This is a genomic window from Candidatus Merdisoma sp. JLR.KK006, assembly GCF_036941035.1.
Lineage (GTDB): Bacteria > Bacillota > Clostridia > Lachnospirales > Lachnospiraceae > Laedolimicola.
Genome location: NZ_JAYMNS010000033.1, coordinates 1 through 49,639, shown reverse-complemented (window position 1 = coordinate 49,639; position 49,639 = coordinate 1). Strand labels below are relative to the sequence as shown.

48 protein-coding genes, 1 other RNA gene, 1 pseudogene and 1 other annotated feature are annotated in these 49,639 nt (G+C 44.4%); of the genes and pseudogenes, 7 read left to right on the top strand and 43 right to left on the bottom strand.

All coding sequences use genetic code 11. The features are described from left to right. Positions 1-170: 170 nt before the first annotated feature. Positions 171-1,391, bottom strand: coding sequence for a PoNe immunity protein domain-containing protein (locus VSQ61_RS19215; RefSeq protein ID WP_334346006.1), 1,221 nt, complete (start codon positions 1,389-1,391; stop codon positions 171-173). A gap of 56 nt (positions 1,392-1,447) precedes the next feature. Further along, positions 1,448-1,990 carry a T6SS immunity protein Tdi1 domain-containing protein gene (locus VSQ61_RS19210; protein WP_334346005.1) on the bottom strand — a complete coding sequence of 181 codons (543 nt, stop codon included), beginning with the start codon at positions 1,988-1,990 and terminating at the stop codon, positions 1,448-1,450. A gap of 373 nt (positions 1,991-2,363) precedes the next feature. Here VSQ61_RS19210 and VSQ61_RS19205 point away from each other — a divergent pair, with 373 nt between their 5' ends. Further along, positions 2,364-3,575, top strand: coding sequence for a YwqG family protein (locus VSQ61_RS19205; RefSeq protein WP_334346004.1), 1,212 nt, complete (start codon positions 2,364-2,366; stop codon positions 3,573-3,575). Positions 3,576-3,628: 53 nt separating this feature from the next. On the opposite strand, the gene VSQ61_RS19200 is transcribed toward VSQ61_RS19205, so the two are convergent. The 18 genes and pseudogenes from VSQ61_RS19200 to VSQ61_RS19110 all read right to left on the bottom strand — a co-directional run bounded on the left by VSQ61_RS19200 (position 3,629) and on the right by VSQ61_RS19110 (position 18,414). Beyond that, positions 3,629-4,720: an immunity protein Imm33 domain-containing protein gene (locus VSQ61_RS19200; RefSeq protein WP_334346003.1), complete on the bottom strand. Its 1,092-nt coding sequence runs from the start codon at positions 4,718-4,720 to the stop codon at positions 3,629-3,631. 110 nt (positions 4,721-4,830) lie between these two features. Further along, the gene (locus tag VSQ61_RS19195) at positions 4,831-5,175 is read right to left on the bottom strand and encodes a DUF2116 family Zn-ribbon domain-containing protein (RefSeq protein ID WP_334346002.1); all 345 of its coding nucleotides are present in this window, start codon (positions 5,173-5,175) and stop codon (positions 4,831-4,833) included. Beyond that, a complete protein-coding gene (locus VSQ61_RS19190) occupies positions 5,172-6,485 on the bottom strand; it encodes an ATP-binding protein (RefSeq protein ID WP_334346001.1) in 1,314 nt (437 codons plus the stop codon). Before VSQ61_RS19190 ends, VSQ61_RS19195 begins: the two co-directional genes overlap by 4 nt. Continuing rightward, positions 6,482-7,201 (bottom strand): LytR/AlgR family response regulator transcription factor, encoded by a 720-nt coding sequence (locus tag VSQ61_RS19185; protein ID WP_334346000.1) that lies wholly within the window; start codon positions 7,199-7,201, stop codon positions 6,482-6,484. Before VSQ61_RS19185 ends, VSQ61_RS19190 begins: the two co-directional genes overlap by 4 nt. 163 nt (positions 7,202-7,364) lie before the next feature. Beyond that, positions 7,365-8,000, bottom strand: coding sequence for an ABC transporter ATP-binding protein (locus VSQ61_RS19180; protein ID WP_334345999.1), 636 nt, complete (start codon positions 7,998-8,000; stop codon positions 7,365-7,367). A gap of 20 nt (positions 8,001-8,020) precedes the next feature. Continuing rightward, the gene (locus tag VSQ61_RS19175; protein ID WP_334345998.1) at positions 8,021-8,650 is read right to left on the bottom strand and encodes a hypothetical protein; all 630 of its coding nucleotides are present in this window, start codon (positions 8,648-8,650) and stop codon (positions 8,021-8,023) included. Between the two features lie 12 nt (positions 8,651-8,662). Then, the gene (locus VSQ61_RS19170; RefSeq protein ID WP_334345997.1) at positions 8,663-9,490 is read right to left on the bottom strand and encodes a hypothetical protein; all 828 of its coding nucleotides are present in this window, start codon (positions 9,488-9,490) and stop codon (positions 8,663-8,665) included. Next, complete coding sequence (locus VSQ61_RS19165; protein ID WP_334345996.1) at positions 9,483-10,241, bottom strand: hypothetical protein; 759 nt, start codon at positions 10,239-10,241, stop codon at positions 9,483-9,485. The genes VSQ61_RS19170 and VSQ61_RS19165 overlap by 8 nt, the downstream gene beginning before the upstream one ends. 4 nt (positions 10,242-10,245) lie before the next feature. After that, on the bottom strand, positions 10,246-11,421 hold the full coding sequence (locus VSQ61_RS19160; RefSeq protein WP_334345995.1) for a hypothetical protein: 1,176 nt from the start codon (positions 11,419-11,421) through the stop codon (positions 10,246-10,248). A 300-nt stretch (positions 11,422-11,721) separates the two neighbouring features. Beyond that, positions 11,722-12,003: pseudogene (locus tag VSQ61_RS19155) on the bottom strand (nuclease); the annotation flags it as partial. A gap of 35 nt (positions 12,004-12,038) precedes the next feature. After that, positions 12,039-13,010, bottom strand: coding sequence for a serine hydrolase domain-containing protein (locus VSQ61_RS19150; RefSeq protein ID WP_334345994.1), 972 nt, complete (start codon positions 13,008-13,010; stop codon positions 12,039-12,041). Between the two features lie 469 nt (positions 13,011-13,479). Beyond that, entirely contained in the window at positions 13,480-14,016 is a 537-nt protein-coding gene (locus VSQ61_RS19140) for a type III toxin-antitoxin system ToxN/AbiQ family toxin (RefSeq protein ID WP_334345993.1), read from the bottom strand. 189 nt (positions 14,017-14,205) lie between these two features. After that, a complete protein-coding gene (locus VSQ61_RS19135) occupies positions 14,206-14,367 on the bottom strand; it encodes a PDDEXK nuclease domain-containing protein (protein ID WP_334346007.1) in 162 nt (53 codons plus the stop codon). 51 nt (positions 14,368-14,418) lie between these two features. Continuing rightward, on the bottom strand, positions 14,419-14,757 hold the full coding sequence (locus VSQ61_RS19130; protein ID WP_334345992.1) for a DUF1016 N-terminal domain-containing protein: 339 nt from the start codon (positions 14,755-14,757) through the stop codon (positions 14,419-14,421). Positions 14,758-15,030: 273 nt separating this feature from the next. Next, positions 15,031-15,150 carry a helix-turn-helix domain-containing protein gene (locus VSQ61_RS19125; RefSeq protein ID WP_334345991.1) on the bottom strand — a complete coding sequence of 40 codons (120 nt, stop codon included), beginning with the start codon at positions 15,148-15,150 and terminating at the stop codon, positions 15,031-15,033. Between the two features lie 44 nt (positions 15,151-15,194). Further along, a complete protein-coding gene (locus tag VSQ61_RS19120) occupies positions 15,195-15,959 on the bottom strand; it encodes a CPBP family intramembrane glutamic endopeptidase (RefSeq protein WP_334345990.1) in 765 nt (254 codons plus the stop codon). A gap of 477 nt (positions 15,960-16,436) precedes the next feature. Beyond that, complete coding sequence (locus tag VSQ61_RS19115) at positions 16,437-17,696, bottom strand: sensor histidine kinase (RefSeq protein ID WP_334345989.1); 1,260 nt, start codon at positions 17,694-17,696, stop codon at positions 16,437-16,439. Beyond that, complete coding sequence (locus VSQ61_RS19110; protein WP_334345988.1) at positions 17,686-18,414, bottom strand: LytR/AlgR family response regulator transcription factor; 729 nt, start codon at positions 18,412-18,414, stop codon at positions 17,686-17,688. The genes VSQ61_RS19115 and VSQ61_RS19110 overlap by 11 nt, the downstream gene beginning before the upstream one ends. A gap of 217 nt (positions 18,415-18,631) precedes the next feature. Between VSQ61_RS19110 and VSQ61_RS19105 the strand changes: the two genes are divergently transcribed. Continuing rightward, entirely contained in the window at positions 18,632-19,546 is a 915-nt protein-coding gene (locus VSQ61_RS19105; RefSeq protein WP_334345987.1) for an Abi family protein, read from the top strand. Between the two features lie 168 nt (positions 19,547-19,714). Here VSQ61_RS19105 and VSQ61_RS19100 read toward each other — a convergent pair whose 3' ends face one another. Next, entirely contained in the window at positions 19,715-20,416 is a 702-nt protein-coding gene (locus tag VSQ61_RS19100) for a flavodoxin (protein ID WP_334345986.1), read from the bottom strand. Positions 20,417-20,442: 26 nt separating this feature from the next. Beyond that, complete coding sequence (locus tag VSQ61_RS19095) at positions 20,443-21,042, bottom strand: flavodoxin family protein (protein ID WP_334345985.1); 600 nt, start codon at positions 21,040-21,042, stop codon at positions 20,443-20,445. 440 nt (positions 21,043-21,482) lie between these two features. Between VSQ61_RS19095 and VSQ61_RS19090 the strand changes: the two genes are divergently transcribed. Then, a complete protein-coding gene (locus VSQ61_RS19090; protein ID WP_334345984.1) occupies positions 21,483-21,809 on the top strand; it encodes an SdpI family protein in 327 nt (108 codons plus the stop codon). A gap of 24 nt (positions 21,810-21,833) precedes the next feature. On the opposite strand, the gene VSQ61_RS19085 is transcribed toward VSQ61_RS19090, so the two are convergent. The 6 genes from VSQ61_RS19085 to VSQ61_RS19060 all read right to left on the bottom strand — a co-directional run bounded on the left by VSQ61_RS19085 (position 21,834) and on the right by VSQ61_RS19060 (position 26,513). Beyond that, on the bottom strand, positions 21,834-22,823 hold the full coding sequence (locus tag VSQ61_RS19085) for a PTS sugar transporter subunit IIA (RefSeq protein WP_334345983.1): 990 nt from the start codon (positions 22,821-22,823) through the stop codon (positions 21,834-21,836). A gap of 17 nt (positions 22,824-22,840) precedes the next feature. Further along, complete coding sequence (locus tag VSQ61_RS19080) at positions 22,841-23,740, bottom strand: alpha/beta hydrolase (protein WP_334345982.1); 900 nt, start codon at positions 23,738-23,740, stop codon at positions 22,841-22,843. Positions 23,741-24,056: 316 nt separating this feature from the next. After that, a complete protein-coding gene (locus VSQ61_RS19075) occupies positions 24,057-25,082 on the bottom strand; it encodes an aldo/keto reductase (RefSeq protein WP_334345981.1) in 1,026 nt (341 codons plus the stop codon). A gap of 67 nt (positions 25,083-25,149) precedes the next feature. Further along, the gene (locus VSQ61_RS19070; protein ID WP_334345980.1) at positions 25,150-25,374 is read right to left on the bottom strand and encodes an acyltransferase; all 225 of its coding nucleotides are present in this window, start codon (positions 25,372-25,374) and stop codon (positions 25,150-25,152) included. After that, positions 25,365-25,760 carry an LbetaH domain-containing protein gene (locus tag VSQ61_RS19065; protein ID WP_334345979.1) on the bottom strand — a complete coding sequence of 132 codons (396 nt, stop codon included), beginning with the start codon at positions 25,758-25,760 and terminating at the stop codon, positions 25,365-25,367. Before VSQ61_RS19065 ends, VSQ61_RS19070 begins: the two co-directional genes overlap by 10 nt. Positions 25,761-25,763: 3 nt before the next feature. Further along, complete coding sequence (locus VSQ61_RS19060) at positions 25,764-26,513, bottom strand: aldo/keto reductase (RefSeq protein WP_334345978.1); 750 nt, start codon at positions 26,511-26,513, stop codon at positions 25,764-25,766. Between the two features lie 522 nt (positions 26,514-27,035). Here VSQ61_RS19060 and VSQ61_RS19055 point away from each other — a divergent pair. After that, complete coding sequence (locus tag VSQ61_RS19055; protein WP_334345977.1) at positions 27,036-27,926, top strand: LysR family transcriptional regulator; 891 nt, start codon at positions 27,036-27,038, stop codon at positions 27,924-27,926. A 90-nt stretch (positions 27,927-28,016) separates the two neighbouring features. On the opposite strand, the gene pheT is transcribed toward VSQ61_RS19055, so the two are convergent. The 6 genes from pheT to VSQ61_RS19025 form a co-directional block, all read right to left on the bottom strand. Continuing rightward, positions 28,017-30,437 carry a phenylalanine--tRNA ligase subunit beta gene (gene pheT, locus VSQ61_RS19050; protein ID WP_334345976.1) on the bottom strand — a complete coding sequence of 807 codons (2,421 nt, stop codon included), beginning with the start codon at positions 30,435-30,437 and terminating at the stop codon, positions 28,017-28,019. 13 nt (positions 30,438-30,450) lie between these two features. After that, on the bottom strand, positions 30,451-31,470 hold the full coding sequence (pheS, locus tag VSQ61_RS19045; RefSeq protein WP_334345975.1) for a phenylalanine--tRNA ligase subunit alpha: 1,020 nt from the start codon (positions 31,468-31,470) through the stop codon (positions 30,451-30,453). Positions 31,471-31,576: 106 nt separating this feature from the next. Next, positions 31,577-31,802: a binding site (T-box leader), on the bottom strand. Between the two features lie 56 nt (positions 31,803-31,858). Next, complete coding sequence (locus tag VSQ61_RS19040) at positions 31,859-32,752, bottom strand: YihY/virulence factor BrkB family protein (protein WP_334345974.1); 894 nt, start codon at positions 32,750-32,752, stop codon at positions 31,859-31,861. Positions 32,753-32,863: 111 nt separating this feature from the next. Then, on the bottom strand, positions 32,864-34,423 hold the full coding sequence (locus tag VSQ61_RS19035) for a SpoIID/LytB domain-containing protein (RefSeq protein WP_334345973.1): 1,560 nt from the start codon (positions 34,421-34,423) through the stop codon (positions 32,864-32,866). Between the two features lie 170 nt (positions 34,424-34,593). Continuing rightward, positions 34,594-34,771: non-coding RNA, 6S RNA (gene ssrS / locus VSQ61_RS19030), on the bottom strand. 100 nt (positions 34,772-34,871) lie between these two features. Then, positions 34,872-35,678: a cell wall hydrolase gene (locus VSQ61_RS19025; RefSeq protein ID WP_334345972.1), complete on the bottom strand. Its 807-nt coding sequence runs from the start codon at positions 35,676-35,678 to the stop codon at positions 34,872-34,874. A gap of 522 nt (positions 35,679-36,200) precedes the next feature. Between VSQ61_RS19025 and VSQ61_RS19020 the strand changes: the two genes are divergently transcribed. Beyond that, positions 36,201-36,707: a DUF6512 family protein gene (locus tag VSQ61_RS19020; RefSeq protein WP_334345971.1), complete on the top strand. Its 507-nt coding sequence runs from the start codon at positions 36,201-36,203 to the stop codon at positions 36,705-36,707. Positions 36,708-36,898: 191 nt separating this feature from the next. On the opposite strand, the gene xrtK is transcribed toward VSQ61_RS19020, so the two are convergent. From xrtK to VSQ61_RS19000, 4 genes are all read right to left on the bottom strand, one after another. Then, positions 36,899-37,657, bottom strand: a complete 759-nt coding sequence (gene xrtK / locus VSQ61_RS19015) for an exosortase K (RefSeq protein WP_334345970.1) — start codon at positions 37,655-37,657, stop codon at positions 36,899-36,901. 9 nt (positions 37,658-37,666) lie between these two features. Further along, positions 37,667-39,706, bottom strand: a complete 2,040-nt coding sequence (locus VSQ61_RS19010) for a VIT and vWA domain-containing protein (protein ID WP_334345969.1) — start codon at positions 39,704-39,706, stop codon at positions 37,667-37,669. 258 nt (positions 39,707-39,964) lie between these two features. Next, on the bottom strand, positions 39,965-40,918 hold the full coding sequence (locus VSQ61_RS19005; protein ID WP_334345968.1) for an alpha/beta hydrolase: 954 nt from the start codon (positions 40,916-40,918) through the stop codon (positions 39,965-39,967). Positions 40,919-41,233: 315 nt separating this feature from the next. Continuing rightward, entirely contained in the window at positions 41,234-41,452 is a 219-nt protein-coding gene (locus tag VSQ61_RS19000; RefSeq protein ID WP_334345967.1) for a hypothetical protein, read from the bottom strand. A gap of 484 nt (positions 41,453-41,936) precedes the next feature. On the opposite strand from VSQ61_RS19000, the gene VSQ61_RS18995 reads away from it, so the two are divergent. Both VSQ61_RS18995 and VSQ61_RS18990 read left to right on the top strand, forming a co-directional pair. Beyond that, positions 41,937-43,178, top strand: a complete 1,242-nt coding sequence (locus VSQ61_RS18995; RefSeq protein ID WP_334345966.1) for an extracellular solute-binding protein — start codon at positions 41,937-41,939, stop codon at positions 43,176-43,178. A gap of 99 nt (positions 43,179-43,277) precedes the next feature. Then, positions 43,278-44,864, top strand: coding sequence for a methyl-accepting chemotaxis protein (locus VSQ61_RS18990; protein ID WP_334345965.1), 1,587 nt, complete (start codon positions 43,278-43,280; stop codon positions 44,862-44,864). 156 nt (positions 44,865-45,020) lie between these two features. On the opposite strand, the gene leuD is transcribed toward VSQ61_RS18990, so the two are convergent. The 5 genes from leuD to VSQ61_RS18965 all read right to left on the bottom strand — a co-directional run. Further along, on the bottom strand, positions 45,021-45,506 hold the full coding sequence (gene leuD / locus VSQ61_RS18985; protein ID WP_334345964.1) for a 3-isopropylmalate dehydratase small subunit: 486 nt from the start codon (positions 45,504-45,506) through the stop codon (positions 45,021-45,023). Positions 45,507-45,533: 27 nt separating this feature from the next. Next, complete coding sequence (gene leuC / locus VSQ61_RS18980; protein WP_334345963.1) at positions 45,534-46,802, bottom strand: 3-isopropylmalate dehydratase large subunit; 1,269 nt, start codon at positions 46,800-46,802, stop codon at positions 45,534-45,536. A 119-nt stretch (positions 46,803-46,921) separates the two neighbouring features. Next, complete coding sequence (locus tag VSQ61_RS18975; RefSeq protein ID WP_334345962.1) at positions 46,922-47,632, bottom strand: ABC transporter ATP-binding protein; 711 nt, start codon at positions 47,630-47,632, stop codon at positions 46,922-46,924. Then, a complete protein-coding gene (locus VSQ61_RS18970; protein WP_334345961.1) occupies positions 47,616-48,965 on the bottom strand; it encodes a hypothetical protein in 1,350 nt (449 codons plus the stop codon). The genes VSQ61_RS18975 and VSQ61_RS18970 overlap by 17 nt, the downstream gene beginning before the upstream one ends. Before the next feature lie 5 nt (positions 48,966-48,970). After that, positions 48,971-49,639 (bottom strand): lipase family alpha/beta hydrolase (locus tag VSQ61_RS18965; RefSeq protein ID WP_502877059.1); only part of this gene is annotated, 669 nt, incomplete at its 5' end.

Below are 49,639 nucleotides of genomic sequence, written 5' to 3'. Positions count from 1 at the left end.
ATAGTAAGTCATTATCTGCACAATATTTACATGATTTACTACAATATTTCTTGCGTAATTTATTAATTCTACTGAATCAGTATTTTAAATTGACAATATACGATTGTTATATCTTAAAAAGCCAAACCAGGACAAGCTTTGTGAGTATGTAATTTTATGCTGCCTGATTTTTATACTTCTTTATTTGTATCAATTAATTCTACCTCATAAAGCCTTTTTAAATGAGAATCTTGAGGAATTTTTGCATAATAATATTGATCATTCGTCAAGTCAAATGTGACTATTTTCACTTCCTTTGTTTTCCAGAAGTCAATAATATCATCCATAAAGTCTTCTACGTTTTCTTTATAGTCCAATTGTAAAATGTACCCGGAGTTAACCAGTACATTAACAATTATCTGTCCCAAAAGCTCCTCATTCCTCTTATCCTGCCTGTATTCATCGATCGTAAACCATATATCATCCAGATTATATTTCTTCCAAAATCTCTGTTCTTCCAGCTCCCTATAGTCCAAAAGAAGCTGATTTATTAATTTGTGAAATTGAACCGGGATTATTTGCTCTAATTCTTTGCTTTCTGCAATACCAAATTCATACATGTCCGGTTCAGATGTCTCTTTGGGTTCTTTTATGGGGCTTATCACAAATTCCTTATTGTTCTTATAATGTGCCAAATCATAGGGATAGTGGTTATCATTCTCCAATTTGCAATCATCCAGGCAAAGTATCTTTGCAGCTGCTGCCCCTTCAAAGCCCCATAGCCCAACATATCCCACCTCCTTGTGTGCGTTCACCCAGCCATAATCAGCGTGACCCCGAAGCCATTTAACTTGCATATACTCTTTCAGTTTTTCTGCTGAAGCATCTTTGTCATGGAAAGAGAGCTCAATAATCTCAGTCAACAATTTGTACGGCTTTTCTTTCTGATATTTCGAAGATGCCATGCTGCGTTTTAAGCCGTAAGAAAAAACTAAGAAGTCAAATATCAAATCATCCAGTTTCTCTTCATCCGCCTTTTTTACTAACCTTTTCATTTCGTCTTTATCTGTCTCCAGCAAAATTCCAAGGGCAAAGTATTGAAGATAATTAACATATCCTATTGTAGTAAAACCTAAGTCATAAACAACTCCCAATCCCTCTAAATATATATCTTCCAGTTCTTTGCATGGCAGCCCCAATGAGTATTTTGCCCGTATTACTTTATCAATCAATCTAAATAGACTTTTCTTCACACTAAAAAGAATATCTTCATTTTTTTTGGGTTTCCTTTGAATTCCATCTTGGATATCTTTTAATAACCTATTGATTTTATCCCACTTTTCAGCAATCTCGTTTTCGTCGAATTCTATTGATTTTTTTAGTTCCTCTTTATTACATAAAAAATCTCTCATTGTTAAATCCGTCCTTTCGTTTCGTTCAGGAATAAAATTTCCATAAAGAATCTTAATTACATACCAATTCTCCCTACCAATTGCGATATCAATTCAATATGTTCCCTAATCTTTACCTTGCTCAAATTTTCAACTTTTTCACTGCCGCCTAATCCCAATAACGGTACATACCCAAAGCATTCATCATGTTTTAACTTTCCAATTCTTTTTACGGCTTCTTCATATTGAGGAATCTGTAAATACTTTCCCACATAATAATCATCTGTGAGATTCTGAAAAAAGAGGGCGAAATCGGCTCCCGCTAAAATAAAATTTCCGTCTTTATACTTAACGATCCCTATATATTCACCTTTTTCCAGTGTAATAATATCTCCAAAAGCTGTCGTCATTATTGGAACAGAAACCTTGCCTCGAAAATAGGTTTCTTCAAGTAGTTCTTGATATTCTTCTGGATTGATTATTCTTAGATAACCATCAAGCAGTTCGGCCTGTCCGTAATTTTCCCAAATATCCAACAGTTCTTCGGGTAATACGCTTTCATATTTTTTAATCAAATCTTGTTCCATTTTAATTCCTTTTTCGATTTCAATCTGCAGCATTTTATTCCTCCTAAATACATTTTATTTATAGCCATAAACATCTCTTTCAATTATTTTCCCATCATTACTGTTTATATAATATCTTCTCCCATAAAAATCTGAAACAATAATTATGTTATCTGCCATCACTTAAAAGCTCTGTTTCCCCCTGGATTCAAGTTCATTATACTATACCCATTATTATTTGAGAATAACTAAGTCAAACACCTTTCCTGTTAAGCTTCTCCCAGCGGCAAACCAGCCTGATGCATATACCAAACAAGAACAGAAATTGACAAGTACAAATTTACCCCTTTCTGTAATTGCACTTCTTACAAAAACAGACTATAATTACAAGAAAAGCTACAAATTCTATGTAGATGAAAATTACAACATGAAAGAAACTATTTCCTACAGAAAGGTGCTGATTATTATGGCAGCTATTCCAAGTATGGACAGCCGTCTCTATTATGCAATCCGAGATTCTCTGGGACGTTGGCCTGTGAATCTCTATGATTTGAAAAAGGTAAAAACGTTGGAGGACTTCTCCTGTCCTGTTCACCTTTCCATGGAACGCTCCTGCAAAGATGAAACGCCCGGTGACTTCTCCGCCATAGGAGAAATGGCCAATCTCCACACGCTGATTTTTGACAATCCCCATTCCCGGAGTTTTCCATCTGTGACCGTTCATGATTTTTCATTCCTGTGCCGGTGCAAAAAACTGAAAAAACTGGATATGCGTCAGACAAACTTTACGGATTGTTCCCTTCTGCTCCAATTGCCCTCCTTAAAGCAGGTTTTTCTGCCCTTGAAAAATCAACTGATCAACACAGAACAATTGGACGAACTGGCAAGCCGGTCTGTCAAGATCGAATTCCTGTCTCCGAATGTGGCTCTGATGGCTCGCATGCGGGTGCAGGGCCATGATGTGTTAAAGTCTGTTGTTGAGGAAATCAAGCGGCTTAGTGCCGCTGACTGTTACATTCTAAAAATCCGGCAGGACCTTAAGCCCGGACTATTTGACAGCAAATTCGGCGGTCTTCCTTATTGGGATCTGTCCATGTCCTATCCCACAGACCAGATGGGAAATAAGTTGATTTTGCTGGCACAAATTAATTTTGACCAATATCCTGTTGAGGAACCATTGCCCCAGGGCGGAATGCTTCAATTCTTTGCCGGACAGGACTACTTCCCGGTTTTTCAGTCTGTGGCAGTAACACTTGAGAAAGGGATTTCCTATATTGGCCCGGAGCATTGCCTGTTTGACGATATTTTTACTCAGGCATGGAAAAATGTTACGGGGGAAGCTCTAAAAAGAGGGGAGGATTTCAGGGATATCCTGGAAGAAGAGGCACAAAGCGATTTATATGAGCAGCTAAGCCCTGTGGGACACCATCTGCTGGGCTGGCCTTATTTTACCCAGTATGATCCACGCCCCCAGAACAATTTCTATGATACTCTGCTGTTTCAGATGGATTCTGATTCTACAGAGGATCAAGAATATGTTATGTGGGGCGATAATGGCGTAGGGAACTTTTTTATCAATGGGGAGGATTTGAAAAAACGGGACTTTTCCAATGTTTTCTACACCTGGGACTGCTTTTAGGTTATGCATCCTCCGAAATACAAAATGTCTGAGGGGCTGCCTGCAGCAGCCTGTTAAAAATATTCCGGATTCATAAAGGGAGCTATGAGAGAAACAACCTCCCCCTGTGCATCCAGGGCCCAGTATCCGCTGTACATGCCGTCTCCCATGCCGCTTGAAAAAAGAACTGTCCTGTGATCCGTCTTTGGCACCTGCCACTCCAGAAAGCTTACGCCCCGATTTTGATACTTTGGCTGATTCTCGTAGCTTTTCTGAAAAAGGGCTGCAAAATAATCCACATATTTATTCTTTCCCGGATTTTCTCTCTGCCAGTTTTCAAAAAACAGGCGGTTTGCCTCTGCGGCCCTGCTGTCCGCAAAGCAGGCAAGCCCGGTATCCACGCCGAAAAAGGTCCAAACCCCCGGTTTGCCCAGATCTTCTATCTTCTTTCCTTTCGGCATGGCTATCTCATACCGGACAGCCGCCTTGTCGCTGACCCGAAGCCTTGCCGCCACAATCCTTAAACCTGCCACCGTAGAGGGGCAGACAGCAAGCTCTACGGGATAGCTGCCTGCCGGAATTCTCTTATCCAGAACCGTTTCATATTTAGTTCCCAGATATGCAAGGGGGTCCGCAATCACCACCTCCCCTGTGGGAAAATCGGCTTCCCCTGCCATAAGAACCTCTATCTGGCTGCTTTTCGTAAATAAGCCCTCAAAAAACTCTGACGGATAGGTCTCCTGATTTAAAAATTTGAGATTTTTTTCAAAAGCAATCTGTGCCGGATGCTTCACAGGCTCCCGAATCTCTTTTCCCGTTCTTGTATCAACAAAATATTTTCCTGTATTGTCCGAGCGAAACTCCAGATCCGTTCCTATGGGCATATAAAATACATTTACAACCGTAGGCTCAATATTGGCAAGGGTATTAAAATCCACAATTGTCATATTTTTAACATCATTTACATATTCCTGGGTATCCCTGTCCCCAAAGGCAATCCAGCCATTTCCATGCTCGCTTTCCTCACGGAAGAGCCATTTCAGCTTAGAAGTGCCCTCCAATATGGATTTGCTCACAATGGTCCCGCCGGCTCCTTTTATATATTCTTTCATCTCCCTTTGTGCTTCCTCCGGTTTTTCCTGCTTCTTTTTTCCAAACAATGCCATAAAATCACCCATTCCTTTCGTTTTTATCTGACACAATTAGTTAAATCAGCATGCACATCATTGTTGTATCACCAAAAATGAAAATCGTCAGGGGTGCATGGAGCATCATTCTAAGGAATGCTTGTCCATATTCCAACGATGATAAGCAAAATGCCTAAAAATCTTCCCATTAATTTTGATCTTTGATATCCCAAGACAGCTATAGTTTCCGGTGTTGTAAATGGCAGTAAAACAACCGTTATCCCCATCAATACAATTCCAAATCCCGTCTTTAAGCTGCTGCCTGAAAAAACGCCCCAGAACATCATCAAGCTTCCAAGAATGATTCCGAATGTGAAATACTTTATTTTAGGACTGTCCTTTTCAAGCATCTTCACATACTTATTTTTACATTCATCCTGGCAGAATTCCAGATTATCATTTATCCCTTTGCCGCAATATTTACATTTTTTCATTGCCTATTTTCCTTAACGAAATCCCCCTGATAAAACAGCGTCACCACCGCCCGGAACCTGTTTCCCTCACAGGCCGTTTGAAGCGTCCCCTCATACTTCTCGGCCGCAACCCGGACACTTTTTAATCCCCAGCCATGGAGACCCCCATCCGTCTTTGTGGTTTTCAGTTCCCCGTCATCCCCTTTTCGCACCTCTGTGAAAGTATTTTCCACCTTAATCACAAGCATCCTGTGAATCCGCCGGATAACGAGCGTCACCTTTCGCTCCTTAGGGTCCGCCACCTTTCCCGCCGCCTCCAGTGCATTGTCCAGAAGATTACCCAGAATCGCACACAGATCCCCGCTGCGAAGATTGGTCCGGCGGGGAAATTCCACCTGTAAATCCAAAGAAATCTCCTCTCCTGCCGCCATGGAAACCCGGCTGTTCAAAAGATAATCCACCGCCTCGTCTCCCGTATAAACCGTCTCTGCCAATTCCCGGACAGGCCCCTGCAGATCATCCAGATATTCCACTGCCTTGCCATATTTTTTCTGAATCAGCAGCCTGTGAAGGGTCTCCAAATGGCGGTGAACATCATGAAATAATCGGGCATTTGCCCCATAGGACTGATTCAGGGCCTGATAATCCCTTTCAAGAAGCTCCGCCTGCTCTGCCTTAAGCCTTGCCAACTCCTGCTCCATCCGATACTGCCGGTTCATATGAAATACCAGAAGCCCTATAAGCAGAATCAAAGAAAGCATTACCCATACGTCAATCACATCCTCCGAAAGAAAGGCCGGCTTCTCCTGGGAAAGGGTAATGATTCCCAAAAATCCGCCCAAAACCGGAAGCGAAACGAGACGAAAATTTTCCTGCTCTGTCATATCCGAATGCTTTGCCCCATAGACGGCCAAAAAGCCGAAAAGCACCAGGGGCAGCCATGCTCCCGCCTGTGCATTCAACTCCAAAGGATTCACAAAGGAATCGGTGGAAAGCAAAAAACCAAGCCCTGCCCCAAAAAGAAATTGCCAGAGTGCATAAGCCAATTCATAAAAGGCTGCCAGAAAAAGGTTCATCCGCCGATCCGTCCGCAAGCCATATGCCCCATAGCCCCCAAGCCATAAGGCTTCCAAAAGCATCCGGCCATATTCCGAAACAGGCAGCAGGCACAGCACCGCAGCGATTCCCCCTGTGGCTGCCGCCCCTGATAGAAACACAGGTTTTTCCAAAAGACCCTTTTTCTCCAAAATCCGCCCTGCCAAAAGCAGATACAGGCAGCATCGGAAACCTCCGGTCAAAAATACGGATGCCAGAATCAACCCCGGTCTCATATGTGCATCCCCCAATATGTATTGATTTGCTCCTTAACCCCCTGCAAATGGGAACGGCTGATGGGAAGTGAAGCTCCATTTTCCAAAAGAACCATGCTGTTTTTCACCTGCATTACATGGATAAGGTTGACAATGCACCCACGGTCAATAAAAATAAATTCCTCCGATGCCAGCTCCTCATAGATCTGCTGCAGACTGCCCCGCACCTTGGATACGCCCTTTTCCCAGGTGATACTGGCATTTTTCCCATCCCTCTCTATAAAATAAATCTCCCTGTATGGGATTTTCTCAAGACGGCTGCTGGTTTGGATGGTATAGACCTTGCCGTCCTCCAGCATGAGAAGCCCAATGGCATCCGTAAGGGCATTAAAAAGCTTCTTCCCCTCATCATTTTTCGGCACATAGCGGAAAATGGACAGCTCATAGGCATCAATGGCATATTCCACATGGGAGGTGATAAATATGATCTTCACATGGGGAAGCACAGGCCGAAGCTGCTCTGCCAGCTCCATGCCCGTTCTCCCCGGCATCTCAATATCCAAAAGAATGAGATCAAAATGAAACCCATCCTCCACAATATCACAGAACAGGTTATCACTGCTGGTATAAGTAATCATTTCCCCCACAGCCCTTAAAAGCCCCAAAGCGGCTTCCACTGCTTTTTTATGAGATTCCACAGCCTCCTGTTCGTCATCGCAGATTGCTATCCTTAACATTTTGCATCTCTCCTAAAGCTTCTGTTCTGCCTCAATGTAAGTCTCCTAAGCTTAACTTCCTCTAATAAAGTAACTATACTACATTTCTCATCACTTGAAAAGAAGCAACTATTCCACACAGCAAAGCCATACCTCCCTGCTGCCGCAAAGACCATAAGCCCCCTCAGGAGCACAGTCTCCCATGCTCCATCTCATACACCCTATCACACAAAACCTCAATATCCTCTTTATTATGGCTGGCAAGTATAACCGTCTTCCCCTGGCCCTTAAGCCCCAGAAGAATGCTCCGCACCTCCTCAACTCCCTGATTATCCAGCCCGTTCATCGGCTCATCCAAAATGAGAATATCGGGATTCTCCATAATTGCTTGTGCTATTCCAAGACGCTGCCGCATGCCGAGAGAATATTTCCCCACCCGTTTGCGGCTGTCGGGATCAAGGCCTACCCGTTCCATGCTCTCCCGAATCTGCTCCCTGCCTATCAATTTCCGGATAGATGCCAGATATTCCAGATTTTTGTACCCTGTATATCTGCTTAAAAACCCCGGATTTTCAATAATAATTCCCATATTGTCCGCAAAGTCAATCTCTTTTCCAATCTCCTTATCCCCCACAACAACCCTGCCGCTTGTGGGCTTTAAATAGCCAATCATAGTTTTGAACAAAACCGTCTTTCCGGAACCGTTTCTGCCGATGATTCCATAGATTTTTCCATTTTCAAAGGTCATATTAATACGGTCAAGGGCAACCACCTCCCCGAACCTTTTCGTCACATTCTCTACACGGATTACTTCCGCCATATTGAAAGCCCTTTCCTTTCTCAGATAATATTTGTTTCTCTTTTCAGATATTCCCGTCCCCCAAAAAAGCTGGCCGCCAGCAGAATCGCTTCCGCCCCAATCACTGCCTCTGCCTGAAATCCGCCTGCTTCGCAAAGGCTGCTTTGCAGATACATTCCCCACATTCCATACATCAAATGGGAGCCCTTTGGAATCCCATAACCGATGATACATGTAAGGCCGTCAAGCAAAAGCAATCCCCCCAGGGCGAAACGCCTGATGCAAAACAAATCCAGCAGGGTAAACAGTGCCGCCACACTGAGCATATGAGCCAGCCACAAAACACTGATTTTTAAAGTCAGCTCTACGGAAAGCACAGCCGCATTTTCCAAAGCAATATCACAGCTCAGAGCAGCCAATAAAAGCCATATCCCCGTCCACAGACCACGGGCCACCCCTTTTCCAAAATGCCATTTCCACCAATGAAGAACCCTTCCATAACGATACAGAGAAAGCACCCCTGCCTTTCGGCTCCTTTTTGCATGAAATCCCGTCAAAAGCAGAAAAATGCCCACCGGCAGAAGCCATTGTCCCAGTAAAATCATCGGAATGCCGTCAAAATAATCCGGGGACAGTCCTGCAAACAATCTGATAAACACACTTTTCGACATTATACGTCTCCCTTACGTTCCCCAATGAAACTCCACTCTCTTTACAAAAACAGCGGATAAGAGCATGATGCCCCCAATCAAAACTAAAAACAAAAGCACAGACAGCCAGTATCCGGGCGTTCCGTCTATAAAATTCCCCGGAATCGCCCTTGCCAATAAGGAAGATTCCGTATATCCGTCCATCATCCGCAGGTATCCCATCAGATGTGCTCCCATGGCAATGACAATTCCCCCGGTGCCGGAAAGCAAGAGTGCCCCGGTATAAAAAAGCACTCCTAAAAACACAAGATACAGATAGAGAAATAAAAAAGTCACTGCAAATGCCTGGGGAACGGTCATAGTCCGCATCATCATAAGCCACGGAAATGTAATATTATATTTAACGCCGATATGATTCCCGGTATCCCGGGCCAGGGAATAAACGGGACTGCTCCACATGTTTCCCGCATACCCGAAAAAGCTGCTGACGATTACGGTAAATGCCGCCATAGCCCCGGCATAGAGAAACGCATGCATCAATATATAGAAAAGCATTCCCATATTCCACCGCTTTCTGCCGCACCGGTACAGAAGCAGACAGAGATTTCCCTTAATAAACGGCACATCCCCAAGCACCAGAAGCCATCCCAGTACCAGAAACAGCAGATTTACATAATGCTGCTCCACAACGCAAAAAGGCTCCAGTATATTGACCGGATCTCCGATATCCGCCGCATACAAAAAAAGCCCTCTCATCCAATAGCCCATAATTGCGAACCCCAGAAGATATCCCATAAGAACCCGTCCGCTTCGCCGTTCCTGTTCAAGCATCCCCTTTGCGATCACAATACAGTTACCCATTCCGATACCTCCTTAAAAGTCCAGCCATAATGACCGCTGACACTGCAATCAGATAGACGCACTCCATACCGGCAGCCAGAGGATAGCTGCCCACATCATCCCCCCGCAGCAGCCGGATTGGGTTCAGCCACGGCAATTTATTAAGCCCAATCCACATAGATTCATACAGTACAAAGGGTGCAATCAACGCAACATAGCGGTTCCCGATCCACACGGCAAAGGCAAGCCCCACAAGGGCCCACACGCATCCGAACAAAAAGCTAAGAACAATTTTCCCAAAAGCAATATACCAGTCTCCATACTTCATTACATAAGAAAGCATAACCGTCCCGTTAAGCAGCCCCTTATCCGATCCCTGGGGCACGCCCGGAACACCGAACGTATATGCCCCAAGACAGGCAAGGGCAACGGGAACTGCCAGCATCACGCCTCCTGATAAGGCCACGGTCAGTATCCTGGTTCTTCCAAACCTCATCGGGCTCATCCGTGCAAAAATCATCCGGTAATAGCCGCTTTCATATTCCTCACAGAAGTCCGCCCCATAAGCCAGCACCGGAAAGACCGCCGCAAAAGGCCCGAAGCCAGATGCCGCAAAGGCATTTACCAGAATATAATAGCTGCTTCTGGTCCGGTTCAAAGGTGCCCCCGCTGCTTCCGCAGTCAGCAAAAGCACCGTTACCGCAGCCATCCCAATAAAAAATCCAATATTCAAAAAGCTCCTTTTCAAGTCCTCTCGAAAAAATCCGGTCATTCGTTTACTCCGCCTTTATCAGTTCTCCCGTTACGGCGTCCAGATAAATATTGGTTGCCGCACCACGCTCAAATACCCTGTTCCATACTTCATCATCGGAATCTATTTTCTGTTCCAGGGGCGTATAGATATGCCATGCCGGTGTTAAGATAAGCTCTGGCTTCTGAAAATCAGGGTAATATACCAGTTCAACCTGTGTAAGCTCTGCATCTGAAAGGCCCAAAAGGGTATTATTTTCCAGATACTTTTCCAGAATGCCTGTCACCTGTGAAAATGTGAGAATTTTCCCGTTCCCGGATTGGTCCGTGATTTTGCCGCAGCAATCCTCCAGGCTCAGCATGGCTATGCCGTCCTCCGTGATCCATGCCGTCCCCTGGGGGTGAATCTCCCCTTTCGTGAGCTGGCCGAACTCTGCCGCTATCCCGGTTTTTTCATAGGAGGGCGTAAAGTGCAGCTCATAAAAGGCCGTTTCCTCAAGCTCATAGTACAGAGCTTTTGTAAGGTGTATTTCCGTAATATCCAGGACCGCCAGCTTATTAAGAAGAATCTCCTCTGCACGGGCAGCAGAAAATTTTGCAGAAGCAGCCTCGCCGTCCTGTGTCACATTTATTTCCGGGGCTTTTTTGTAAATGGCATCGCAGCTCTTCTTTAATCTTTCATCCTCATAGCTCGCACTTGTATTTCTCGCAAAGGATGCCTCCTTTTGCCCATCGGAAAAAATCAGGTTCGAATCATCACCGAAATACACCCATTCGGACGGAATATCATCTTCACTCATTTCGCTTAACTCTTTTTCCCTTTGAGCAAGATATGCTGCGGTAATGTCCTTAACATCCTTGCTTTCACTGTCCAGCAGGGCTTTCAGCTTATCCCCGTCCAGGTCATCACGCTTGCCTATGGTCAGCGTTGGAATTGTGTCGGGCACTGTCGGGAGCTTTGCACAAATCCGGATGCCATTTTCCTCTGTTCCTATCAAAGCGTCATAAATGCCGCCCGGATCGGTCCCGCTTTCTTCCTCTGCCGTGTCCTCTGCCGTTATATTCTCCACATCCCTTTCTGCAGAGCCCTTTGCATGTAAAATATCACTGTCCGAAGATGCCTCCGGAGCTTTCCGGCACCCGGTCAAGGCACATATTCCCAGTATGCCTGCCATCAGTACAATGAAACATTCTTTTTTCATTCCATACATACCTCTCTTTCCTGTTTCCCACATGGGTTATGCTATGGATTATACACTTCTATTTGGATTTTTTCTGAATTTGGCGAAATTTTACCATATTTTTTCCGAAAGTGGGCGAAAAGAGCGAAAACCAATGAGGAATTGGCTGGAGAAAATACCAGTGACATTTTGTAAAGGACTTTTTAATTATGTTCACAGAAAATTTATATTTCAGGGTAAAAAATAGACCGGGAACCTGTTTTTTAGATTCCCGACCTAAATTTTTATTTATGCTCTTATTTTCACCTCAATCTACATTACTTATCCGAAAGGAATATTCTGATCTGTTTTTATTTTTTTGACCTCCTCAACAGAAAGACCAACAAATTCTGCAATCTTTTCAAGCGTTATTGTTCCATCTTCCAGCATTTTCTTTGCAACATTTATCATTCCTTCTTTTAATGTCTGATTCCTCATATCTTCCATAGCCCGGCACATAATCTCGATCCCCTCCTTGCTCTCTTTGAAAAATCTCATCCTATCTGCCAGTGTCCCATAGTACATATCCGCTGCGTCTGTGCAGGAGAAGTCATGCATTAACTTCATCAAGAACCGCCTGCAGCTGTTCATACTTGAACTCAATTATCAAATATCGGTTCAATATACTTTGCGATAAGTTCCATTCGGTCCCTGACTTTTGGCACAAATAGAGAAGCAATTGAAATCACCATGTTTTTTTTCGTGTTCACATAAATGGTATTTCCTCCATCCCCCATGGCTGCAAAGCCATCTTTATAAATCCACCATAAATATCCGTAGGACAGATTTTGAGCTTTCCATCGGCTGTGCTCCTTTGTGCTTTCGTTTATCCACTCTGCCGATACGATTTGTTTATGGTTCCATATTCCATGATTTAAATATAGCTGGCCTATTTTTGCCATATCTACGGGAGAGAGTGTAAGTCCCCAGCCTGCCGCATTTACCCCCATAGGGTCGGCTGCCCAGCCGCTGATATCCGTAGACTGATTAAAAGCAAGCTGCTCCTCTTTACTGTGAAATATAATATTCTTTTCAACAACAATTCCCAATGGAGCAAACAAATTTTCCCAAGCAAAATTTATTACTGCTTGTCCCGTTGCCTTACCAAGAATACCGGACAGAATATCCGGGCCAATCAGGGGCGTATATCTGAATTTGCCGGCCTGTCCCTTGCCGCCAAGTAAATCAAGTGAGAATTTTACCCAGTTATCGCTTGTAAAATACTTTATATAGGGGTTAAATTTGTATTTATATGGTGCAGTCATTGTTAATAAGTTCTTTAGTGTAATCGTTTGTATTGTTGTCTCTCTTTTTTTGACTTCATATTCGGGAAAAAAATCCAATACTTTTTGGTCGGGACTTTTGATGCAGCCTTTGTCCATGGCAATTCCTATCAGTATGGAAATGATACTTTTTGTTACGGAATATATATGAATTCGACTGTTGGCAGTACATTCATGAAAGTAATTTTCGTATAATGTTTCGCCGTCTTTTAATACAACGATACCTGCGATGTTTCCATAATCACGCATTACCGCCTTTTCAAACGTTTCTATCTTTCCTTGATTCATGTAATTTTTTTCTCCTTTAAGTATTCTAAGGATATCCTTAGATAAAGGATAAATCCATTAAAAATCATTATCAAGACATATTTTAAAAAATTGTTTCATGCTTATGATTATAAAATAAGGCGGCAAACCTCTTTTTGATTTTTACAGATTCTTCATGTAAAGCATAATATCGGTTTCCATGTGATTATTCTCACAACGCATTTCCATATCGCCATGATACTTCTCTGCCACCCGTTTCACATTTGCAAGTCCGTCTTCTTAGGTTTCCTCTTCTTCCTCTCACCACATTTTCACTATCTCTTTTCTATTAAAAGTGTCGCTAAATGCAGTGTTTATAAGGGTTTGGGAGAAAAAAGAAGAGAAGAGGAAGAACTGATTGATATGTTCGCCTCTACCTTGAGGGAAATATGCAGATGTGGGTGGATGCGGAAGATTCTTTGGAATTGTGGTAGTTCCTATAAAGAGAGGTTCAGTCTGTGCCTCTCTTTATTTTTGAATTATATTTCTCACATTCTAATTCTAATTTAGGAAAATTTAGACAGCGGTTTCTGCCTGAAAATGGCTCATTTGAAATGTACCTTTTATACAAGACGTTTGCTTTATTACAAATTACTTCACTATTGATACGACACCATCCTAATTCTTGAACACACAATCGCTTATAATATTTGATGTTTTCCCTATCTCTCTTAAAAACGGATGTATCAACAAGCTGTAATTGCTCTTCTTCAATAGGTATCATTAGATTGAAATTTAGAACACCTAAAAGCTTCCCGTTTATTTCAATCTTTGAAAAATCCATAGAGTTCTTCATTTTTTTATGCTTTTCTTTTGGTGATGAAAGTGGTATACAATATTTATGAATACCACAAATAATAACAATTCCAACAAAAACCCTGTTATCTTTTCCCGCCTGCGGTGAAACGGAAAGTACTTTATCATCTATATTATGTAAATTACGGATATATTTCATATCCACCTTGTATAAGTTAAAATCTGTCTGCATATTTCTCCTCATAAAAAATGGCTATGCGTTTCCACATAGCCATTTGTGTAGTAACTCCATTAGAGTTGCTAACGCTTTTAGCAGTCCACTTTACGGTAGGACTCACCACTAATAGTATAATACCATATTTCTGAAAATAGTCAATCTTTTTTGCATAAATACATAAAATCAAAACATTTCAGGATATAATTATAAAAAACAAGGTCTATAGTAATCCTCTTTTTCTGTGCGAATGTGTTGCTGTCTTGCAACAAAAGCATATCCTTTTCCCATTTCCATAAGAAATTTCTGAATATGTGTAATAATTCGCTGTTCTAACTCACTCTCCGTAAAGTCCGCATTAGAAGCCAGACCCAGAAATTCCGCTATGACCGGATTCTTGATGAACTCTAACTTATCTGCCTAATAAGAAGCAGTCAGTTCCTTCATTTCTTTTTCAACAGGTTTTGTGTTTTGAGACATCGACATCCGATAGTAGTATTGAGAAGAAACATTCCACTGCAATGTACGAACAGACCATGCCTGTTCCTGAGCTTCCTTCGCATACCATGCTCTTGCTTCTGGTGATGTTTCCTGAAGCAAAATTCTATAATGCGTCCATGACAGCGGACGACCAGACTTTGGACTCAGTGAATCCAAAATTTGAGGGAACTCCTGATGGAACTTCACATACTTGTATAAGCTGCTAAAGTCAAAGCCTTTTCCATATTTTTCTTTCAATTCGGCAGACAACTTCTTCATTGTCTTTTTACCATAGTCTGCTTTTCCGTTTTCGTCCAGACACTTATCTGTTGTTTTTTGAAAAACTTTGGCTTTAAGATGATATTTCCAGCAGTAACCGGTCTACATCCTAACTTCCTAAGCATTTTTCTCATTAGCAACAGCTGAACATTTCGTATGCTCAATGTTGCTAAATCCTTCCATAAAAAAATTCACTAATAATACTGATACACAATATCCATAAGCACCGTTTCTTCCGCCACAGTCTTTGCCCGCTCCCTTAACCTCCACATCTCAATCCCCACTTTCCCATTTTGAAACAGCTTGCCTTGAAATATTAAGTATTTCGGCCAATTTTTCTTGTGAAAGATTTTCTCGCTTTCGGAGTTCTACGAAGCGTTCATATAACTCCATAAATGTCCCCCATATCTACTTTATTTCAACTATGCAGCGGTATTTTACAATATATCTTGTTTTTTCTTAAACATACAAATGAGAATAGATACTACACCCAAAAGTATGAACGAAACTGCAAACCATATATTCAACATATCAGCCTGTACAGTCATCACAATGGTGTTTTGCCAACTGTGAAAAAGCATACAGAGCAAAACGCTTTTTGTCAATACATATATCACAGTAAGGATAAAGCCAGTAATTATACCAATCAAAGCGTAAGAGAGAAAACTTTCCCCTGCCTGCATACTGCCAGAAATAAAGAAATATGGAAGATGCCAAAAAAACCAAACAATGCTGACCAAAACGGAAGAAAATAGGATATTGTACTTTTTATATAGGCAAGGGAGCAAATAGCCACGCCACCCGCCTTCTTCAAGTCCACCACCTAACATAAATTGCCCTGCAAAAGTAATCATAAATGCTTGTACGGAAAGTTCAGCACCTTCAATTTTGAACAAATAAAAATTGAAAAACTGTGCCACAAACAAAGCAAAAACTATTGCATAGTGGGAGACTTTATTGGGCGTCCCTAAAAAGAAATTAAATAGCAATTTTCCTCTAACAAAATATTCTCTAAAAAGAACAAGTGCACAGAAAAGCGGCGAAGCGTTTTCCATAAAGTCCAGGAATGTAAAGAGGGCGGCATGAGAGTTATAATTTATTTTCACCATTAACCCAGCACAGATCCAAGAAATAATAAAAGTACCAATTATAAAAAGGACTGGTCTATAAACGATCTGGCAGTTTTCTTGATTGTTTTTCATTTGGGAATTCTCCTTTTCTAAAAGCTTGATTTTAGAAGTATTTTACAAGAAGCAGTGGTTGCCTGCTACCAGCTATTCTTTGAATTTTGTCAACCGCTAGTTACTATTGAAATCTTCATTTCCTGCCTCTTGCCTGTCTATGCCGAATTATAATGTAACAGCCAAGGGTGCAACAAAAACACCGCTCCGATTTTTACCGGAAGCGGCGTTTTGCGAAAGGTTGACAGTCCATTTTGTTGTTGTGTTTTTGTATGCTCTTGTTAAGGGAAGATATCAAAACATATTTTAAAAAATTGTTTCATGCTTATGATTATAAAATAAGGCGGCAAACCTCCAATGTCATTTAGTTAAGCCCCAAAAAGCTTATGAAGGCTCCAGGCAAGAACCGCCACCCCTCACCGGGGCGGCCCTCCTCCCTTACGCCGGTAATTTTACAAGGCTTAACTAAATGACATTGGGCAAACCTCTTTTTGATTTTTAGAGATTCTTCATATAAAGCATAATATCGGTTACCATGTGATTATTCTCACAACGCATTTCCATATCGCCATGATACTTCTCTACCACCCGTTTCACATTTGCAAGTCCGATTCCATGGCCTGCCAAGGATTTTTCCGACAGCCTTCGTATCTCACAGGCTCCGTCAGGAATGTCCCGGCAGCTATTAACCATATACAGGAATAGAACGCCGTTCTCCATCCTTATACTGAGCCTTAAAAGCCGTTCCTCCGTCTTCATGGCTGCGGCTATGGCATTGTCCAGAAGATTGCCCACGATCACATTGAAATCAAAGGATTGCAGCTTCATTTTCTCGGGAAGCACAATGTTTGTCTCCACCTGCTTTAATTCTTCCTTGGCCCTCCCAAGCTTAAAGTTAAGCAGACTGTCCAGAGCCTCATTTCCCGTATAAACGTGCTCTGACGGGTTCTGCATAAATTCCTGCATGGATGCAAGGTACTCGGTCATTTCCGGCTTTGAGCCCTTGGCCAGTCCCTGAAGCGTCAGCACATGATTTTTCATATCATGCCTTAACGCCCGGATGCGGCTCTGGGATTCCATAATAACCTCCAGCTGGTTTTGGTAAGCAATTGTCTGCTGCTTATAAATATCCTGCTCCCTAAGCTGTACGTAATTTTTAAGGAGAATGTGATACAGGTAAAACACGCACAGGTTCAGAGCAATTATGACAGCGCACAAAAATGCCGCCATACCTCTGTCAGCGCTTCCATACAACAGCCGAAAAAATGCCGCCCCGCTTAACAGGGGAATCACGATCAGCAAAAGCATTTGTTTTTTATCAAGTGCTATCTCCCTGCCCTCCTTTGGATCGGGAATATGGCAGATAATCAGCACACAGGCTAACAGAAACAGGGTCCAAACCGCACTTTGCTGCATTTCCGCCTCCGCAGGGACTATGCGTGCTGCCGCCGCCCCGCAGCCTGTATCCATGCAGACATAAACCAGAGAAATCCACAATTTTTTCTCCCATGCCCCACGGTAAAAGCAGGCTACGCCCAGGATACCTGCCAGACTGCACAGCTCGTAAGGAAGCGATATGGAAAACGCACCGTATGCGGCTGCTGACAGCAGATAGTATCCTGCAAAAACAGGCTTCCACAGGAAAGGGTTCTTATCCCCCGGGTACAGAAAGGCATCCAACACTTTTTTTAACAAAGCCGTGTGCAAAATATGAACGATTAATATTACGGCCAGCCCGTATGCTGTCTTACCATACATGGCACATTTTCTCTTTTAAATATTGTTTGATTTTTGCCCTTACCTCTTTCCGGTATGGTTTGCTGACGCTTAGGACGTCGCCGTTCATCATTTTTATGCTTTCGTAAGAATACTCCATCACAAAGGGCTGGTGGATCACATAGGACTGATGAATCATCAAAAAATCCCCGGGAAGCTGATCCATGATAGTTTTTAATTTCCCATAAAATTCTTCCTGCCCGTCTTTTTTTATGATCAGTATCTTTTTATCCATACTCATAAAATATACAATATCCTTTACCGGAATACGAAATAGCTGTCCGCCTTTTTGGTACGCAAAGCAGCTTTTGGCATACTTTTTCCGCTTCATGCTTCTTTCAAGCACTTCCCTAAGCTTTTTTGGGGAAATGGGCTTTACCAGAAAATCAAGGGGCTGCATTTTGAACAGCTCCATGGCATATCCCTGCTTTGCGGAAATATAGACAATATGGGTCTCCGTATCCCCCATCTCGTCACGGATAAAAGCACCTGTCTCTATGCCGTTTTTCTCAAGCAGCTCAATATCAAGAAAAAGGAGATCCAACCTGGCTCCTTTTCTCAAATCCTCTTCCAGGCTCTCTCCGCTGTACCACACTTCGATGTCGAATTTCACCAGGATATCCGCCGACAGGGCTTGAAGCTGTTCCTCAAGCAAGGAACACAGTATTTTATCATCATCGCATATTCCTATTCTGTACATGCTGTGCCTGCTTTCCTTTCAAACGATAGTTCCTATTATACTTTACTTTCAGGATACTATCAAGGCTTAGGGGCACCTGCTGACAAATCAAATTATACAAAAAAGGCTTGACTTTCAGCAGTGCATCTCCTATACTGAACATAACAGAACCCACCACGCCTCTGGTTATACTATGCGCAACCCGGTGGGACTTTCTATTTCCAGCGAGGTCTCTATAATGAATTCTTATCCAAAGCAAATCTTAACTATTTCTCAACAATTACAAACCTATATAGATGCCGGCATGACTGTTTCTTCTGTTGATGAAGCTGCTGCTGCATTAACTACAATTGGTTACTATCGACTGAGAGGTTACAGTTTCCCTCTCTATGATAATGCATCCAAACGCTATCTTGTTGGTACAGATTTTTCTAATATATTGAAGCTGTATCATTTTGATATGGAATTATCCAGATTGTTGTTTGGAATGGTAACCTGTATTGAAGTTGCCTTACGTGCCAGACTGTCGGATGCCTTGCTAACATATCATGACGCATTGATTCTGACAGATCCATCTGTTTTTTGTGACAAAAAACTCTTTTGGCAAAATCTCTCTTCTTTGTCTTCCCAAATCGCACGTTCAAACGATGTGTTCATACGCCACAATTTTCAGAATCATGATGGCGAGATCCCTTTATGGGCTGCTGTTGAAGTTATGTCTTTTGGTACACTTTCTAAAACTATTAAAAATCTAAAAACCGGAAAGAACAGTGCTTATACCATTTTAGCTGGTTATTACCGTTACATTTCTCCTCGTGGAAAGCTAGTCAAGCCTTCTTTGAGAATGTTGTCTTCATGGATTCAATCTGTTTCCGTACTGCGAAATATGTGTGCTCACAATAGTCGGATTTACAACCGCACCATTAACACCTTTCCGGAACTGCTTATGGTTGATCGAACAACTCCTGCACCTTTGCACAATGGCTTATACCAGATTCTTTTAGCTATGAAGTATCTTAGACCGACAGATAAAATCTGGGAAAATTTCTATACTGATCTTCGAAATCTTTTAAAAAAATATAATGGTTCCTTTGATTTTAACTGCATGAATTTTCCTGCTGACTGGTCCGAACATCTTAATTTACATACATAAATTTGAATGCTATACATATGCTATTTTTGACAGAACCATCCAAGCCTCTCAAAAGAATGCTCAAACCGGATGGACGTCTTAGGGGGTGATGGGAACATCATCCCCACTTTTTAATCGTCTCTTTCCACTTCCTTATTCTCTTTCATGCTGAACTTTTCACTGCATATTTTACAATCCTAAGCTTTCTACCCATGCCTTAACATCTTCATCTGAAACACCAGAACTAAACCGCATCCCTTCCTGCCATTCTCCCGTCCCAGCCATCTCTGCCAACAGTTCTCCACTTTCTCCCAAATCGGAAGAGGAAGATGTACAGAATGGAATCACAACTTTCCCAGCAAAATCATTTGCCTTTACAAAACTATCTACCGGCCATGCCGAAATACCCCACCATATGGGGTAACCCAAATATACTACAGATACCTCATTCCAATTATCTACCGTCACTGAAACTAATTTTACTTCTCTCTGATCCGGATTCTCACGTTCCCTGGCTACACGACTGTCATCATTTGCCCAGTCCAAGTCCGCACTTGAGTATGGCTCTACCGGCTCCAATTCAAATAAATCTCCTCCTGTGGTTTCTGCTATTACATTTGCAACCTGCTTTGTATTTCCCGTTGCAGAAAAATACACCACCAGCGTTTTTGTTTCCATATCCGTCTCCTGTTCCGGCTCCGAGGCCATTGCCTGCAATTCCTGATTTTCTGTTTTGGAGTTCTCCTGCTCATAATCCGTGGCTTGTTCTGTCTGTCCATTCCTCCGGGGCAAAGTACTTTTTGCTGCGTTTCCGGCGTCTTCCTTATTCTGGCATCCGGCCATCATAAGGAACAGCAGGAGGAATGGCAGCAGGAAAATTTCTTTTTTCATCTTATTTTCCGCCTTTCTCTGAGAGCCTAATGGGTATCCTTATGTTCCTTGGCAGTATTTAAGGCCTTAAGCAAATATGCCATATTCCTCCCCAAGCTTCTCATAGTCTCAAGCCCCTCTTGGTCGCCCTGAACCTCTCCCGGCATCCGGCCATAGGCCATAGGCCAGTAAGAAGATCCGACGATAAACATATCCTGCAACATGAAAAAGTGATTCATGGCATCCAGTGTGTTCAGCGCCCCGCCACGACGTGCGGCCGTAACTGCTGCACCCACTTTATGCCGGAGAAGATTCTCGCTTCGGTTCATGTCCGCCACTACCGATGCTCTTTCCAGAAATGCCTGCATATTGGCGGAAATATTTGCCGTATATACCGGTGAACCAAGGATGATCCCATCCGCCTGTACCATTTTTTCGTAAATCTCCTGAAACAGATCCTTTTTATGAACACAATTTTTTCTGCCCCCGCAAGCCCAGCAAGCCTTGCATGGTTCTATCACCTTACCGGCAAGCTGTATCATTTCAGTTTCTATTCCATCCTTATTCAGTTCCTCCAATACAGTGCTTATAAGAAGTGCTGTATTTCCGTCCTTCCTTGCACTGCTGTTAATTGCCAAAACTTTCATATCTCCTCCATACCAGATTATTTAGTACATAATGTTAAGGAATAATATTCCGTGAATATTTATTACATATTTCAAAAATATGTTCCTCACATCAATGTCAGTATAAATCCCAAACTCATAAATATCAAATACATATAAAGAATATGTTTTCATACTCAAAAAGTATTCTCTTGATTATAATTCATGCAAAATCAAGAATATGGTCTGAGAAAAAACTACTTATCCGGAAAAACAATAAACACAGGCAATCTTAAACCGATATACCGTGGTGCAATCAAGCAAAACCTATTCAATAGTCTATATTTATTGCAAAAAAATAACTCCCTTTTCGAAATTGTGTACCCATTGGGAAAGAACTTATAAATATACCTTGTAAATGGCAGATGAAAATTTTATAATCAAATATATAAATCAAAATTTGTGAAAGAGAAAAGTGATACATGGAATTTATATTATTACTGTATATAATTTTTGCATTTATTTTAGGAACTTTAGCCTTTGTATTGAAGAAAAGACACTCTCAATTTCCTGATTTTAGAGTAGGATACCATAATAAAAAGATAATAGAAAATAAAGAAAAGTGGGAATATGCAAATAATGTTGCAGGAAATTTGTGTGCCTTGTTTGTGGTTATTGATATTATTGTTTCTGTAATTTTATATTTTGTTAAAGCAAATATAGGCACAACAATAATTACATTTTTTATATATTCTATAACTACAATATTAGTTATTTTAATTGTACCCATACAGTTATCAAAAAAGTAATTATTATACTTAATGATACAATTTTTAGAAATTAATATTAAAGAATCCGGTACCGAGCATGATCGGAAGAACCGGTGCCACCGAACCGGAAATATAGCTTAAAACAGCGCCCGGTAATTTCTTCATATCAAGTTTTCCTTTAACAGAGTTTTCGCCGACTGCTGAATCTAAATCTTCGTCCACAGCAGCCTCTGCATTCAGGTTTGCAATGCTGCAAAATTCTGTATACACCTCTCCCACTGTCGGACCGATAATGATTTGCAGCTGACCGCCCGAAAACCGCACACCCAATACTCCTTTTATTTTTTTAATGGCAGCTAAATCTGCTTTTGCATTATCCTTTAATGTCAATCTGAGTCTCGTCATGCAGTGCAGTGCTCCGGTAATGTTTTCCCTTTTTCCAACCTGTCTCAAAATCTGGTTGCAAAGCTCTGTATACTTTGATACTTCTTTTCCTTTTTCAAGTTTTTTCACATCCTCAGGTTCTGTATTTTCACTTTCATTTTTTACAGCCTCCACCCGGAACACGGACTCGCCTCTTTTTACATGGCAGGGAGCCTTCGGTGTGATATCCCAGCCATTCGCATCCGTGATAATGAGCATCGTACTCATATCATAAGTTTGGGAAAGCTTTTTTAAATCTGCTTCTACGATCGGATCTCCCGCTTTAACCTCATCTCCTTGTTCTCTGCCGAAAAGCCGAAATCCGTCACCTTTTGCCTCGACCGTATTCACGCCGCAATGTACCAGGATTTCTATACCGTTGTTTGTAGTGACGCCATAAGCGTGTCCTGTCGGAAACACTGCGCTCAATGTGCCGTTTGCAGGCGCACACAGAACCACCTTATCTCCATTATATTTGAAAGCCACACTCTCGCCCAGCATTTTCTGCGAGAAAGTTTCATCTGATACTGTAGTGACATCGATCAGTTCCCCATCTGCTATGGCAACGATTTCCTCATCACTTACATTCACATCCGGTAAGTTTCGTGTTTTTGCATCCAGCTTCCCCATTTTTCTGATCCTCCGTTTTAAAAATTAGATTTTATATATTCTTTAAAGAAAGCACATTCCTCATCGTTACACTGCCGTGCATGTGCATTCTTGATATCTAAGTGAAATACATGTCCTAATTTCTCGTCTTCCGCTTTATAATATCGAACAGCAAACGGCACATTTTTTTGAATCATAACCGATACAATATCTGGTATCTGATATTTCAAAAAATCATCTTCTGCCGTCATCAGAAACGTTGGCGGAAACTCTTTCGTAATCCATTCGGATACGTTCACCAGAGAAAGTTCCTCGCTGTTTCCCTTGTGTTCCAGATAATCCGTCATCAGATCTGTCGAAAATTTATCCTTTGGCTTATCAGACACCGTAATCTGATGCACCGCACAATTCAAAGCCACTGCAGCAGGCACGAAATCCTTTGGCGGAGAAAATATGTAACATGAACAATAATCCGGGTTCGTACACATCACGCAAAACAGAGCCAGCGTATGTCCTCCTGCAGAATCTCCTACCGCAAAGATATGAGCCATATCAAATCCATACTTCTCTGCATGGATCTGTATCCAGGAAAAAACCATACAGGTATCTTCCAGCGGGGCAGGAAATTTATGTTCCGGCGCCAGCCGATAGGAAAAATTTACAACGGCAAATCCTCTCTCTGCAAGGCTCATGCAATAATACTGGTATCTGCTCTTATCTCTATAAACCCATCCGCCTCCATGCACGCTGACAACCACAGGAAGCTTTTCATCTCCGGCGTTTACCGGTCTATACACATCCAGGCTCTGCCATACCGGATCTGTGCCATAAATAATATCATCAAATCTTACAACTGTTTCCGGCGTTTCTAATCCTTCATCTCTTTTGGCATCCGTACTTCCAAAATTCTTCCGTATTTTCTCGCTTATTTCAGACATTTTTATCTTCCTCCTGTATTTCATTATATTCACCTTTCTTTCTGTGAACAATGTCCAAAACCATTATGATAAATTGACATTTTTTCATATTTAATGGCTTAGAAAATGAATGATTTGTTCCTTTCAAAAACAAAAGACAGCATCATTCATTTAAGATGCTGTCTTTTTATAGTGCGCCTGGCAGTGCGCGTTTCCATCAATTTTTAAGGAATCTGCCCATATCCAACCAATGTTTTTGTTCCAACTTATACTTCCTATTCTTCTGTCAAATTGGATTCAGACAACTCTAATTGTTTATCCAATGGCAAAATGTCTCTCAATACCAGTCATGCTTCTCCCCACGGTCAAGGGCATTGATTCGACCCATTTCTTCCTCGGTCAGCACAAAGTCAAACAGCTCTGTATTTTCCTGGATATGATCGGGATTGCTGGAGCCGGGAATCACTACCACGCCTTTTTGCAGATTCCACCGGAGAATGACCTGGGCAGAGGATTTTCCGTGAACTGCCGCAATTTCGGAAATCACCTCATCGTTAAGGAGCTCGGCCGTATACCCTCTTCCTCCCAGCGGATACCAGCCCTGTACCACAATCCCGTGGCTTTGAATATAGGGAATCACATCATTTTCCTGATAATATGGATGGATCTCATTCTGAACCAGAGCGGGCTTGATATTTACCTGAGGTAAAAATTCTTCCAGTTCCTCTACGTACCAGTTTGACAAGCCAATGGAACGGACTTTCCCATCCGCCACCGCCTGCTCCATGGCAAGATAAGCCTCCACGTCACCCGTCCCGGGATGATGGAGCAACATCATATCAATATACGCAATGTCCAGCTTTTGAAGAGCCTCCTCAATCGCCGCTTCGGGTTGAGAAAACTGATTCGGATACAGCTTGGTAATAACAAAGATTTCCTCCCTCGGTATGCCGGAATTTCTGACAGCCTGCCCCACACTTTCTTCATTGTGATACATATAGGCGGTATCTATCAGGCGTACGCCCCTTTCTAATGCTGCCGTAACGGAATCCACACAAACCTCACCAGTCAGGCTGTAGGTACCTATGCCGTAAATGGGCATTTCATATCCGCTGTTCAGCATAACGGTTTTAGTTTCAAAGTTAAATGAACTATCCTCTTTCATGGCTTGTTCCTCCTGCTCCTTTGCCCTTTTTGTTTCCCCATCCGGTTCTGCTGGCTCTTCCCTTTGGGAGCCTGCTGCCGGCTCTATTGCTTCGGCATTTTCTGACTGATCGGATTGCTCCGTCCCGATTCGGGTCCCACAGGCTGACAGCGCAGTAATAAGCAGACCTGCCAGCATAAGATGAAACAGTCGATTCATGTTGCATTTTCCTTTCTCTGAGCTGTTTGTGTATTTGTACATAAAGAGATACTGCTTCGGCGTTTCCTTAAGTCTGTCCATGCTCTTTGGACATAGCGGTACGCTCCTGCAGTGATTTTTCCGGGATCACTTTCAATATTTTCGCAGGTACGCCACCTACCACCGCCCCAGGCGGAACATCCTGGGTTACTACGGCGCCTGCCGCAACAACCGCCCAATCTCCAAGGGTTACTCTGGGCAGTATCGTTGCATTCGAGCCAATCCATACATGGGTGCCTATTGTTATGGGCACATAGTGGTTTTTTCTGTTTTCCTTTGGATCAAGATCGTGGTTGATTGTTGCAACACTACATTGTGTCCAATGAGCGTGCCATCCCCAACCTTTATTCCTCCCTGGTCCTGAAAATGGCAGCCGGAATTGATAAAGACATCCTTTCCGATTGTGATATTCTTTCCAAAATCCGTATAAAAGGGCGGAAACAACCGAAAGGAATCATCGATTTTTTTCCCGGTCAGCTTTCCCATAATCTCCCGAATTTCCTCCGGAGTGTGGTACTGCATATTCAGCTCCATGCCTATGCGGACAGCCTCCTGAAAAAGCTCGTCTGCATAGGTGCTGCGCCGGGCATCTTCCCTGGCGTCCTCCCGAAAACCATCGATTACTTCTTTTACTGTCAAGGCTTACATCTCCTTTTCCCATTCCCGGAGCGTATGAACACCGGTTTCATCACCCAGTTTTTCCAGATAGGGATTATAGGAATCGCCACGGCCGCTTCCTTTGGGAAATGGGTTTGCCTCATTATATCGCCCGGTAAGCGCTCCCTGTTCCAGTACCATATAAGAAAAAAAGGTAATGTTATGTTCCTTACAGTAATCAAGAATACCGGCTCGTTCCGAAGAACGGTGCAGCAGGCTGAAATGATTTTGTACCGCAGAGATTTTCAAGTCTTCTGCCGCAAGAATCTCATTTACACGCTTGATTTCAGCAAGGTTATGATTGGAAACACCGATTGTCTTTATCTGTCCGTTTTTTGCAAGCGGAATTAAATCCGGTGTCCATTTTTCAACATCTAAGGGATTGTGAATCCAGTAAATGTCAATTCTATCCGTATGCAGACGTTCTTTGCTGCCGTCAAGCATTTTCTGCATGGCATCCGATGACGATCCGGCAATCTGCGGGGTGAATTTTGTGGATAGAATAACCTCTTTGCGTGGTACTTCTTTCACAAAATCTCCGAGGATACGCTCAGAGCTGCCCTCTCCATAAACGGCGGCAGTGTCCCACAAATATAATCCGCACTCCATAGCTTTCTCAAATACCGGTTTCAGATCGGCCTTAGAGAGATGGTTTCCAAACACCTGATCTCCCCCGGCCGCACCAGCGCCCCATGACCAGGCTCCTAATGCAATCTGCGGTAATAATTTATCCATAATCAAATCCTCCTGAGTATCAATTATTTTATTTCAAGCCTTTTTCGAAGAACTTCCTCCTTTCGGATTTATTATAATATTGGCATCTTTTAATATCAAATGCATATAGAGAATAGAATTGCATACTTGAAAGGTATGAAACTTCCTGCTATAATCACCCCTATCATATTCACCCTAATCAATCACAATCTTAAAAAAACAAAAACTTTTTGGAATTTCACTGAATGAAGCTTCGCCTGAAATTTGACAGCTACATACGATTCAGAAAAAGAAGTAAAAGAAAAACAGATGCCAAAGAGCTTTCATAAGCTTTTAATCTAACCCATATTGAAAATAGTCCAGCTAAAAAATGTAAAGTGTTTAACAGAAATATTTTCTGCTGGACGGTAAAGTTGCGAAAGCGCACGAGAGGAACTTTCATGAGTGCACTTTCGAATGAAAGTTTCTCTCATAGGTGTGCACTGAAGTGACTTTACCCTTTCGTACTGTTGCGTAGCAACTTAAAAATAGGAGGATTCACATTTGGATATTCGGGTATTGCAGTATTTCCTTGCCGTTGCAAGAGAGGAAAGCATTACAAAGGCAGCGGAACGGCTTCACATGACACAGCCGCCCCTTTCCAGGCAATTAAAAGATTTGGAAGAAGAATTGGGAAAGCAGCTCTTTATCAGGGGCAGTAAAAAAGTCACACTAACAGAGGACGGCATCCTGCTGCGCAAACGTGCGGAGGAGTTGGTTGACCTTATGGAAAAAACAAAGGCGGAAATGGCTTCCTCCAGTGAAAACATAAGTGGAGATATTCATATCGGCTGCGGAGAAACAGAGGCCATTTCTTTTCTTGCGCAGGCCGCATGGGATTTGCAGCAGAAATATCCGCTCATCCATTATCATCTGTACAGCGGCGATGCCGAACGTGTCCTGGAACGGCTGGATAAGGGATTGATCGACTTCGGACTTTTGGTCGGTCCCGTAGATATAAACAAATACGATTATATGAGACTTCCTTTTAAAGACACATGGGGCGTTTTGATGCGAAAGGACAGTCCTCTGGCAGAAAAGGAAAAAATCACAGCGGAAGATTTGTGGGATAAACCGTTGATTCTCTCCCATCAGACATCCATCAACAGCGAAATGTTCTCCTGGTTAAAGACCGATCTGTCAAAGCTGAATATCGCAGCCACCTACGATTTGATCTATAATGCCTCGCTGTTTGTAAAAAAGGGCTTCGGTTATGTGATTGCGTTAGACAGGCTGATTAACACCACCGGAGACAGTACGCTTTGTTTTCGTCCCCTTTCCCCCGCTTTGGAAGCCGGGCTTTGTATTGTGTGGAAAAAACACCAGGTATTTTCGAGAGCTTCCAACGCTTTTCTGAAACAATTGCAAAAAGAGCTGGAAGCTTTCGAACAGTAAAAAGCGTCCGAAAGCCCCATTGCTGAGGCTGACGGACCCTTCATTTTTCAATGTTTATTTTCGCTTCACATTATGCGGCGCAGAAAGTCTTTACTGTCTTAACTCCGCATCCAATGCCTCCAGACCTTTCAGAATCCGCTTCATGGCAGAAGCCACATCCGCTTCCTCCAAAGTCTTATCCTTTGCACGGAACACAATGGAATACGCCATGGACTTATAGCCTTTCTTAATCTGAGCGCCCTCGTACACGTCAAAGAGCTGGTAGCTCTCCAGATAGCTTCCTCCCTTATGTTCAATAACCTCTTCGATCTGTCCGGCCAGAATCTCCTTGGGAATTACCATGGAAATGTCACGGTTGACAGCCGGATACTTGGCAATGCCCTCATATTTCCGGTCAAAGGTTGCAAATGGCAGGATGGCGGGCATATCCAGAACTGCCACATAAGCACGCTCTCCGATTCCATAGGTCTCCGCCACGGTCGGGTGAACCTCTCCCAGGTAGCCTACTGTTTTGCCGCAATATACAATCTTTGCCTGACGGCCCGGATGGAGGAAGTTCTTGCCTGCATTTGGATCATAAACCTCCTTTTTCTGAAGACCAATCTTGTCAAAAAACTCTTCCACCACGCCTTTCATAGTGAAAAAGTCTCCCTCTCCATACATTCCAAGGGTAAACTGCATCCGCTCGTCCGGAAGCTCTGTGAGGGGCTGTTCCTCTGCAAGATAAATATTTCCCAGCTCATAGAGACGGACATTTTTATTTCTCCGGTTGTAGTTGGTGGCTAAAGAGGTCAGCATGCCATTGAGGGAAGTAGTACGCATAATGCTGAAATCCTCGCCTAATGGATTCGAAATGGTAATGGCTTTCCGAAGCGTGTCCTCTTTGTCAAGAAGCAGCTTGTCAAATACCTTAGGGCTTTCAAAGGAATAAGTCATTCCCTGAGAAAAACCGCAGAACTCAGCGATATCCCTTGCCACTTCCTCCACACGAAGCTTAAAGGGCAGCTTTCCTGTAGTTGCCTCACCGGTGGGCAGCGTGGTCGGAATATTGTCATAGCCGTAGAACCGGGCCACTTCTTCTGCCAAATCCGCCAGACGCAGCACATCCTGACGGAACGTGGGAACCAGAATCTCTCCCGTGCTCTCATCATACGCAAGCTCTACCATTTGAAGATAAGAAAGCATCTGCTCCCTGGTAATATCCGTTCCCAGAAGAGCGTTGATCTTATCCGCATCAAAGGGCACCCGTACAGGCTCCTTAATTCCGGTATACACATCTACCATGCCGTCTACCACTTCGCCGGCGCCAAGCTCTTCAATGAGCTGGCATGCCCGGTCAATGGCAGCCTGAGCATTGTTGGGGTCCAGTCCCTTTTCAAACTTTCCGGAAGCCTCTGTCCGAAGTCCCACTTTCTTTGCGGAAAGCCGGATATTGACGCCGTCAAAGCAGGCCGCCTCGAAAAGCATAGTTTTTACATTGTCCGTGATCATGGAATTTTCTCCTCCCATGATTCCGGCGATGCCAATGGCTTTCTCTCCATCACAAATCATCAGTACGGAATCATCCATGGTGCGCTCCTGACCATCCAGCGTGACGAACTTTTCATTCTTTTCCGCCCTCCGCACCAGAATCTGATTCCCTGCAATGGTATCCAGATCGTAGGCATGCATGGGCTGGCCGTACTCCTCCATCACGTAGTTGGTGATGTCTACAATATTGTTAATAGGACGGATTCCGTTCACTGCCAGACGGCGCTGCATCCATTTGGGCGAGGGGCCAAGCTTAATGTTCTTAACTACTCTTGCGCAGTAACGGGGGCAGAGATCCGCATCCTTTACGTCCACCCGGATATAATCATTCACGTCCCCGCCGCTTCCCTTTACCTTTACCTCCGGCAAAATGAATTTCTTGCGGAAAGTTGCCGCCGCTTCTCTTGCAATTCCAATCACGCTGTAGCAGTCTACACGGTTAGAAGTGATCTCATACTCGAAAATCACATCGTCAAGGCCCAATGCTTTAATGGCGCTCTCTCCTACCTGAACATCCTCCGGAAAAATGTAGATGCCAAGCTCCGGCGCCTCCGGAAACATCTCTCTGGTCTGACCCAGCTCCTCAATGGAGCACATCATGCCGTTCGATTCCACGCCCCGCAGCTTGCCCTTTTTGATTTTGATTCCGCCCGGTGTCAGCTTGCCATCATGACCGCCCGCCACACGGCCTCCGTCCAAAACTACCGGAACCTTCTGTCCTTCCTTTACATTTGGAGCGCTTGTTACAATCTGAACCGGGGCTTCTCCTCCTACGTCTACCTGGCATACCACCAGTTTGTCTGCATCCGGGTGGCGCTCAATCTTAACAATCTGGCCGATGATGATATTTTCCAGATCCGCATCCAAAGCCCTGCAGCCCTCTACCTTTGTTCCGGACAAGGTCATTGCATCTGTATATTCCTGTGCCGTTACGTCAAGATCCGGCACGTATGCTTTAATCCATGATAATGAAGTATCCATGTCTTCCTCCTATTTAAAATTGTCCTAAAAACCGAATGTCATTCTCATACAGCAGCCGCATATCGTCAATCTCATATTTCAGCAGCGCAATACGCTCCAGTCCTACGCCGAAAGCAAAGCCTGTGTACTTCTCCGGATCAATGCCGCACATTTCCAGCACGTGGGGATGTACCATGCCGCAGCCTAAGATCTCAATCCAGCCGCTTCCCTTGCAGAACCGGCAGCCCTTGCCGCCGCATTTGAAGCAGCTTACGTCTACCTCCGCACTCGGCTCTGTGAACGGGAAATGATGGGGACGGAACTTGGTTTTTGTCTCCGGCCCGAACAGCTCCTTTGCAAATTCCTCCAAGGTTCCCTTTAAATCTGCAAAAGTAATATTTTTATCTACCACTAAGCCCTCAACCTGATGGAAAGAGGGAGAATGGGTTGCGTCCACCTCGTCAGAACGGAATACCCTGCCCGGCGCTATCATACGGATGGGAAGCTTGCCCTGCTCCATCACACGGGCCTGACAGGGAGAGGTCTGGGTACGCAGCAGGATCTCTTTGTTGATATAGAATGTATCCTGCTCATCCTTGGCCGGATGGCCATCGGGAATATTCAGCTTTTCGAAATTATAAAGATCGTATTCAATCTCCGGGCCTTCTACCACTTCATATCCCATACCGATAAAGATTCGCTCTACCTCTTCCAAAGCAATCGTATTGGGATGACGATGGCCTACCTGGTTCTTTTTAGCCGGGAGGGTTACGTCAATGACTTCGGCTTTTAACTTTTCCTCTCGGACAAAAGCCTCCATTTTCTTCTTGGCTTCCTCCAGAACCCGTTCAATCTCCTCACGGGTTTCATTCACAAGCTGTCCTACTTTGGGCCGGTCCTCGGGAGCTACTTCTTTCATTCCCTTAAGTACACTGGTTAATTCTCCTTTTTTCCCGAGAATCGCCACACGCACATCATTCAGTGTATTTAGATTTTCCGCCGACTGAATCTGCGCCATGGCATGCTCACGGATTTTCTGCAATTTCTCTTTCATCTCGATCTTCCTTTCTTTAATTTGCACACGCTTTTTGTGCATAGATCTACAGCTATACCCATAGGGGATGCTTCTGATACACTAAAAAACAAAAGCTCCATCCCAACATAGGGACGAAGCTCATATCCGCGGTACCACCCTGATTCCTGTCACTGACAGGCTCTCATTCTATGCGTAACGTGCACAACACGTCACCGCTTACTTCTTGTTTTCAGCGGCACTGCTCCGGTGGGAAATTCAATGGCTCCCTGAACTTGGGACTGCTTTCAGCCGGTGACACTCCCTCTCTGGAAGAAGAAGAACCATCTACTTGACACCCTCACTGCATTTTAACCGTAACTGTTTAATACCAATGTCATTAACAGTTATTTATTTTTTCTATCGGGATTTATTTTATAACAGGTTTCCCCGAATTGTCAAGTTTTTTCTCTCCGCTCAGTAGTTTCCGATATCGTGTAACCATACGGAACTGTTCTTCAAAGTAGGAATTAATCTCCGCCCCAATCAAAATAATATACATGCAGAAATACAGCCACAGCATCACGACAATTATGGTAGTCAGGCTTCCGTACATATTGCTCAGTCCGGGCGTATAATTCACATACAAAGAAAATCCGATGGAAAAAAGGTACCAGCAGACGGAGGAAAGCAGTGCTCCCGGCGCCTGACTGTACAATCTCGCTTTCCGATTGGGAACAAATTTATAGATCAGCATAAACACCAATGTCAAAAAAGCAATGGCCACCACATCTTTCATCCGAAGAATCATGCCTGTTATCACCGCCAGAAAAGGCAGATAAACAACGGCCGCCTGATGGATAGAGTTGCCAAACACCAATACCACCAACGACAAAATAATGCAAACCACAAACACAATGGTATAAATGGCGGAGCGTAACCGCAAAATAATATAATTTCTCTGCTCCACCACATCATAGACGGAATTCATCCCCCGCATCAGGGCCAGAAATCCCTTTCCTGCCGACCAGGCCGCCGTAATGGCGGACAGGGAAACGGTTACTGCAGTCTTACTGTACACCTCATTGATGATATCGATCACAAAGCCATCCATGCTGTCCGGGAAAATCACCTGCGCCGCCCTGTAGATATCCACCTGCGTCAGTGTCGTATATCGAATTGCAGTCAGCAAAAGAATAATAAACGGGATAAAGGAAAGCATGATAAAGTAGGCGCTCTGAGCTGCATAAGCGCCTACGTGATCCTCCTGCATGGCATTTAAAAAGCCACGCACCAGTTTAATAATTTTCTTTATGAAACTCATAGCTTTCCCTCTATATCTGTATTGCCTATCCGAATGCTTCTGCGGCACTGTCTAATTCTGTAATCCAGTATAATATCCATATCACTGCTTACTGCTTGCGTGAACATCTTATCATAAATCAAGAATTGCCGTCAATTCCACATCTGTATAAAAGAAATGAAGAATCTCCTCATAGCCCTTTCCTTCCTTCGCCATGCCGTTAGCGCCATTCTGGCTCATCCCTACTCCATGTCCATAGCCGCCTCCCTGAAAGCGAAAACCGGAAAGCTCTCCCTTATCATCATACACAGGCGTGACAATAAAATAAGCACTTGGCAGAAGGCTTCCGCCCTCTACAGTAGTTCCATCCTGCCGAACAATCACGCCTCCCTGAACATTTAAAAGAGCCCGCACATTGTATTCTGTGGCTATTTCTATGGTTCGGCGGCTTCCATGGATGCACATGCGCTGAATAGCTCCTCCTTCGTTTCGCTCCAGAATCTCAATTTCTTCAATAGTTCCGATGGTGTCTATGGATTTGCTTACATAATTTCTGCCACGTTTCGTTCGAATTGCCTCTGGATTTGCTTCATAACGGTTCTTAAGAGTATTATTCAGATTCTCAGACAGGGTTTCTATATCCAGTTCTGTCTCCCAGCGATACCAGCTTACCTCTCGGTCATAGCAGGTATCATCCCAATTAAGAATAAAAGCTGTAAATGTTTCCTCATCCGACATTGGAAGACTCTCTCCCGCCTCATTGATGGTTTTTCCTCTCAGATAAGGGGTCATCTCTGCCGAGCCCTCCCACCATACCTCTTCATTTCCTGTATAGCCGCAGGAAGTAGAAAAATAATAAGCAGTGATGGGCTGTCCCTGACTGGTGAGAATCAGATCGCCTGTCTCCGCCACAGCCTGATTGGTGCTTTCCGTCTGGTTGGTATTATTGTAAACCTGATAGCGTACACTGTCATCTACATGGGCCTCATATTGCGGATAGCCATAAGTCTGAAGATGGCGGTATGCATAGGTTCTGGCACAGACTGCCTGAGCCTTCAAAGCCTCCTGCTCATAGCGAGATGGCATTTCGCTTGGTACTACATAATTGAGATAAGTCTCCAGCGGCACTTCATTCACAATTGCAAAACCGCCTTCTACCGGCCAGACCTCTATGATTCCTTCATAAGAAGGCGTACCGTATCCTCTGTTCACACTCTGCAATGTAATGGGCATTGCTGGTTCTTCCTGAGTGCCTATCAAAAAACAGGTTGGAACCTCTGCCAGAAGCTCCCCGTTGAGAATCAGGCTTCCTTCCTCCCATGAAAAGGAAAGCTCCACACCACTTCCATATTCTGTTTCCTGTTCTCCGTTCTCGTCAAGGATTTTTCCATGTATAAAAAGCTCCTGATCTGAGACAAGCTTTACGCTCTCATGGATCTCTCCTGCAAAGCCATCCGTTTTAATAAGCACACGGATATTCCCGTTGTAAATCGGTACTTTCATCTCAGGCTCTGCCTCTGCGTCTGATTCCGGCTCTGGTTCTTTTGGCTGCTCCTTTATGGGTAGATTTTCTGTATCTTTTGGACTTTCTATCTCCGATTTCCCCCGTACCAGAAGAATGGCCAAAACCAAGATTCCAATAGCCAGAAGATATAATTTTGTTTTCAGCATCGGATCTGTTTGTCTTCCCATTGTAACCTGTCCTTAAAATCCATTCTTATCTTTCAATTTATTCTAAAAGTGTATCATTCATTCCCCTAATTTTTCCCTGCATTGTAAAATATGCACAATCTGTCTCTTTATTAGAGCTTTCGCCTTCTATAGCTCAAAAAAGCAGCCGTTCTCCGGCTGCTTTTCTCTAATGTAAACCCAAAATGCCGTCTCCGCAATTTTGACGCCTAGCAGAGCTAGGTGGGTAACCTCAACAGCCCTTCTGCCTTCCACTGCAATCGGAGGCCTGACATCCGGACTGAGATATTGGAATCCCATGAACGTAAATGTAGGTTCAAAATAGCGGCATAACGAACACCTCAGGATTTACTTCTTTATCTTTTGTAATTATACATGATTCTATGCCTCTTGGCAACTGGAAAATTTAAAAAGCCGTCAAAGCCCATACTGATGGAAATATAACAGCAATTTAAATATAAAATTCATGTCCATGATAAGCAAACAGCATGGTCAAACTGTTGCGGAACCACTGAAGGTTTTCTGGATTGGCATAGGCCGGTGCCACAAAATACAGCGCTCCCTGTGAGGGGTCCTCACCGCACAGCGCTCGTTCCACAGCCTCCACTGTAGTCTCCGACACATGCACCCGGTTAATCTTGCCGGTAGCTACCGGAGAAAACTGGGCTTTTCCACCCTTAGTCTGATATACAACGCCTTCTATCGTGTTGGGGAAGGCACCACTCTTTACCCGATTTAGGACCACATTAGCTACAAGCATTTTTCCGGTCACGTCCTCCCCAGAGGTTTCCGCCTCCACAATTTTAAGAAGAGCTGTATAATCTGCCTCGGATACCTCATAGATCCAATTGCTATTGGCTATTGGCTGTGATTCTGAGACTGCATTTTGTATCTCTTCGTTTTTCGCCTTCGCCAGAGCAGCCTGTGCCTCATTGCCTGCTGTCTCTGCCTGGCTTTGTGCTTCTTTTTCCGCCGCTTCCTCGGCTATTCTTTTTTCTTCTTCTGCAGCTCTCTCTTCTGCCTCCCTTCGTTCCCTTTCTGCTTGTTCTGCTGCGGCTTTTTGCCGCTCTTGTTCTTCTATTTCCTGTTCCTTACGGATTCTTGTAAGCTCTGTATCTGCTTCCTCTAACCACTGGTCCCCCGGCGACTGAAAGACGCTGCAGGTAACTGTTTCGCTTTTGTAAGAGATTTTACTGGTTGCTTCTACCTCTTTCGTATCGGCAGTTACCATCAAGATGGCCCCTGCCAATCCTAACACAATTGCACAATCTCTTAACTTATTCATAATACATTATTATAAAAATCTTCCTCCTGTCCGTCAACCGGACATGTGGAATTTCGTTACTCTTTTTGTAAATTTATTCTAATTTTTACCATTTGTGCATTTATTCTTGTATTTTTAGATGAATTTTTTCACAAAGAGAGAGAAAAAATTAGAACCTTTTCTGGTTCTAAGGTGCATATAATAATTGCAAATGTATTACATTTATGGATGTACTATTTAATATTTTCGAAATATATTCCAGGATTTGGCTAATGAATTTAACAAATTTTTGTTTTCAGGAGAACTAATTTTGTGCATTGAAGAGGATTTGAACCTTTGCTCTTGGGGACGAAGGTTGACCTTTGCGCATATGTGCTTTGCAGGTTTTAAAGTCATGAAATCAATAATATCCTATCAGTGCACAAATCAATTTATAAACGCATGCATTTGCGGCTGGGAATTGATTTATATAGGGGTACTGAGAGGATATTATGGAACTTAAAATAGGAGGTTTTTATGAAGATTCGAGAGGCAACGAACCTGATTGCAGGTATTCTTTTTACACTGGTTGCAGGTATTCTTTTGCATTTTTCTTATGAGTGGAGTATGGAAAATCCATTTGTGGCATTGTTTGCTCCGGTAAATGAATCTGTCTGGGAGCATTTAAAAATGCTGTTTTTTCCGGTGTTTTTGTATACTCTTTTTGAGGTGATTGTGCTTTTTAAGACTTCCGGGCGTTTTCTGACTTCTCGGATTGCAGGGGTGCTTATTGGGATGTTTTTTATTGTGGCGGCTTTTTTTACTTATACGGGGGTTAGCGGGAAGGATTTTTTGGTGGTGGATATTTTGATTTTTGTGTTTAGTGTTTTGGTTACTTTTTTGACTTCTCGGTACTTTGAGGTTCAATGTCCGAGTATGCATCTGCCTCTTTTGGCTAATTATGCGCTTTTGCTTCTTCTTGTGATTTGCTTTTTTTCTTTTACGTTTAGTCCGCCGGGGCTGCCGATGTTTTATACGGTGTAAAAAACGGACGCAAAATAAGACGGCGGACTTTTCCATATCCGTGTTCGGACGGTTCACGCACACCTGTCTGCTCTTGTCGGACTAACGTTTTGTAATTTTGCTTCACCTTTTATGCGTTGAACGTTTGTCCGCCAATATCAGACAGGTGTGCATGAACAGCCGGACACTTGATATCGGAAAAGTCCGCCGTCTTATTTTGCTGTTTTAAGCTGCCATAGAAATTTCTTTCCTAATAGTAACAAGATAAGAAATAAAAATACACTTCCGCAGACTGCAAGTACCGGCAGTTCATAGTTGGTAAAGTTTTTATAATCCTTGTAAGCTATCCGGCTCAGGAAAGGCAGACCTAGAACCGGACCCAAATACCAGAGGATCGGAAGGAGCTTAGCCCATAAGAATTTTTCTTTTTGTACCGTTTCCGCCAATCCAATCTTTTGTGAAAATTGGTTTCCCGCCCAATATAAGGCCAAAAGTGACAGGAAGTACACGAAGGTTCCAATGGCTGTGTGGAGCTGTCCTGATGACATATGGGCCATAATGTGTTCTGTGCTCTCCAAAAGCTGCGGCAGCACAATGGACAAGGTGATTCGAATTCCATTTACAAATATGGTAACAAGCCCGGCTGCCAAAAAAGAGAACAGTGTCCAGTACAGCTTCCCTTTCCCGCCTTTCATCCGGTGAAGGAAAGACCAGCTTAGCATGAGGGCTGCAATCATCCAGAACTTAAGCCCTGCACAGGCCGGTGCGATGATGAACCGCAGGGAATGGTTCACATAGCCCATTCCCTGCTCGTATGTAAAAGAATGCCCGCTTAAAATACCGGTCCACCATGCGGTAGGACGCAAAATCCAGAGCAGCTCGTCACTGCCGGCCTGGTCAGCATACAATTTTAAACCTAAGACCATCAACAGTCCCAAAAAATATATACGGATTGATTTTTTATCTCTCATCTGGCTTCCTCATTTTTCATCAAATCGGTATGACATGAGGTTTCTGCTTACTCTGTAAAGATATTGAAGCAGCAGTGTCATAGCGAATAATAGAATCAGAAGCATTCCGTCAGGCTCCGCTCCTACCATATAGCCGCCTCCCACAGCCAGGCCCGATACGCCGAAGGGCAGTGAGTTGGGCTGATTCACATCCTTGCTGTCTCCCTCCGGGTTCCTGACTTCTTCCAGAACGGCTACAAAGGAGGTATAGGGTGTGACCATATTGTATTTGAGGCCGATGGAAGTAACCTCTTTCTTGACCTGGCTCCCTGTCTTAGAACTGTAGTCTGTCAGCATTTCCACCCGTTTTCTGGCCCAGAGATACTGGATGGCTTCATTTTCCTGGGAAATACTTTCTGCCGTTACGGGGATCTCTTCCATATAGTCCTCTGATCCACGCTTTCCGGTGATGCGGATGGTTCCTGTAGGTTCGCCGCGCCATTTTCCATACAGAACAATGGGACGGCTGGCATAAAGGGCCGGTACGCCGGAGGGCTCTGTATCGTAGGTCTCAAAGCCCTCAAATTCTACCTGGACGTTGGTTAAAAGGGGCGCCTGTACATAAGTGCGAAAACGATTGGCTGCTTCTGCGGCTTCCGGTTCCTCTGTGACTACAAATTCCTCACCCATGCCTGTAGCCGCAATTCCCTCAATGAGATAACGATTTACGGAGCTTCCGATGCCAAAGGCAAAGTAGCTGGTATCTCCCAGATTTTCCCGGATGTGGTCAAAGATTTCTTTTTCATCGGAAATATAACCATCGGTTATCATGACAACGGTTCTGGCCGTATCCTCATCCTTTGGAATGTGGTAGGCGGTCAGAAGGGCTGACAGGAGCTCTGTTCCGCCTCCGCCTTTTTGATCCTCTATTAATTGCAGGGCACTGTGGATGTTGGGCTTTGTGGCTTCCAGAGAATTGGGAGACAGGGTCCACACCGTGTCAGAAAAGAGAATCACGTTGAAACAGTCCGTCTCTTTTAGGTTGGATACCAGATCACTGATGAGCTTTTTGGCCGTATCCAGGGCATAGCCGTCCATGGAGCCGGACACGTCCAGAGCAAAGATATATTCTCTTGGGGGAATGTCCTCAGGATTGCAGCGCTCGGGAGGCTGCACGGTTAGCTGAAAGAAGTTGGCATTTTCTCCCTCATAGAGCATAAGGCCCGAATTCATGGCTTCTCCGGTTAGCTGGTATTCCAGTATAAAGTCTCTGTCTCCGGCAAATGCAGCCTTGTCAGCCAGAGTTACCTTGGCTTTTGTATCCTCCCCTTGATCAATGTTTATTTTGTGGGAGCTGCTGGTCAGATTCTCTATAGGCACTCCCGTAGATAGGTTGACGGTAATATCATAGGAGCTCTCCACCGGCGCTCCCTCTGCCAGATAGGGACTTTCCACCCAGGCATCCGCTTCGGCTTCCTCTTCCGTCACCCGGCCGCTGTAGCGGGGGCCGACTACGGTAGGAAATACAAACTGGTAAATCCCTTCCTCCGGCTCAATCAGCTCCGTGTAGGTCAGTTCAATGGCTATTTCATCTCCCGGCATAATATTTGCAACGTCCATGGTGAATACATTGGCTCTCTGTTCTTCCAGGAGAGAGGCATTTTTGCCCTCGCTTTTGGCTTCCTCGTATACCTGCTTGGCCTCTTCCTTTTCTTTGATCTGCGCCCGTACCACGTGATTGCCTACGGTCATGGTCATTCCGTGGACGACTACACGGGTGGAGGCGGGAAATACGTATTTTGCATTGATGGGATTTTCCCCCTCATTGGCATAGCGCTGCGTTACATGGATCTCCGCAATGGTTCCGTTGACATTTGCCGTGACCTCGGTTCCCTTTAGGGGAAAGGGATCTGTGGAGGAATCTGTGCCTTCTACGAGAAAATAAGGTGCCAGGGTTACATCCTTTTCCTGCTCCGCCTCTTCCCGGCCCGCATGAACCGTCACCGGACAGGACATCACCATAAGGAAGCCTGCCAGAAATCCGCACAGCCATCTGTTTCTCCTTTTCATACTTATACACCTCTTCTGTTCTTTGATATATCTGTCATTCGCTGATAGCATTAATTTACAATATCCAAGCGTCAGAAGAGCGTCACAAAAACATCATAATTGCATCATTTTTTGTGGGCTTTTGGGAAAAAGGCAAAAAAAGTGCCGGAAAAGTCTTCTGTCTTCTTTTCCGGCACCTTTTGGCAGTCCCCTGTGGGCTGCTGACATTTCATTTTCACCTGTCAATATACTAATCTGTATGTATTTACTTCACGTTCCTTATGCGTTTCTTATCTTCTGCCGCTGCATGCATTCGTCCACAAACTGTCTCACCAGACGTTCATAGCGCTTGGTGTCTACCATGTAGCTGAGCCCATGGCCTGCGCCGGGGAAGGTTTTGAGGGTTCTGTGGCCTCCGCAGGCGGACCAGATCTCCTGGCTCATGCGGCAGGGAACGAAGCGGTCGTCCTCTCCGTGGATAAGCAGAATGGGAATTCTTGTCCGGCGGACGGCTTCTATGGCACTTGTTTCGTCCAGGTCAAAATGGCCGAAATATTTTGCGCCCAGGCGGGCGATAGGAAGCATCACGGCTGGAGGAAGCCCCTTGTCCCGGCAGACCTTTTCAATAATGGCCGCAGGGGACGAGTATGGACAGTCTGCGATGATGCCCAGCACGTTTTTCGGCAGCTCCAGGTCAGCGGCCATAAGTACCGCCGCTGCACCCATGGAGACGCCGGAAAGAAAAATGGGCGTGTCGCTGCCAAAGGTCTCGCAGACATAGTTTACCCAGCTTAAGCAGTCCTTCCGCTCCTTAATACCAAAGGTGATGGTCCGGCTGGTGCTTCTTCCGTGGGCCCGCTGGTCCACTACGATGGTGTTGTGCCCCATTTCCCGGGCAAGCTTATTTCCTCCGCAGAAGTCTCGAAGGGCTACGCCTCGATAGCCATGAAATTGTATCTGGAAGGGCGCTCCGTCCTCTACGTGGTAATATCGTCCCACAAGGCGTGTTCCGTCCCATGCCTGGATAAAAAGCAATTCATAGGGAAGCCGCTCCATCCTGCCGATCAGGGTGCGCATCCGATCCTCTATTTTCCTGTACTGGTCTCCACCCGGTATGGCGTATGCATCCTCGTCCGCTTTGGGAACGGCGTAAAATATCTCTCGATATGTAATATAAACAATCAGAATGCACAAGATTACAAGCAATATGCCTGCCCCTAACAGTATCATCATTTTGAAACAGCCTCCAAATCCATAGGGATGCCTCCTGCCAGGCACCTTCGCCCGATTTCTTGGCATCCCCGTTCTTTCTTGATTTTATATCTGTAAGCATATCTACATTGTATGTATGCTTATCTATTCATTTTTTATGCCGTATGAGTACCTTATTTATATTGTTCTTTGAAATGGTACACTTCCTTGCGACAGGTATCTGTTGGCGTCGAATATGAATGGTCATTATTGTAATTGTAGCATTTTGTTGGAAAAACCGCAAGAATTATCCAAATCTGTCAGTAAATATTTTTTAGTGACGGATGCTCCCACAGCTTACTCATCCTGCTTCCATAAAGCTTCCTGTTCCTGCATCAAAGCCGGCATGTCCTCTGACACTTCCAGCATCCGCTCTCTAAGAAGGCTTTTACATGCTTTCTCTTCTGCCCCGGACATATTGTCCACAAGGATCACATATACCATAACCAGAACGATTCCCGTAAACCATACGGAATAGTTTCTTTCTTTTTGATTCGGCTCTTTTTGCTGTCTCATAAAGCTGCTGTTAAGACCTCCGATTTTCGTTGGTTATAGATTGGCTCCAATGTCATAATGTTGGACTTCATCCATTCTTTTCCTCTCTATTATAGTGAATTTTCTGATTTTTTGCAACAAAAGAAGTCTTTTTTCTGATCTTCCTGTGAATATTTGACTGAAACAGCCGTGATTTAGAAAATGAAACTTTCCCATTTTTTTACACATATATAACTATGATAATTTAATGCATATTGCAAATAAAATCACTTGCACGATCTCCCTGTAAATGGTAAAATTTTAAACGTAAAAACCCCGAAAAAGGGCATAAATTTCCCACCTCGCAGGCCAGTTTGCGGGGTATTTATACCCATAGGGCACTTTCCCTCATGACAATGACCGGACAAAACGAGACAGACACCTGCCGGATGCGCCATTGGGCAGGTTTTTGAAGTATTGCATAGGGAATAAGGCATGCCCGCCGGGGAACAGCACGGAGACGATTATGAAGAAAACAACCTATCTATGCATCCTGGCAGCCTCTTTCTGCTTTGCCCTTGCCGGATGCCGGAAAAACAACCCGTCAGCCATGGCTGACGCTGCAGCCGAAGCTTCCGGGCAGGTAGACCTTCTGGTCTGGGGCGCAGAGGAAGATGAGGCACTGCTCAATCAGATCTTTGAAAGCTTTCAGCAAAAGTACCAGGGCGAAGCGAATTTTAACATCACCTTTTCCCCTCAGAGTGAAAGCAATTGTATGGACGCACTGATGAATGATTTGGAAAACGGGGCCGATGTATTTGCCTTTGCGGACGATCAGCTGAACACCCTGGTGGCCGCAGGCGCCCTTACGCCGGTGGAACCGGCGAATACCATCAAGTCCGCCAATCTTCCGGAGGCCGTTCACGCCGCCTGTGTGGGAGATACCCTGTATGCCTATCCGCTCACGGCGGACAACGGGTATTTTCTCTACTATAATAAACGCTATTTTACGGAAGCAGATATTACCTCCCTGGAGCGGATGTTGGAAATTGCAGCCGCTGAGGAACGGCAGATAACTATGGACTGGTCCTCTGGGTGGTATGTCTATTCCTTCTTTGGAAATACCGGACTGGAGGTGGGTCTCAATGACGACGGTATCACCAATTTCTGTACCTGGAACGGGACGGAGGGGCCAATCCGTGGAACCGATGTGGCTCAGTCCATGCTGAACCTGGCAGAAAGCCCCGGCTTTTTGAACGCCACGGACGAAAACTTTTTAAAAGGTGTACAAAACGGAACGGTTATCGCCGGTGTCAGTGGTGTGTGGAATGCCATGGCCGTGGAAGAAGCCTGGGGCGCAGATTACGGAGCTGCCAAGCTTCCCTCCTATACCTGTGCAGGACAGCAGATCCAGATGTCTTCCTACTCCGGCTATAAGCTCATCGGTGTCAACGCCTACTCCGCATCCCATGAGTGGGCCTCCCTTTTAGCCGAATGGATCACGAATGAAGCCAACCAGAAGCTCCGATTCGAGCTGCGTGGACAGGGTCCTGCCAACAAAAATGCGGCGGCCTCCCAAGCGGTTCAGAGTTCTCCTGCCATTGCCGCCCTTCTCAGCCAGTCTGAATTTTCCACGGTGCAGCGTCTGGGAGGAAATTTCTGGGACCCCGTGTCCGCCTTTGCAGGAAATATGGCTGCCGGCAATCCTGACGGCCAGAGCCTTCAGGAGCAGCTTGACAAAATGGCGGAAGCTATCACGGCACCCTAGTGAAAATCTGCACAGGAGCTTCAAGCAGGATTGCCAGTGAATTACTGAGTCAAATACCCCGCAGAAATAAACTGTTACAACATTCCGGAGGATATCGCCATGACGAAACAAATCAGCCTCAAACAGCGCTTAATTCTGCCCATTGCTCTTCTGGGCATTGTGGCGCTCATTTCCAATGCTTTGGCTGTTATCAATATACATAATGTCAATTCCAATGCAGCCAATATTGCCGACAACCTTATGGCCGGAAAAAGCCGGCTGGCGGAGATTTCCCAGTCCGCCATGACCATCCATAACCTGGCCCTGTCCCACATTGTGGCTACGGATTACAACACCATGATTACCGTAGTAAATCAGATCAAGGATGAGGAAGCCCTTTTAGACAACATGCTGGCAGAGTATGAAGACTTTGTTACCAGGGAGGATCAAGAGGCCTACCAGTCTCTTCTGTCCTCTTATGATTCCTTTAAGCATGCGCTGGTAAATCTGGTCTGCAAAAGTGCCGGCCACAAGACGCAGGAAGCTTACGTTCTTGCCAATGAGGACGTGGCTCTTTATGCAAATGCTATGGAAAGCAGCATTGATGCGCTGAATACTTCCATCAGCGATCAGACCTCCAGGGCCAGGGGGCGGCTTTCGGCTGTGTACATCATTTCCCTGATTGTGAGCCTTCTCTCTATTGGTATCTGTACGGCTCTTGTATTTGGAACCATTTCTTTGATTAAAAAATATGTAGTCACGCCTATTAAGAGTATTCTGGGCACTATTCGGGACAGCTCCGACCGGATTGATGATATGACAAGCGAGGTGCGCAAAAGGACTGCCACTTCCCGGGAAAGTGTTTCGGATCTGTCAAATCTGATGCAGCAGCTCTCGGCGACTATCCGGGAGGTTGCCAGCAATGCCACCGTTATTTCCGAAAGTGCTGAGGCCGTGAACCGGGATGTACATAGTACTGCGGAAGAATGCGCAAGCATTACCGCCTATTCCGTCGCCATGAAGACCCGTGCAGACGAGCTGGAGCAGTCGGCTAAGACCAACGTGGAGGTTACCAGCGCCAAGGCTGCGGATATCCTGGAATCCTTAAATGAAGCCATCGAGCAGAGCCGCAGCGTGGATCAGGTGAACAGCCTTACGGATGAGATTCTGAAGATTTCCCAGACAACCCGGCTGATTGCCTTAAATGCCACTGTGGAGGCCGCTAATGCGGGCACGGCCGGCAAGGGCTTTGCCATGGTTGCAAGGGAAATCCGGCAGCTTGCCAACTCAAGCAGTGATGCGGCTAACCGGATACAGGAGATCAATTCTGTCGTTACTTCTGCTGTTTATAATCTTTCAGAAAATGCACAGAATCTTGTGAATTATATGAACAGCTCTATTTTGACAGAATTCCAGGAGTTTGTCCGGTCCGGTAAGCAGTACCAGGAGGATGCTGCTTATATTAAGCAGTCTATGGATAACTTTAAGGAACGGACAGAGCATCTGCGGGGTTCTATGTCCGGGATTGTGGAATCCATTGGCGCTATTACTACGGTCATCGGGGAAGGCGCTTCGGGACTTACGGGCGTTGCCAACAGTACCCAGAGCCTGGTGATTGATATGGAGGATATTACCCAGAGGATGGGGGTTAATCAGGCGATTGTTGGGGAATTGAAGGAAGAGACGGTGGTGTTTGATAATCTTTAAATGGTGAGCGGGTCGGTTCTGTGAGAAAGCAGGGCAGCCCCTCAGACTTTTCCATATCTGTGTTCGGACGGTTTGCGTACACTTGATATTGGAAAAAGTCTGAGGGGCTGCCCTGCTTTCTCACAGAACCTCTGAATTGGGAAGTGGTTCGTTGGCTTATTTCTCGTTGATGTAGTTGATCAGTCCCTCTGCCTTGATAATACGCTGCATAAATTCCGGGAAAGCCTGGCCCTGGTACTCTTTTCCTGTGGTGCGGTTGAAGATTTTTCCGCTGTCAAAGTCTACCTCTACCTCATCGCCGTCCTTGATATCCTGTGCAGCCTCGGGACACTCGATAATGGGAAGGCCGATGTTGATGGCGTTTCGGTAGAAGATCCGTGCAAAGGTCTCTGCGATTACGCAGGAAACACCGGATACCTTGATGACCAGAGGAGCGTGCTCTCTGGAGGAACCGCAGCCGAAATTCTTGTTAGCCACCATAATGTCACCTGGCTGTACCTTGTGAACAAACTCTTTGTCAATATCCTCCATGCAGTGTTCTGCCAGTTCCTTCGGATCTGCTATGGCCAGATATCTTGCGGGGATGATAACATCTGTGTCTACATTGTCTCCATATTTAAATACTCTTCCTTTTGCCTGCATTATTACTCTCCTATTCCAGTTCTATATTTACATTCCAAGATCTTTCGGGGCAGAAATCTTACCGGTTACTGCGCTGGCTGCCGCTACCGCCGGGCTTGCCAGATAAACTTCTGAATCCACGTGTCCCATACGTCCCACAAAGTTCCGGTTTGTGGTGGATACACAGCGCTCTCCCGCCGCCAGGATTCCCATGTAGCCTCCCAGACAGGGACCGCAGGTGGGCGTGCTCACTGCTGCTCCGGCCTCAATAAAGATCTTTAACAGTCCTTCTTCCATGGCGTCCATATAAATCTTCTGTGTTCCGGGAATCACGATGCAGCGCAGGCCCTTTTTCACCTTACGCCCTTTCAAAATCTCAGCGGCTGCCCGCAGGTCATCCATACGGCCATTGGTACAGGAGCCGATTACCACCTGGTCTATCATTACATCCTCTGTTATCTCGTCCACAGTCTTTGTGTTTTCCGGCAGATGCGGAAATGCTACGGTTGATTTCAACGTGCTCAAGTCAATGGTATATTCCTCATCATACTCCGCATCCGTATCTGCTTCATAGATCTTATATTCCTTTTTGGAGTGTTCCTTCATATAAGCAATGGCCAAGTCGTCCACCGGGAAAATCCCGTTCTTTCCGCCTGCCTCAATAGCCATATTTGCAATGGTAAAGCGGTCATCCATTGTAAGATTCTTAATTCCCTCTCCCACAAATTCCATGGACTTGTAGAGGGCTCCGTCCACACCGATCATGCCGATAATGTGCAGAATCACATCCTTGCCGCTGACCCATTTGGAGGGCTTTCCTACAATATTGAATTTTATAGCAGAAGGCACTTTGAACCAGGCCTTTCCCGTTGCCATGCCTGCGGCCATATCTGTACTTCCCACTCCTGTAGAAAATGCACCCAATGCGCCATAGGTACAGGTGTGGGAATCCGCACCGATAATACAATCGCCGGCTGCCGCCAAGCCCTTCTCCGGAACTAGTGCATGCTCAATTCCCATCTCTCCAACATCAAAGTAATTGGTTACTTCATGCTTACAGGCAAACTCACGGACACATTTGCAGTTTTCAGCAGATTTAATATCCTTATTGGGAATAAAATGGTCCATAACCAGGGCGATTTTATCCTTGTGAAATACTTCCTTGTTTTTCATTTTCTCCATCTCACGGATGGCCACCGGCGTTGTAATGTCATTTCCCAGAACCAGATCCAGCTCCGCCTCAATGAGCTGTCCGGCCTTTACCTCCGAAAGTCCTGCGTGGGCCGCAAGGATCTTCTGTGTCATTGTCATTCCCATTGCTTCTTCCTCCTTTTTAAGTTGCTATATGGCTTTCACCCTGACTTTTAAATTTTCTATGTGTATTCTAGCACGGTTATTGATATAAGTAAAATATATATTATGAATATTTAATATAATTAAATCTTATACCCATACACCTTCTCATAAATCTGCTCCAAATCCATAGAATTTTTGGTCAGCAGCAAATCCTCCGCTATTCTTCCATCCTTAAGAAAAATGCACCGTGTACATACCTTCTCAAGCAAATCCAGCACATGGCTGGTCAGGATAACAATACTGCCCTTTCGGGCACAGGCAAGCAAATCCGCTTTAAATTGGATAATTCCATAAGTATCCACCCCGCTCTCCGGCTCATCCAAAAGAATCAATCCAGGCTCTCCAATAAGCGCCATAATAATAGACAGCTTCCGTTTCATTCCCAAAGAAAGCTGATGAATCCGGAAATTTCGCTGTTCATATAAGTGATAATTCCGCAGATATGGATCGATTTCCTCATAAAAGCTCCCGCCGAATTTCACCTGGCAAATAAACTCTAAAACCTCGTACACTGTCATTTTTTCATAAAAGCTGATGTCGCTCTGCATATAACCAATGCCGGCTCTAACGGAACGCTCCCCCACACTTTGCCCCCACAAACAGATACTTCCCTCTGATATGGGAAGCAGCCCCGCCACAGCCTTTACAAGGGTTGTCTTTCCGACACCATTCGGGCCGATAAATGCCGCAATCTCCCCTGCCGAAAGCCTCACGGACAAATCCTGAATCCCGCGGCCTTTGCCATACAATTTCGTTACATGCTCTAAAATCAAGTCACAATCTTTGTTCATAGCTTAAATGCTCCCAATTCCTCTTTCCCTGCCGAATCCATTGATACAGAAAAATCAAATTCCCTATCGGAAGATGCAGATTTATCAATACCATAAAGACCCTTAACTGATGCTGACGTTTCGGATATTTTGCAAAAAGACCGGCATTTACAAAGATGGAAATGCTCAAAACAGCGGCCCCCAGCAAAAGGAATGTAATACAATCTGCGAGATTCCGGAGGCGAACAAGAATCAGTACCAAAAAAAGATTATCTCCCAAAAGGTATATCCCTTCCTTCACCAAGTCCAAAAAAAATTTTCCGTATGGATAATCCGACATAAAATAAATGAGGAACTTTTTCTGTTCAAGACTGTAGATATCCTTAAAAAAAAATGCTGTAATCAAACAAATCCCATAAGCCGTAAAAAAGACCCCAAAGGAACTGTCTCCAAGGCAGCAGGTCAAAGCAAAGAATACCATGGAACACAGCTTCCAGAAAAGAAACTCCCTGTTTCGATACATCCAGAGATACCTTGCCGGGCCATGTCCACCCATCCCAAAGGGACTTCTATTATGGTGTGCCCCTTGGTTATATTTTGCCGAACAAGCTCTGCCCTTTCTATAGGGGAATATCTTAAAATGCAGCTTATGCCCTTTTGGAAAAAAGCGAAAGGAGCCGGCGATTACCGACATATCTGCCGATTTATACAGGTACACTCCTATCCATACAATGGATAGCGACAGAATCAAAAGCAGCATTGCAACAGAAGAATTCTCTGAAAATAAACCTTCGCCAATCCCCTCTCCCATCACCCACCCGTACACTGCATGATAGTTTATGCATCCAAGCCTAAGAAAAATGGCTGTGACACCAATCCCCCCGGCACTTAAGAAAGTCAGAATTTTCCCATGAGCCTTAAGTCCCAGAAGCATTCCCATCCCACAGACAAAGATCCCATAAACCACCTGAACCGACAGGGCATAGCTTAATCCGATTCCCTGCATCTGAAAAAGCACCGTTCCCCCATAAATCTGTAAAAAGAGAATCTCTGTATTCACGGACAAAAATAAAAGAAAGCTTTTCAGTCCGGATATGCCCAACAGCGTTAAGCTTTCCCAATACTTTTTCAAAAAAGAAACCCATTGATAACAGGCTAGTGCAACCATAGCACAAAGAAGGAAAAGAAAGCTGATTCTGCATATATAAATCTGATCCGAGCTGCCGAATCTCTGTCCCGTCATTGCTTCCGAAATCCGAACTATCCACGGATAGCATAAGATAAGCAGGCCATACAGAACCCACTTTGCCGTTTCCAGTCTTTTATCAATTAGAGCGAAATAAATTTTCTTCATCTCTTTTAAAAGCCCTTCTCTTTAAGCTCCGCCACAATCTGCACATAAGCCTCCGCCACATCAAAGCCCTTGTAATCCTGCCGTTTCAGGTCAATCATATCCCCATGGGAAATGCCTCGCATCCTCTGATTGGCAAAAATACCCTTAAATTCTCCCCATTTGGCAGAATACGTGCTGACCAGCCCGTCATTGTCTCCCTCCAAAGGGCGAATCATGCACCATGGAACAGAAAGGAGAAGATGGCTCCAGGGATATTTCATTTTTGAAGCATAGCTTTGATAGTAAACCCCCGGCGCATCTGGTGTTTGCTTATTAAATTCAGCACTGGCTTTTGTAGAAAATTGGCGGGTTGCCGTATAGAAGTCCGGATTCCGATCTCCGAATTTTCCAAAGGTTCGGTCAAAGCAGCCTGCCACAAAGCGGTAAAGCCCCTCCGGAAGACGGCAGGCATAGTCCACAAATCGGCATCCTCGGTGAGGCGTGCTCATCGTAGTTAAGGATGCCACATAAGGAGCCATTTTCAAGGTGGAAATGGCATAGCGGGCATCCAGCCCGCCCTTGGAATGGGCAATGATATTCACCTTCTCTGCTTTCGTTTCCTCCATAATCTCATAAATTCTTTTTCGAATATCCTCTCCATTGTAGGCTATGGTTCCAAATGCTTCCTGGTTGCC

Bases quoted from the DNA above. Each gene is read 5' to 3' on its own strand.
- VSQ61_RS19215 (WP_334346006.1), bottom strand. From the start codon at position 1,391: ATGAGAGATTTTTTATGTAATAAAGAGGAACTAAAAAAATCAATAGAA.
- VSQ61_RS19210 (WP_334346005.1), bottom strand. From the start codon at position 1,990: ATGCTGCAGATTGAAATCGAAAAAGGAATTAAAATGGAACAAGATTTG.
- VSQ61_RS19205 (WP_334346004.1), top strand. From the start codon at position 2,364: ATGAAAGAAACTATTTCCTACAGAAAGGTGCTGATTATTATGGCAGCT.
- VSQ61_RS19200 (WP_334346003.1), bottom strand. From the start codon at position 4,720: ATGGCATTGTTTGGAAAAAAGAAGCAGGAAAAACCGGAGGAAGCACAA.
- VSQ61_RS19195 (WP_334346002.1), bottom strand. From the start codon at position 5,175: ATGAAAAAATGTAAATATTGCGGCAAAGGGATAAATGATAATCTGGAA.
- VSQ61_RS19190 (WP_334346001.1), bottom strand. From the start codon at position 6,485: ATGAGACCGGGGTTGATTCTGGCATCCGTATTTTTGACCGGAGGTTTC.
- VSQ61_RS19185 (WP_334346000.1), bottom strand. From the start codon at position 7,201: ATGTTAAGGATAGCAATCTGCGATGACGAACAGGAGGCTGTGGAATCT.
- VSQ61_RS19180 (WP_334345999.1), bottom strand. From the start codon at position 8,000: ATGGCGGAAGTAATCCGTGTAGAGAATGTGACGAAAAGGTTCGGGGAG.
- VSQ61_RS19175 (WP_334345998.1), bottom strand. From the start codon at position 8,650: ATGTCGAAAAGTGTGTTTATCAGATTGTTTGCAGGACTGTCCCCGGAT.
- VSQ61_RS19170 (WP_334345997.1), bottom strand. From the start codon at position 9,490: ATGGGTAACTGTATTGTGATCGCAAAGGGGATGCTTGAACAGGAACGG.
- VSQ61_RS19165 (WP_334345996.1), bottom strand. From the start codon at position 10,241: ATGACCGGATTTTTTCGAGAGGACTTGAAAAGGAGCTTTTTGAATATT.
- VSQ61_RS19160 (WP_334345995.1), bottom strand. From the start codon at position 11,421: ATGAAAAAAGAATGTTTCATTGTACTGATGGCAGGCATACTGGGAATA.
- VSQ61_RS19150 (WP_334345994.1), bottom strand. From the start codon at position 13,010: ATGAATCAAGGAAAGATAGAAACGTTTGAAAAGGCGGTAATGCGTGAT.
- VSQ61_RS19140 (WP_334345993.1), bottom strand. From the start codon at position 14,016: ATGCAGACAGATTTTAACTTATACAAGGTGGATATGAAATATATCCGT.
- VSQ61_RS19130 (WP_334345992.1), bottom strand. From the start codon at position 14,757: ATGAAGAAGTTGTCTGCCGAATTGAAAGAAAAATATGGAAAAGGCTTT.
- VSQ61_RS19125 (WP_334345991.1), bottom strand. From the start codon at position 15,150: ATGGAGTTATATGAACGCTTCGTAGAACTCCGAAAGCGAGAAAATCTT.
- VSQ61_RS19120 (WP_334345990.1), bottom strand. From the start codon at position 15,959: ATGAAAAACAATCAAGAAAACTGCCAGATCGTTTATAGACCAGTCCTT.
- VSQ61_RS19115 (WP_334345989.1), bottom strand. From the start codon at position 17,696: ATGTATGGTAAGACAGCATACGGGCTGGCCGTAATATTAATCGTTCAT.
- VSQ61_RS19110 (WP_334345988.1), bottom strand. From the start codon at position 18,414: ATGTACAGAATAGGAATATGCGATGATGATAAAATACTGTGTTCCTTG.
- VSQ61_RS19105 (WP_334345987.1), top strand. From the start codon at position 18,632: ATGAATTCTTATCCAAAGCAAATCTTAACTATTTCTCAACAATTACAA.
- VSQ61_RS19100 (WP_334345986.1), bottom strand. From the start codon at position 20,416: ATGAAAAAAGAAATTTTCCTGCTGCCATTCCTCCTGCTGTTCCTTATG.
- VSQ61_RS19095 (WP_334345985.1), bottom strand. From the start codon at position 21,042: ATGAAAGTTTTGGCAATTAACAGCAGTGCAAGGAAGGACGGAAATACA.
- VSQ61_RS19090 (WP_334345984.1), top strand. From the start codon at position 21,483: ATGGAATTTATATTATTACTGTATATAATTTTTGCATTTATTTTAGGA.
- VSQ61_RS19085 (WP_334345983.1), bottom strand. From the start codon at position 22,823: ATGGGGAAGCTGGATGCAAAAACACGAAACTTACCGGATGTGAATGTA.
- VSQ61_RS19080 (WP_334345982.1), bottom strand. From the start codon at position 23,740: ATGTCTGAAATAAGCGAGAAAATACGGAAGAATTTTGGAAGTACGGAT.
- VSQ61_RS19075 (WP_334345981.1), bottom strand. From the start codon at position 25,082: ATGAATCGACTGTTTCATCTTATGCTGGCAGGTCTGCTTATTACTGCG.
- VSQ61_RS19060 (WP_334345978.1), bottom strand. From the start codon at position 26,513: ATGGATAAATTATTACCGCAGATTGCATTAGGAGCCTGGTCATGGGGC.
- pheT (WP_334345976.1), bottom strand. From the start codon at position 30,437: ATGGATACTTCATTATCATGGATTAAAGCATACGTGCCGGATCTTGAC.
- pheS (WP_334345975.1), bottom strand. From the start codon at position 31,470: ATGAAAGAGAAATTGCAGAAAATCCGTGAGCATGCCATGGCGCAGATT.
- VSQ61_RS19040 (WP_334345974.1), bottom strand. From the start codon at position 32,752: ATGAGTTTCATAAAGAAAATTATTAAACTGGTGCGTGGCTTTTTAAAT.
- VSQ61_RS19035 (WP_334345973.1), bottom strand. From the start codon at position 34,423: ATGGGAAGACAAACAGATCCGATGCTGAAAACAAAATTATATCTTCTG.
- VSQ61_RS19020 (WP_334345971.1), top strand. From the start codon at position 36,201: ATGAAGATTCGAGAGGCAACGAACCTGATTGCAGGTATTCTTTTTACA.
- xrtK (WP_334345970.1), bottom strand. From the start codon at position 37,657: ATGAGAGATAAAAAATCAATCCGTATATATTTTTTGGGACTGTTGATG.
- VSQ61_RS19010 (WP_334345969.1), bottom strand. From the start codon at position 39,706: ATGAAAAGGAGAAACAGATGGCTGTGCGGATTTCTGGCAGGCTTCCTT.
- VSQ61_RS19005 (WP_334345968.1), bottom strand. From the start codon at position 40,918: ATGATGATACTGTTAGGGGCAGGCATATTGCTTGTAATCTTGTGCATT.
- VSQ61_RS19000 (WP_334345967.1), bottom strand. From the start codon at position 41,452: ATGAGACAGCAAAAAGAGCCGAATCAAAAAGAAAGAAACTATTCCGTA.
- VSQ61_RS18995 (WP_334345966.1), top strand. From the start codon at position 41,937: ATGAAGAAAACAACCTATCTATGCATCCTGGCAGCCTCTTTCTGCTTT.
- VSQ61_RS18990 (WP_334345965.1), top strand. From the start codon at position 43,278: ATGACGAAACAAATCAGCCTCAAACAGCGCTTAATTCTGCCCATTGCT.
- leuD (WP_334345964.1), bottom strand. From the start codon at position 45,506: ATGCAGGCAAAAGGAAGAGTATTTAAATATGGAGACAATGTAGACACA.
- leuC (WP_334345963.1), bottom strand. From the start codon at position 46,802: ATGGGAATGACAATGACACAGAAGATCCTTGCGGCCCACGCAGGACTT.
- VSQ61_RS18975 (WP_334345962.1), bottom strand. From the start codon at position 47,632: ATGAACAAAGATTGTGACTTGATTTTAGAGCATGTAACGAAATTGTAT.
- VSQ61_RS18970 (WP_334345961.1), bottom strand. From the start codon at position 48,965: ATGAAGAAAATTTATTTCGCTCTAATTGATAAAAGACTGGAAACGGCA.